This window comes from Pseudomonas sp. GW821-FHT03A09 (genome assembly GCF_059421065.1).
This window is the reverse complement of the sequence record NZ_JBWKUX010000005.1, coordinates 1-56,288: the sequence shown is the minus strand read 5'-3', so window position 1 is coordinate 56,288 and position 56,288 is coordinate 1. Positions and strand designations below refer to the sequence as shown.

Sequence of the window (56,288 nt, the reverse complement as noted above, 5' to 3'; positions counted from 1 at the left end):
GCTGACCTGGTCGATCAGTTGCAACAGGCTGCCGCCGTCGGTGCGCGCGCGCCACATTGGAATGACCTGCTCGGTGAGGTAGCAATCGAAGTCGCATTGCAGTGCGCGCTTGAGGAAGGGTGTAAGGCTGGTGCCTTCGCCGATCGGGTAATTCGGTGGGGTGATCAGGCCACGACGGTTGATCAAGTCTGAGGTAAAGGCAATGTCGGCCGCAGAGAAGCGGAACGAGGTGCCGATCAGCATGGCCATCTGTTCGTTGGTCAGGTGCTGCTTGGACTGTTGGAAGTCGTAGAGCAGGGCGTCGTTAAGGTCGATATAGCCCTTTTGCTGGAAGTAGCGGGTCAGCTTGCCCAGCACCAGCTCATAGAAGGTGGTGGTGTTGTTGATGCCTTTGACCTCGGTCTGTACCAGCTTGTCGAGGTTGGTGATCGACGTGTAGAGATTGACCGGCGGGTTCAGCAGCAGCACTTTCTTGAAGTTGAAGCTGCGGCGGGTCTCGTCAAGTTTGCTGATGAATGCCGCATCCAGGGCACCGAGGCTGTAGCCGGAGAGGTAATAGTCCGTGACAGGCAGCGTCGAATTTTGGGCGCGCACGGCTTGCATCACCCGGTACATGTCTTCGGCGTCTTCCTGGGTGACTCCCGGGGTGGCGAAGCGCGAGGCGGCAGCGATGAAGTCGAAGCTGGTGGGCGAGGAGAGCTGCACCACGTGGTAGCCGGCTTGGTAATAGAGTTTTTTCAGGTATTCGTTGATGCTGCTGTCATACCGCGCGCCGGTGCCGGAAATCAGGAAGATCAACGGTGCGGCGTGGTCTTGCTTGGCGATGCGGTAGGTGAGCTTCTTCACGGCCCAGAAGTTGTCCGGAAGACTGAACTGGCGCTCCGGGCGCATGGTCAGGCTGTAGTCGGACTGGTTGATCTCGTCATTGCTCGGCAGTTTTGGCCGAAGGTCAGGCGGTGTGGTCGCGATGGTCGCTTCGAACGGGTTGGTCAAAGGGTAGCCATAGCTGGCCTGGTCGATGTCGACGGCCAGTGCCGACGCACTTAAAAATAGGCTGCCCAACAGGGCCGCACAGCGCAAGGAACGGAGCATGACTAAATCCCTAAGAGGAAACGTGCTGAATGAAGTTCGCAGGCTATGACCACCGCGTGCGCGCCGAAGTGCCATCACACGGCACGAAATGTCGGAAAATAACGTCGGAGTCGGGGTAATAGTAGCCAGACGATACACTTTGCGACGCTTTGATGAACAGATATCTGCGTACACACCTTGCTAACGGCCACCGTGGGATTAAGCTGAGCGCCGTTTTGCCTATCGGAGTGCCCCATGTCCCGTCGTTTGCCACTGATCCTGCTGCTTATTGCCCTGCCGTTATGGTTGGCCGCCAGTTATGGCGCTCGTTACGGCTTCATGGAGGATGGCCGGTGGGTTGGAATTTGCGTCGATGAGGCCAGCCGCTGGGAATGCCAGTTGCGTTCGAACCTGGGGTTGATGATTCACTTCAAGGTGCTGGGATGGGCGGCATTGGTCACGGCGATCCTGGGCTTTTTCGTGCCGGGTCGTGCGGGGTGGGGGCTGGCGGTGCTGGGGATGGTGTTCGGCTTGCCGGCGTTGGCGTTGTATAACACTACGTTTGCAGTGTTTGCGGTGGTGATTGCGGGATTGCGGTTGGTCAGGGCGCCTCGGGTTGTCTGATCGGGCCTTATCGCAGGCAAGCCAGCTCCCACCTTTGATCGGGTTCACATATTTCTATCGGTGTACACGGTCAGTGTGGGAGCTGGCTTGCCTGCGATAGCGACCTTATGCCTTGCGCACCCGCAGGCAACGCCACAAAGCCCCAACCATCAACACGCTGACCACCGCCCAACCCCAAGCCTGCTGATTCAACAGACCTTCGCGGTATAACTGCGGCGCAACGCCGGCGCCGATGATAAAGGCCAGCAAGGCAATCTCCCTGCGCGGCCCGGTCACCGGGCGTACCAGATACACCAGCGCCGGCAACACCAGTGCCGCGCTCGGGAAGCTGCGATAACGTGGGTCGAACACCAGCGCCAGCATCATCACCGCCCCCGCAAACCCGGCCATTGCCATCAGCCAGCCCGCACGCTGCTCCAGCCAGTTGAACGCCCGCTCGCGCCAACCTTCCCGGGCACTGAGGGCCAGGGCGGCGTGAGCCAGTACCAGCAGGTTCAGTATCACCAGCAAGCCTGCCCATACCCACTCATCATTGAAGCGCGCGGTGACGCGGGTCAGTTCCGCCCAAGTGCCGATGGAGCAGGCCGCGACCGCACCGAGCAATGGCAGCATGAGCGCAGAGCGAGTGCTGTGAACGCGGCCACCCAGCACCAGCGTGCTCAACAGGATGACGCCGCCCACGCCCAACCACAGCGGCCAGTACGGCACATTGGTGACGGGGCCGGCGAGGATGCCTTTGTCCTGGCGATCGGCATCGAACAAGCCCCAGTAACCACCGACCGCGCCTTCACTGGCCCGCTTCCACGGTTGGTCAAAGGCTTCGATCAGGTTGTAGCGCCAGCCATTGGCTTCAGCCATGGCCACAAAGCCACGCATGAACTTCGCCTCGTTGACTCGGCTCGGTACCGCCGTCTCGCGCTGGCGGCCTTCGCTGGGCCAGCCGGTCTCGCCGATCAGTACATCCTTGGGCGCGAACTTGTTGCCGAAGGTCTGGCGTACATCGCCAACATGCTTGAGGGCCTGGTCGATGCCGGAGGGATCATCTTCCCAGTAAGGCAACAGGTGGATGGTCAGGAAGTCCACCGCAGGGGCAATTTCCGGGTGTTGCAGCCAGAACTCCCAGACGTCGGCATAGGTGACTGGCTGTTTGATCTGGCTTTTGACGGTATGGATCAGCGTCACCAACTGCTTGGCGGTGACTTCCTTGCGCAACAGGGCTTCGTTGCCGACGATCACCGAGGTGACGACATCGGGGTTGGCGTTGGCCGCAGCGATCAGTTCGGCCACTTCTTTTTCAGTGGCAACCGGGTCACTGCTGACCCAGGCGCCCGCCATCAACTTCAGGCCGTGCTTGCGCGCCATGTCCGGCAGGGCTTCCAGGCCGGTCATCGAGTAGGTGCGGATGCATTCAAAGCGAGTGGCCAGTAGCGCCAGGTCGGCGTCCATACGCTCGGGGCGCAGTTTGAACGGCTGGTCGAAAGGAGACTGGTCCTTGTCGAAAGGCGTGTAGGACGCACATTGCATCTTGTGGCTGGCACTGGCGACGTCGGGCAATACCACCGGCCGGCCGAGGCCGTACCAATAGCCGACGAGGGCAAGCAGGCCGAGGATCAAGGCGAAAAAGTAGGGCAGGGCAGGAAAGCGGGCAGTCGCGGGCATGGTCGGCTTATCTGGAGGAGCAAAGGCGCGCATCTTACCCGGATTTGGCCCGTCCCAGTGGGGCAGCATAATTTTGACATGCAAAGTTCGGGCGGGATTCTGGCGTCAAATCCTATAAAGCCGGTTGCTGGCGATGTGATGTCGTTTCTTGCTCGCGTGAGGTCGCAGTCAGAGCAGGTTCCGTACCCCGGCAGGTTGATGATCGAAGTGTCAGCACTCCACTGATGCCGCGGTCGCCGGATCGATGCGCGTGAAAGGGGCGCGGCGCACCACATAACAACAGGTTGACGTCGCTCGGCATCCGTCGGGCGCAGCACTTTCGGGGAAGTACGATGAAGATGCGACGACTCTTGGGCGCAGCTGCCACTCTGGTAGTTGCGATGAGCTCCACACTGGCCAGCGCCGACAGCAAAGCCCTGAGCATCGGCTACGTGGACGGTTGGTCCGACAGTGTTGCCACCACCCATGTGGCGGCAGAAGTGATCAAGGAAAAACTCGGTTATGACGTCAAGCTGCAAGCCGTCGCCACCGGGATCATGTGGCAGGGCGTCGCCACCGGCAAACTTGACGCCATGCTTTCTGCCTGGCTGCCCGTGACCCATGGTGAATACTGGGCCAAGAACAAGGATAAGGTGGTCGACTACGGCCCCAACTTCAAGGATGCGAAGATTGGCCTGATTGTGCCGGAGTACGTCAAGGCCAAGTCCATCGAAGACCTCAAGACCGACACCACCTTCAAGAACAAGATCGTTGGCATCGATGCTGGTTCAGGCGTGATGCTCAAGACCGATCAAGCCATCAAGGACTACGGCCTGGACTACAAGCTGCAAGCCAGTTCGGGCGCGGCGATGATCGCCGAACTGACCCGTGCCGAAGACAAGCAGGAATCCATTGCGGTCACCGGTTGGGTGCCGCACTGGATGTTCGCCAAGTGGAAACTGCGCTTCCTGGACGATCCAAAGGGCGTTTATGGCGCTGCTGAAACCGTCAACAGCATCGGCAGCAAGGGCTTGGAGAAGAAAGCGCCGGAAGTCGCGGCCTTCCTGAAGAAATTCCAGTGGGCTTCCAAGGATGAAATCGGTGAGGTCATGCTCGCGATTCAAGAGGGTGCCAAGCCTGAAGCGGCCGCCAAGGATTGGGTCGCCAAGCACCCTGAGCGCGTAGCTGAGTGGACCGGTAAATAAGACTACAGCTACATCCCTTGTGGGAGGGGGCTTGCCCCCGATGGCGGTCTGTCAGCTATAGATGTGCTGGCTGACACACTGCTATCGGGGGCAAGCCCCCTCCCACAATTGTTTTGCATTCCGCAAATCCTCCTGCGGCCTCAGAATCCCTCGCTACACTCGATCTAAGACTAAGGTCGTCTGGAACCTCTACGGCAGCCGAATACAGTGGATACGTTCCAAAATAATAAAAAAGCTGTGCTGCGAGGATAAAAACAATGAACGACAGCATTTACCTCTCGATTCAAAACAGCCCGCGCTTCAAGGAGCTGGTGAGAAAAAGGGAACGGTTCGCCTGGGTTCTCTCGGCGATCATGCTAGGGCTTTACTCCGCTTTCATCCTGTTGATCGCCTACGGGCCACAAGTGCTGGGCGCCAAGCTCAGCCCCGGGTCATCGATAACCTGGGGCATTCCCCTGGGCGTCGGGCTGATTGTGTCCGCCTTCATCCTGACCGGCATCTATGTGCGCCGGGCCAATGGCGAATTTGACGACCTGAACAATGCGATTCTCAAGGAGGCTGCGCAATGATCCGGCGTCTATTGGCTGTATTCGGCGCTGCGCTGTTTGCTCCGGCCGTTTGGGCGGCGGATGCATTGACCGGTGAGGTGCACAAGCAACCGCTGAACGTATCGGCCATCGTGATGTTCATCGCGTTTGTCGGTGCCACCCTGTGCATCACTTACTGGGCTTCCAAGCGCAACAAATCGGCGGCGGACTACTATGCGGCCGGTGGCAAGATCACCGGTTTCCAGAACGGTCTGGCGATTGCCGGTGACTATATGTCGGCCGCCTCCTTCCTGGGTATTTCCGCGCTGGTCTACACCTCCGGTTATGACGGCCTGATCTATTCGATCGGCTTCCTGGTGGGTTGGCCGATCATCCTGTTCCTGATCGCCGAACGCTTGCGTAACCTGGGCAAGTACACCTTTGCCGACGTGGCGTCCTATCGCCTGGGGCAAACCCAGATCCGCAGCCTGTCGGCCTGTGGTTCATTGGTGGTGGTGGCGTTCTACCTGATCGCGCAGATGGTGGGTGCTGGCAAGCTGATCCAACTGCTGTTCGGCCTGGATTACCACGTGGCGGTGATCCTGGTGGGTATCTTGATGTGCCTGTATGTGTTGTTCGGCGGCATGCTGGCGACCACCTGGGTGCAGATCATCAAGGCCGTGCTGTTGCTGTCCGGTGCCTCGTTCATGGCGCTGATGGTGATGAAGCACGTCAACTTCGACTTCAACACGTTGTTCTCCGAGGCGATCAAGGTTCACCCCAAAGGTGAAGCGATCATGAGCCCCGGCGGCCTGGTGAAAGACCCGATTTCTGCCTTCTCCCTTGGCCTCGCCCTGATGTTCGGGACCGCTGGCCTGCCGCACATCCTGATGCGCTTCTTCACCGTGAGCGATGCCAAGGAAGCGCGTAAGAGCGTGTTGTATGCCACTGGCTTCATCGGCTACTTCTATATCCTGACCTTTATCATCGGTTTCGGCGCGATCCTGCTGGTCAGCACCAACCCGGCGTTCAAGGATGCTGCAGGCGCCTTGCTCGGTGGCAACAACATGGCGGCGGTGCACCTGGCCAATGCGGTGGGCGGCAGTATTTTCCTGGGCTTCATCTCGGCCGTGGCGTTTGCCACCATCCTGGCGGTGGTTGCCGGCTTGACCCTGGCCGGTGCATCGGCGGTGTCCCATGACCTGTACGCCAGCGTGATCAAGAAGGGCAAGGCCAACGAGAAAGATGAGATTCGCGTGTCGAAGATCACCACCGTGGCCTTGGGTGTGTTGGCGATTGGCCTGGGTATCCTGTTCGAAAGCCAGAACATCGCGTTCATGGTCGGCCTGGCGTTCTCCATTGCCGCCAGTTGTAACTTCCCGGTGCTGCTGCTTTCCATGTACTGGAAAAACCTCACCACCCGTGGCGCCATGATTGGCGGCTGGCTGGGCTTGGTCAGTGCCGTGGGCCTGATGATCCTCGGTCCGACCATCTGGGTCTCGATCCTGCACCATGAAAAAGCCATCTTCCCGTATGAATACCCGGCGCTGTTCTCGATGATCATTGCCTTTGTCGGCATCTGGTTCTTCTCCATCACCGACAAGTCGGCGGCGGCAGAGAAAGAGCGTGCGCTGTACTTCCCGCAGTTTGTGCGTTCGCAGACTGGCCTGGGGGCGAGTGGGGCGGTTTCTCACTAAGGTAATGGCTGGATAAGAAAATGCCCCGGTCGAAAGGCCGGGGCATTTTTTGTGGGCTTGAGTGATGTGTCGGCTGGGCTATCGTTATCGCGGGCAAGCCCGGCTCCCACAGGGGAATGCATTCCAAGTGTGGGAGCCGGGCTTGCCCGCGATAGCGGCAGATCTGACAAAACTGTTTCTCAAATCCTGCACAAATAAAAACGGCCTCCTTGTAAAAGGAGGCCGTTTTTTAGACCAAATAGTTAGAAGCTTACTTGCGATCTTCCAGTTTGGTGATATCGCGCGACTCGTAGCCGGTGTACAGCTGGCGCGGACGGCCAATCTTGTACGGGCTGGAGAGCATTTCTTTCCAGTGGGAGATCCAGCCCACGGTCCGCGCCAGGGCGAAGATCACGGTGAACATGCTGGTCGGAATGCCGATCGCCTTGAGGATGATGCCTGAGTAGAAGTCGACGTTCGGGTACAACGAGCGTTCGATGAAGTACGGGTCGGTCAGGGCGATCTCTTCCAGGCGCATGGCCAGTTCGAGTTGCGGATCGTTCTTGATGCCCAGTTCCTTCAACACTTCGTCGCAGGTCTGCTTCATGACAGTGGCGCGTGGGTCGCGGTTCTTGTAGACACGGTGACCGAAGCCCATCAGCTTGAATGGATCGTTCTTGTCCTTGGCCTTGGCGATGAATTTGTCGATGTTCGAGACATCGCCAATTTCGTCCAGCATGGTCAGGACGGCCTCGTTCGCGCCGCCGTGGGCAGGGCCCCACAGTGCAGCGATACCGGCAGCGATACAGGCGAACGGGTTGGCACCCGAAGAGCCTGCCAGGCGCACGGTAGAGGTCGAAGCGTTCTGCTCGTGGTCGGCGTGGAGGATGAAGATCCGGTCCATTGCCTTGGCCAGTACCGGGCTGATCGGTTTGATCTCGCACGGGGTGTTGAACATCATGTGCAGGAAGTTTTCCGCGTACGTCAGGTCGTTGCGCGGGTACATCATGGGTTGACCCATGGAGTACTTGTAAACCATTGCGGCGAGGGTTGGCATCTTGGCAACCAGGCGGATCGCGGAAATTTCGCGATGCTGCGGGTTATTGATGTCCAGGGAGTCGTGATAGAAGGCCGACAGGGCGCCGACCACGCCGCACATGACGGCCATCGGGTGGGCGTCGCGACGGAAGCCGTTGAAGAAGGTCTTCAATTGCTCGTGAACCATGGTGTGGTTCTTGACGGTGCTGACGAACTGGGCTTTTTGCTCAGCTGTTGGCAATTCGCCATTTAGCAGCAGGTAGCAGGTTTCCAGGTAGTCCGACTTCTCGGCCAGTTGCTCGATCGGGTAGCCCCGGTGCAGCAGAATGCCATTGTCGCCATCGATATAGGTGATCTTCGACTCGCAAGAGGCGGTCGACATGAAGCCTGGGTCGAATGTGAAACGGCCCGTGGCCGTCAGGCCCCGCACGTCGATTACATCGGGACCAACGGTGCCGGTTAAAATGGGCAGCTCGACGGGGGCTGCGCCCTCGATGATCAACTGCGCTTTTTTGTCAGCCATGTGGCCTCCTATTTATGCTTCAAATCATCAGACAGACCCCCCACGCAGGGCCCGCACCACTATATTGATATAAATCCAGATGTCAATTTGCCTAAAGTCTTGCCCCAGAAGGCTTTAACCATACTTTTTCGTCGAAATTGACTGCCATTTACGCCTTTTATCCGGTTAAAGCAATGCGCTATTCGGGTGAGGAGTGCGCGTTGTCATTAGTAACCTAACTGTCTATACTCGGCCTCCGACCGCCAGGGGCTTTTGGGCCTGATTTGATGGGGGTCGCATCCCTGGGTGGTGGTTACCTGACCAGTGCACTCCCCAACAACTTTGCCCTGATTGTTAGGGGCTCTTCAGTGTGAAAAAAAGCCGTGAATAGCCAACGACCTGTAAACCTAGACCTAAGGACCATCAAACTCCCCATCACCGGCGTTACGTCGTTCCTGCACCGTGTTTCCGGCATCATCCTGTTCCTGGGCTTGGGCATCATGCTTTATGCATTGAGCAAATCCCTGGGTTCCGAGGAAGGATACGCCGAGGTGAAGGCATGCTTGACCAGCCCGCTGGCCAAGTTCGTAGCATGGGGCCTCCTGTCCGCTCTGCTGTATCACCTGGTAGCCGGTGTGCGCCACTTGATCATGGATGCGGGTATCGGTGAGACGCTGGAAGGCGGCCGCCTGGGCTCGAAAATCATCATCGCCATTTCCGTGGTGCTGATCGTTCTGGCAGGAGTTTGGATATGGTAACCAGCGTTACGAACCTTTCGCGTTCGGGCCTCTATGACTGGATGGCGCAGCGTGTGTCTGCGGTCGTTCTCGCGGCTTATTTCATTTTCCTGATCGGATACCTCGTCGCAAATCCGGGCATCGGCTATGAGCAATGGCATGGCCTGTTTTCCCACAATGCGATGCGAATCTTCAGTCTGCTGGCCCTTGTAGCCCTGGGCGCTCACGCCTGGGTCGGCATGTGGACCATCGCGACCGACTACCTGACGCCGATGGCGCTGGGCAAGTCCGCGACTGCAGTACGTTTCCTCTTCCAGGCAGTATGCGGCGTCGCGATGTTCGCTTACTTCGTCTGGGGTGTGCAGATTCTTTGGGGTATCTGATTCATGGCTAACATTCCAACTATTTCCTTCGACGCCATCATCATTGGTGGCGGCGGTGCCGGCATGCGCGCAGCGCTGCAGCTGGCCCAAGGCGGTCACAAGACCGCCGTGATCACCAAGGTGTTCCCGACGCGCTCCCACACCGTATCGGCCCAGGGTGGCATCACGTGCGCCATCGCCTCCGCCGACCCGAACGATGACTGGCGCTGGCACATGTACGATACCGTTAAGGGTTCCGACTACATCGGTGACCAGGACGCTATCGAATACATGTGTCAGGAAGGCCCGGCCGCGGTGTTCGAGCTGGACCACATGGGTCTGCCGTTCTCCCGTACCGAGCAAGGTCGTATCTACCAGCGTCCATTCGGCGGCCAGTCGAAGGATTACGGTAAGGGCGGGCAGGCTGCCCGTACTTGCGCCGCGTCCGACCGTACCGGTCACGCGCTGCTGCACACCCTTTATCAGGGCAACCTGAAAGCCGGCACTACGTTCCTGAACGAGTACTACGCGGTCGACCTGGTGAAGAACGCCGACGGTGCATTCGTTGGCGTGATCGCCATCTGCATCGAAACCGGTGAAACCACCTACATCCGCGCCAACGCTACCGTTCTGGCGACTGGCGGTGCAGGCCGTATCTACGCGTCGACCACCAATGCCCTGATCAACACCGGCGACGGCGTCGGCATGGCACTGCGTGCTGGCGTTCCGGTACAAGACATCGAAATGTGGCAGTTCCACCCGACCGGCATCGCCGGCGCCGGTGTACTGGTTACAGAAGGTTGCCGTGGTGAAGGTGGTTACCTGATCAACAAGCACGGCGAGCGTTTCATGGAGCGTTACGCTCCGAACGCGAAAGACCTGGCGGGTCGTGACGTTGTTGCCCGTTCCATGGTTAAAGAAATCATCGCCGGTAACGGCTGTGGCCCGAATGGCGACCACGTACTGCTGAAGCTCGATCACCTGGGCGAAGAAGTACTGCACAGCCGCCTGCCAGGTATCTGCGAGCTGTCCAAGACCTTCGCTCACGTTGACCCGGTGGTTGCTCCGGTTCCGGTTGTTCCGACTTGCCACTATATGATGGGCGGCGTGCCGACCAACATTCATGGCCAGGCGATCACCCAGAACGCTGATGGCCAGGACGAAATCATCCACGGTCTGTTCGCCGTAGGCGAAGTGGCTTGCGTATCGGTTCACGGTGCCAACCGCCTGGGCGGCAACTCGCTGCTCGACCTGGTGGTATTCGGCCGTGCTGCCGGCTTGCACCTGGAAAAGGCGCTGACCGACGGTATCCATTACGACGACGCCACCGAAGCCAACATCAATGCCGCCATGGCGCGTCTGAACGCCCTGAACGAGCGTACCGATGGCGAAGACGTGGCTACTCTGCGTCGCGAGTTGCAAAGCTGCATGCAGAACTACTTCGGTGTATTCCGTACCGGCGAATACATGCAGAAGGGTATTGCTCAACTGGCCGATCTGCGCAAGCGCATCGCCAACGTCAAGATCAACGATAAGAGCCAGGCGTTCAACACTGCTCGTATCGAAGCCCTTGAGCTGCAAAACCTGCTGGAAGTGGCCGAAGCAACTGCAATCGCTGCCGAGGTTCGTAAAGAATCCCGTGGCGCCCACGCCCGTGAAGACTTTGAAGATCGCGACGACGAAAACTGGTTGTGCCACACCCTGTACTTCCCGGGTGACAAGCGCGTAACCAAGCGTGCCGTGAACTTCTCGCCGAAGACGGTTCCGACGTTTGAACCGAAGATTCGGACTTACTAAGGGTGGCTGCCATGTTGAAAGTCAGTGTTTATCGCTACAACCCTGATCAGGACGCCGCGCCGTTCATGCAGGAATTCCAGGTCGATACCGGTGGTAAAGACCTGATGGTGCTGGATGTATTGGCACTGATCAAAGAGCAGGACGAAGGTTTCTCCTATCGTCGCTCTTGCCGTGAGGGCGTTTGTGGCTCCGACGGTATGAACATCAACGGCAAGAACGGCCTGGCGTGCATCACGCCGCTGTCCGCCGTGGTGAAAGGCAACAAGCTGATCGTTCGTCCTCTGCCAGGTTTGCCGGTTATCCGTGACCTGGTTGTTGATATGAGCATCTTCTACAAGCAATACGAGAAAGTTAAGCCGTTCCTGCAGAACGACACGCCGGCTCCGGCCATCGAGCGTCTGCAGTCCCCGGAAGAGCGTGAAAAGCTCGACGGTCTGTACGAGTGCATCCTGTGCGCTTGCTGCTCGACTTCGTGCCCGTCCTTCTGGTGGAACCCGGACAAGTTCCTGGGTCCAGCCGCTCTGCTGCAAGCGTACCGCTTCCTGGCAGACAGCCGTGACACCAAGACGTCCGAGCGTCTGGCTTCACTGGATGACCCGTTCAGCGTATTCCGCTGCCGCGGGATCATGAACTGCGTCAACGTATGTCCCAAAGGCCTGAACCCGACTAAGGCCATTGGTCACATCCGTAACATGCTGCTGCAGAGCGGCGTGTAACTGACGTTGTAGTAAAGGCAGGACCGTTGTGCCCGTAAATGCTACGGCGCAGGCTTCAACCGGCGCCGTAGTTTTAACTTGAGCAGCGACTTACAAAGCCGCGGCTCTTATTTTGAAGAAATGAGACAAGCAGGGGCATTCGGGTTGGTACCCGAACTATCAGCGTGATCCTAAGTGGCTTGTTTTGGTCGCTGCACTTGGCCTTTTGCAAGCAAACTCGGTGTTTTCGCCGGTGGTGTCCCCAAATCGAGGGTGACCAAGCATGCAAGAAAGCGTGATGCAGCGCATGTGGAACAGCGGCTATCTTTCAGGTGGTAACGCTGCCTATGTGGAAGAGCTTTATGAGCTCTACCTGCACGACCCTAACGCTGTGCCAGAAGAATGGCGCACCAAATTTCAGACGTTGTCTTCAGACGGCAACGCTGCCACCGATGTATCGCACGCAACAATTCGCGATCAGTTCGTGCTGCTGGCAAAGAACCAGCGCCGCGCCCAGCCGGTTTCCGCCGGGAGCGTGAGCAGTGAGCACGAGAAGAAGCAAGTTGAAGTACTGCGACTGATCCAGGCCTACCGGATGCGTGGCCACCAGGCGGCCCAGCTTGACCCGCTGGGGCTCTGGAAGCGTCCTGCACCTGCAGACCTGTCGATCAATCATTACGGCTTGACCAATGCCGATCTTGATACGACCTTCCGTGCCGGCGACCTGTTCATCGGCAAAGAGGAAGCGAGCCTACGCGAAATTCACGAAGCGTTGCAGCAGACATATTGCCGCACCATCGGCGCTGAGTTCACGCACATCACCGATTCCGAGCAACGTCACTGGTTCCAGCATCGCCTGGAAGGTGTGCGTGGTCGTCCGGTGCTGTCCGCCGACGTGCGCAGCCACCTGCTTGAGCGCGTAACCGCTGCCGAAGGCCTGGAGAAATACCTGGGTACCAAATACCCGGGCACCAAGCGTTTCGGCCTGGAAGGCGGCGAAAGCCTGATCCCGATGCTCGACGAGCTGATCCAGCGTTCCGGTTCCTACGGCACCAAGGAAATCGTGATCGGCATGGCCCACCGTGGTCGCCTGAACGTGTTGGTCAACACCTTCGGCAAGAACCCGCGTGAGCTGTTCGACGAGTTCGAAGGCAAGAAGAAGGTCGAGCTGGGTTCCGGTGACGTTAAATACCACCAAGGCTTCTCGTCCAACGTAATGACCACCGGCGGTGAAGTTCACCTGGCCATGGCCTTTAACCCATCCCACCTGGAAATCGTTTCTCCAGTGGTCGAGGGTTCGGTCCGTGCACGCCAGGATCGTCGTAACGACACCACCGGTGAAAAGGTCCTGCCGATTTCCATCCACGGTGACGCGGCATTCGCCGGTCAGGGCGTGGTCCTGGAAACGTTCCAGATGTCGCAGACTCGCGGCTTCAAGACCGGTGGTACCGTTCACATCGTCATCAACAACCAGGTGGGCTTCACCATCAGCAACCCGCTGGACGCGCGCTCTACCGAGTATGCGACCGACGTTGCCAAGATGATCCAGGCGCCGATCCTCCATGTGAATGGCGATGATCCGGAAGCTGTGCTGTTCGTGACCCAGCTCGCCATCGACTACCGCATGCAGTTCAAGCGTGACGTGGTCATCGACCTGGTTTGCTACCGCCGTCGCGGTCACAACGAAGCGGACGAGCCGAGCGGCACCCAGCCGTTGATGTACCAGCAGATCACCAAGCAGCGCACCACCCGTGAACTGTATGCCGACAGCCTGATCAAGGCCGGCGTGGTTGACGATGCGCGTGTTCAGGCGAAAGTCGACGAATACCGCAACGCGCTGGACAACGGTCTGCACGTAGTGAAAAGCCTGGTCAAAGAGCCGAACAAAGAGCTGTTCGTGGACTGGCGTCCGTACCTGGGCCACGCCTGGACTGCACGTCACGATACGTCTTTCGATTTGAAGACCTTGCAGGAATTGTCCGCCAAGTTGCTGGAAATTCCAGAAGGCTTCGTAGTTCAGCGCCAGGTGGCGAAGATCTACGAAGACCGTCAGAAGATGCAAGCCGGCGGCCTGCCGATCAACTGGGGTTACGCCGAAACCATGGCGTACGCGACCCTGGCGTTCGAAGGTCACCCGATCCGCATGACCGGCCAGGACATCGGCCGTGGTACGTTCTCGCACCGTCACGCGGTACTGCACAACCAGAAAGACGCGACCACCTACATACCGCTGCAACACCTGTACGAAGGCCAGCCTCGTTTCGACCTGTACGATTCGTTCCTGTCCGAAGAAGCGGTTCTGGCGTTCGAATACGGTTACTCGACCACCACGCCGAACGCGCTGGTGATCTGGGAAGCCCAGTTCGGCGACTTCGCCAACGGTGCCCAGGTGGTTATCGACCAGTTCATCACCAGCGGCGAGCACAAGTGGGGGCGCCTGTGCGGTCTGACCATGTTGCTGCCACACGGTTATGAAGGTCAGGGTCCTGAGCACTCCTCGGCCCGTCTGGAGCGTTACCTGCAGCTGTGCGCCGAGCACAACATCCAGGTGTGCGTGCCGACTACCCCGGCCCAGATCTACCACTTGCTGCGCCGCCAGGTGATCCGCCCGCTGCGCAAGCCGCTGGTAGTGCTGACCCCGAAATCGCTGTTGCGTCATAAATTGGCCATCTCGACCCTGGAAGATCTGGCCGATGGTTCGTTCCAGACCGTAATTCCAGAAATCGACACCCTGGACGCAGCCAAGGTCACTCGCCTGATCCTGTGCAGCGGCAAGGTTTACTACGACTTGCTGGAAAAACGCCGTGCCGAAGGCCGCGAAGACATCGCCATCGTGCGTATCGAGCAGCTTTACCCGTTCCCGGAAGACGACCTGATGGAGGCCATCGCGCCTTACACCAACCTCACCAATGTGGTGTGGTGCCAGGAAGAGCCGATGAACCAGGGCGCGTGGTACAGCAGCCAGCATCACCTGCGTCGCAGCATCGGTAACCACAACAAGGCCCTGGGCCTGGAATACGCCGGTCGCGATGCTTCTGCTGCACCTGCGTGTGGTTATGCGTCGATGCACGCCGAGCAGCAGGAAAAACTGCTGCAAGATGCTTTCACTGTTTAACGCCTTCGCGCTGACTGAAACCGAATTTTAAGGACCCACAGATAATGGCTATCGAAATCAAAGCCCCGTCATTCCCGGAATCGGTTGCCGATGGCACCGTTGCCACCTGGCACAAGAAACCAGGCGACGCTGTAAAGCGTGACGACCTGATCGTCGACATCGAGACCGACAAAGTCGTTCTGGAAGTGTTGGCTGAAGCTGACGGCGTGCTGGGCGCGATCGTTGCCGAAGAGGGCGCTACCGTCCTGTCGAACCAGGTTCTGGGCTCGATCGAAGAGGGCAGTGCTGCTGCCGCTGCTCCTGCCGCCGCTGCTGCACCGGCTGCCTCCGCTCCAGCTGCCGCTCCGGCCGCTGGCGCTGAAGACCCGATCGCTGCTCCAGCCGCGCGTCAACTGGCTGAAGAAAACGGCATCAACCTGGCTTCCATCAAAGGCACCGGTAAAGACGGCCGCGTGACCAAGGAAGACGTGGTCGCTGCTGTTGAAGCCAAGAAGAACGCTCCGGCTGCCGCACCCGCCAAGGCTGCTGCTCCTGCTGCCGCCGCCCCTGTGTTCGCTGCCGGTGACCGCACCGAGAAGCGCGTACCGATGACCCGCGTACGTGCCACCGTGGCCAAGCGTCTGGTTGAAGCACAGTCGAACATGGCGATGCTGACCACTTTCAACGAAGTCGACATGACCGAAGTCATGGCTCTGCGTTCGAAGTACAAGGATCTGTTCGAGAAGTCCCACAATGGCGTGCGCCTGGGCTTCATGTCGTTCTTCGTGAAAGCAGCCACCGAAGCACTGAAGCGCTTCCCGGCAGTCAACGCTTCCATCGACGGTAACGACATCGTTTACCACGGCTACGCAGACGTTGGCGTTGCTGTGTCCAGCGACCGTGGCCTGGTAGTACCGGTTCTGCGTAACGCCGAGCTGATGAGCCTGGCTGAAATCGAAGGCGGCATCGCCACCTTCGGTAAGAAAGCCCGTGACGGCAAGCTGACCATCGACGAGATGACCGGCGGTACCTTCACCATCACCAACGGTGGTACCTTCGGTTCGATGATGTCGACGCCGATCGTCAACCCGCCGCAGGCTGCGATCCTGGGCATGCACAACATCCTCCAGCGTCCGATGGCCATCAACGGCCAAGTCGTGATCCGCCCGATGATGTACCTGGCGCTGTCTTACGATCACCGCCTGATCGATGGTAAAGAAGCCGTGACTTTCCTGGTGACCATCAAGAACCTGCTGGAAGACCCGGCTCGTCTGCTGCTGGATATCTGATAGAAGCAGCTGCGGGCTTCGGGCGGGCTGCCGGATAAGGCAGCCTGGCTCGGGGCTTGCGGCTTGAAAGCTTGCTGCTAAATAGAGGAACTATTTTCATGTCGCAGAAATTTGACGTTGTAGTGATTGGTGCAGGTCCTGGCGGCTACGTTGCCGCCATCAAGGCCGCACAACTGGGCCTCTCGACTGCTTGCATCGAAAAATACACCGACAAGGAAGGTAAGCTGGCGCTGGGCGGTACTTGCCTGAACGTTGGCTGCATTCCTTCCAAGGCGCTGCTGGACAGCTCCTGGAAATTCCACGAAGCCCAAGATGGTTTCGCGATCCACGGCATCAACCATGCTGGCGTGACCATGGACGTGCCAGCGATGGTCGGCCGTAAAGCCAACATCGTTAAAGGCCTGACTTCCGGCGTTGCCACCTTGTTCAAGGCCAACGGCGTAACTTCGATCCAGGGCCACGGCAAGCTGCTGGCCGGCAAGAAAATTGAAGTCACCAAGCCAGACGGCTCGGTTGAAGTCATCGAAGCCGAAAACGTGATCCTGGCTCCAGGTTCGCGCCCAATCGACATTCCGCCTGCTCCAGTTGATAACAACGTGATCGTTGATTCGACCGGCGCCTTGGAATTCCAAGCGGTACCTAAGCGTCTGGGCGTGATCGGCGCTGGCGTGATCGGCCTGGAACTGGGTTCGGTATGGTCCCGCTTGGGTGCTGAAGTCACCGTGCTGGAAGCCCTGGACACGTTCCTGCTGGCTGCCGACACCGCGGTGTCCAAGGAAGCCCTGAAGACCCTGACCAAACAAGGTCTGGACATCAAGCTGGGCGCTCGCGTGACCGGCTCGAAAGTCAACGGCGAAGAAGTTGTTGTCAACTACACCGACAAGGATGGCGAAAAAACCATCACTTTCGACAAGCTGATCGTAGCCGTTGGTCGCCGCCCAGTGACCACCGACCTGCTGGCTGCCGACAGCGGCGTGACCCTCGACGAGCGCGGCTACGTGCACGTTGACGATCACTGCGCCACTACCGTTCCTGGCGTCTACGCCATCGGTGACGTGGTTCGCGGCATGATGCTGGCGCACAAGGCTTCCGAAGAAGGCATCATGGTTGTCGAGCGCATCAAGGGTCACAAAACCCAGATGAACTACGACCTGATCCCATCGGTTATCTACACCCACCCGGAAATTGCATGGGTCGGCAAGAACGAACAGCAGTTGAAAGCTGAAGGCGTTGAAGTTAACGTCGGCACCTTCCCGTTCGCTGCTTCTGGCCGTGCCATGGCAGCCAACGACACCGGTGGTTTTGTCAAAGTCATCGCTGATGCCAAGACTGACCGCGTATTGGGCGTCCACGTGATTGGCCCAAGCGCTGCAGAACTGGTTCAGCAAGGCGCAATCGGTATGGAATTCGGCACCAGTGCCGAGGACCTGGGCATGATGGTCTTCTCCCATCCGACCCTGTCCGAAGCGTTGCACGAAGCAGCGTTGGCAGTGAATGGCGGTGCCATCCACATCGCCAACCGCAAGAAGCGCTAAGCGAGATAATAAGAAACCACGGCGGAGTTGCCCGTCGTGAGCCTTGTGCGCAAGACTCACCGCGGAATATCCGCCGGACGCAGCCTTGCGCAGCTTTACGGGCCTTGAGCCCAGCAAGTTGTGCAAGCAGCAGTCACAGGTGGCGCGGCACTCATAATGAGCGCAGCGCCGAATGCGCAGTACCTAACGAAGACGGTAAAAAGCATGAATCTTCACGAGTATCAGGGTAAGCAGCTGTTCGCTGAATACGGCCTGCCAGTTTCCAAGGGCTACGCAGTAGACACCCCGGAAGCAGCAGCAGAAGCTTGCGACAAAATCGGCGGCACTGAGTGGGTTGTCAAAGCCCAGGTTCACGCCGGTGGTCGCGGTAAAGCGGGCGGCGTTAAGCTGGTTCGCAGCAAAGAAGACGCCAAGGCCTTCGCACAGCAGTGGCTGGGCAAGCGTCTGGTGACTTACCAGACTGATGCCAATGGCCAACCAGTCACCAAGATCCTGGTTGAATCGTGCACTGATATCGCTAAAGAGCTGTACCTGGGCGCTGTCGTTGACCGTTCGAGCCGTCGCATCGTGTTCATGGCTTCCACCGAAGGTGGCGTGGACATCGAGAAAATCGCTCACGAAACCCCAGAAAAAATTCTGAAAGCCACCATCGATCCACTGGTTGGCGCTCAGCCATTCCAGGGTCGCGAGCTGGCTTTCCAGCTGGGCCTGGAAGGCAAGCAAGTTGCCCAGTTCGCCAAGATCTTCGTAGGTCTGGCCAAACTGTTCCAGGACCACGATCTGGCCCTGCTGGAAGTGAACCCGCTGGTGATCAAGGCTGACGGCGATCTGCACTGCCTGGACGCCAAGATCAACATCGACGCCAACGCCATGTACCGTCAGCCTAAGCTGAAGACTTTCCACGATCCGTCGCAAGACGATCCGCGCGAAGCGCACGCTGCCAAGTTCGAACTGAACTACGTAGCCCTGGAAGGTAACATCGGTTGCATGGTCAACGGTGCTGGCCTGGCCATGGGTACCATGGACATCGTCAACCTGCATGGCGGCAAACCAGCCAACTTCCTCGACGTGGGCGGTGGTGCTACCAAAGAACGCGTTACCGAAGCCTTCAAGATCATCCTGTCCGACTCCAACGTCGCAGCAGTACTGGTCAACATCTTCGGCGGCATCGTTCGTTGCGACATGATTGCCGAAGGCATCATCGGTGCAGTGAAAGAAGTCGGCGTTAAAATCCCGGTTGTTGTTCGCCTTGAAGGTAACAACGCTGAACTGGGCGCTAAAGTACTGGCAGAAAGCGGTTTGAACATCATCGCGGCTACCAGCCTGACCGACGCTGCTCAACAAGTTGTCAAAGCTGCGGAGGGCAAATAATGAGCGTCCTGATCAATAAAGACACCAAAGTTATCTGCCAGGGTATTACCGGTTCGCAAGGTAGTTTCCACACCCAGCAAGCCATCGAATACGGCACCAAGATGGTTGGCGGCGTAACTCCAGGCAAAGGCGGCACCGAGCACCTGGGCCTGCCAGTGTTCAACACCGTGAAAGACGCTGTAGCTGCCACCGGCGCCACCGCCAGCGTGATCTACGTTCCAGCTCCTTTCTGCAAGGACTCCATCCTGGAAGCAGCATTCGGCGGCATCAAGCTGATCGTCTGCATCACCGAAGGCATTCCTACCCTGGACATGCTGGACGCTAAAGTTAAGTGCGACGAGCTGGGCGTAGTCCTGATCGGCCCTAACTGCCCAGGCGTGATCACTCCAGGCGAATGCAAGATCGGCATCATGCCAGGTCACATTCACTTGCCAGGTAAAGTCGGTATCGTTTCCCGTTCCGGCACCCTGACCTACGAAGCTGTGAAGCAGACCACTGACGCCGGTTTCGGTCAGTCGACTTGCGTCGGCATCGGCGGTGACCCGATCCCAGGCTCGAACTTCATCGACATCCTGAAGCTGTTCCAGGAAGACCCAAAGACCGAAGCGATCGTGATGATCGGTGAGATCGGCGGTTCGGCTGAAGAAGAAGCGGCTGCCTACATCAAGGCACACGTGACCAAGCCGGTTGTTTCCTACATCGCTGGTGTGACTGCCCCTGCTGGCAAGCGCATGGGCCATGCTGGCGCAATCATCTCCGGCGGCAAAGGCACTGCAGACGAGAAATTCGCTGCTCTGCAAGACGCAGGTGTTAAAACCGTGCGTTCGCTGGCAGACATCGGCAAGGCCCTGGCCGAGCTGACCGGTTGGGCTGTCAAGTAAGCCTCGTGCTTAACTGAAGCGCTACCAACACAAAGGCCACCTTCGGGTGGCCTTTGTGCTTTCTGGCTATACCATTCTCTGAAATGTACTCAATCCAATGTGGGAGCTGGCTTGCCTGCGATGGCATCAACTGGGCCCACCTGATGAACAGAGGTTCCCGCATCGCAGGCAGCCAGCTCCCACACTGGACTGTATTGTCAAAATTAAGTATGAAAATGCGACATGAAGATGTCGCTTATCGGACAGTTCGCCCTGCAACAGTGCGCTTGTCAGCCTAATTCTGTACTCTAGCCGCCTCTTTATGCGCCCGCATCCCAAAAGGAAGCAGCGCGCTAGACCGGTCGGCTCCCATAAGGGCCGGCAGCATTTCCCTCATCCATAGGGAAGCCCTCTCTAAATTCCGATTCAGTAGTGTGGTATTTCCTCAAATGAAAGTGTTGAAAAGCCAGGACATCCTGGCGCTGGGCTTTATGACGTTTGCCCTGTTCGTGGGCGCCGGTAACATCATCTTCCCGCCTATTGTCGGTTTGCAGTCCGGGTCTAGCGTCTGGATGGCGGCATTGGGCTTCCTAGTCACGGCAGTCGGTCTGCCGGTGGTCACTGTGATCGCCCTGGCCAAGGTCGGCGGCGGTATGGACGCATTGAGCAGCCCGATCGGCAAGATCGCCGGTGGCCTGCTGGCGGCGGCGGCGTATCTGGCGGTAGGGCCGCTGTTCGCCACCCCGCGTACTGCGACCGTTTCGTTCGAAGTGGGCTTGGCGCCATTGACTGGCGAAAGCCCGCTGGCGTTGTTCCTCTACAGCTCGGTGTATTTCCTGGTGGTGTTCTTCGTTTCCCTGTACCCAGGTCGACTGCTGGATACCGTGGGTCGCTTCCTGGCGCCGCTGAAGATCATTGCCCTGGCCATCCTCGGTATTGCCGCGTTCGCCTTGCCGGCCGGTGATGTGGGCGTCGCTACTCCAGAGTATGTGGCCGCTCCATTCTCCCAGGGCTTCATCAATGGTTACCTGACCATGGATACCCTGGGTGCGCTGGTGTTCGGCATTGTCATCGTCAACGCTATCCGCTCCCGTGGCGTGGAGTCGCCGCAACTGATCACCCGCTACGCGATTATTGCCGGGCTGATTGCCGGCGTGGGCCTGGCGTTGGTGTACATCAGCCTGTTCCGCTTGGGTTCGGGCAGCCATGCCGTGGCGGCGGGTGCGACTAACGGTGCGGCAGTGCTGCATGCTTATGTGCAATACACCTTCGGCTCCCTGGGCAGTGGTTTCCTGGCCGTGCTGATCTCCCTGGCGTGCCTCGTTACCGCAGTAGGCCTGACCTGCGCTTGCGCCGAGTACTTCAGCAAGATCCTGCCGCTGTCCTACAAGACACTGGTCGTGATCCTGGCGCTGTTCTCGCTGTTCGTGTCTAACTTGGGTCTGACCAAGTTGATTGCGTTCTCGATCCCTGTGCTCACCGCGATCTACCCGCCGTGCATCGTGCTGGTGGCGCTGAGCTTCTGCAAAGGTTTCTGGCAGGAGCAGGGGCGAATCGTCGGCCCGGTGATGCTGGTGTCGTTCATCTTTGGCTGCATCGATGCACTCAAGGGCGCGGGCCTGGCGGATTGGATGCCTGCACAATTGGCGCACCTGCCGCTGAGCGAGCAAGGTCTGGCGTGGCTGGTGCCGTCGGTGATGATCTTGGTCGTGGCAGTGGTGGTTGACCGTATGCTCGGCAAGCGCAGCGAAGCCATCGCGTAATAGTGTTTCTGCGCTGTGCCGAAATGCCTCGTATCAATCGATACGGGGCATTTTTTATGCGTGTGAGACTGCAACCCTCTAAAGTTGAAACGCTTTCAAAATGTGGGAGGGGGCTTGCCCCCGATTGCGGTGTGTCGGTGATGAATGTATCGACTGACACCCGGCCTTCGCGGGCAAGCCCCCTCCCACATTTTGACCGCGTTCTCCCGCCATACTCTTTCGCAATAGGACCCGCATGTCGTTCATCGAAACCAATCAGATCCACCTGCTTGCCGCTCTCTGGTTCATCCTGTGCTGGGGTGGCTACACCCGATACGCCACCTGGAAAGCCCGTGACACTGCGTGCCTGGCCAGCGTGTTGCATCTGTACCGTGAAGACTGGATGCGCCGCATGCTGCTGCGAGACAACCGGATTGCCGACGCCAGCGTGATCGGCAACCTGGAGCGCAATGCTTCGTTCTTTGCCTCGAGTACCCTGATCATTCTCGCCGGTATTCTCACCGTGCTGGGTGCTTCCGAACGTGCGGTGTCACTGTTGGCGGACATTCCCCTGGTGCAACAGGCGTCCCAGGGCATGTCAGAAATCAAGCTGCTGTGCCTGGCGCTGGTGTTCGTCTACGCATTCTTCACCTTCAGTTGGTGCATGCGTCAATACAACTTCGCGGCGGTATTGGTCGGCTCGGCGCCGATGATCGGTGAACGGCATGTGTCGGAACAAGAGCGCAAGGCGTTTGCCCTACGGGCTGCAAGGGTAATTTCCATGGCCGCCAACCAGTTCAACTTTGGCCTGCGTTCTTATTACTTTGGCATGACCATGCTTGCCTGGTTTGTCAGCCCTTGGTTGTTCATGTTGATGAGCAGTGGGGTAGTGCTGGTGTTGTATCGCCGGGAGTTTCATTCCGACGTCTTGCAGGTGATGGTCTATACCCCGACCGATACGGCAACGCCTGAAGTGTCTTCTAAAGAGGTCGTGTCTTAGTCCATAGCGGCGGATCTAACTTCCTATCGCTAGAAAAACAGCAGACAAAGTAAAGCCCGCTATAAAGCGGGCTTTCTTTTGCAGCGCTGCTTATTCAAACCAGGCGATTATTGCTTGGCAGGTTCTGCAGGTGCGGCAGGTGCAGCTTCTTTTGCGGCGGCTGCGTTCGATTCAGCCTGAGCTTTGGCAGCATCAGCGTTTTCTTTCGCTGCGTCGTTCACTTTATCCTGTGCTGCCGCCATGTCTTTCTGAGCTTGCTCGGAATGTGCTGCAGCGTCTTGGGCTTTGTCTTCGGATTTCTTATCGCAGGCAGCGAGGCCGAGGGCAGCGGCCAGCATCATGGAAATAGCTAAAGTCTTGCGCATGGGGTGTTTCTCCTTATTGAAGATATCTACTGGCCTTTCGAACCCAAGGGGCCAGCATTAGTTCCTTTTATCCCACAGATATATAAAGCTTTTCGCCAAGGAACTTTCACCGCAAATCCCTATCCGGCGTATTAACACTCATAAGAGTCTAAAACTAATGACCGAAAACCCGTTGTTAGCGCGCGCAACCCGCTTTGTTTCGGCGCTGCGCCATTGCCAAGTGCTCGGCGTGAACGTACATGCGGCCAGTGAGGATGGCATGACGCTGGTGCTGCCCTACGGCTCACATATTGTTGGCGATCCCCGTACCGGCGTAATCCACGGTGGTGCGCTTACATCCTTGATGGACACCGCCTGTGGCATGGCCACGCTGTGTGTATTACCCGAGTTCGAGGTGTGCCCGACCCTGGACCTGCGCGTCGACTACATGCATCCCGCCGAACCGCATAAACCGGTGTATGGCTTCGCCCAATGCTACCGGGTGACCACTGACGTGATTTTCACCCGTGGCTTCGCGTATCAGGATGACCCGCAACAGCCGATCGCCCATGTGGTCGGCACCTTCATGCGCATGGGCAAGCGCCTCAAGGGCACCCAAGGGTTGGGCAGTACGATCAAGGGAGAGCAGGCATGACGCACCGATTCAAGACGCGTCTCGAACAGGCCCACGCCCGCGGCGATTACGAGGCATTGCTCGATCTGATTCCCTACGCCAAGTTGATCGGCATTGAGTGCACGCGGCAGGGGGACGAGTTGCTGTTTCGTCTGCCGGCCAACAAGGACAACATTGGTAACCCTATATTGCCAGCGCTTCACGGTGGGGTGATTGCCGGGTTCATGGAGCTGTCGGCAGCGTTGCATTTGCTGGTATTCACTGGTGCGCCGGGGGTGCCGAAAATCATCGACTTTTCCCTGGATTACCTGCGTGCAGGCCAGTATCGCGACACTTACGCCAAATGCCAGGTGTGGCGCCAGGGCCGGCGCGTAGCGAATGTAGCGATCACGGCCTGGCAAAGCACGGCGGCCGAACCGATTGCCACGGCCCGGGCACATTTCAAGATTGAGGACGTAGAGCGCTCTTGAAATCCTGGTCTTAGCCCCCAACTTTGATGACAACCCGCCGCCAACCCTCAAGGGCGCGGCCACTGCCATCCAATTGGAGTTTGATGACCATGAGTGTGGAAACTCAAAAGGAAACCCTGGGCTTCCAGACCGAGGTGAAGCAGCTGCTGCACCTCATGATCCATTCGCTGTATTCCAACAAGGAAATTTTCCTTCGCGAATTGATCTCGAACGCCTCTGACGCTGTCGACAAATTACGTTTCGAAGCCCTGTCCAAGCCTGAATTGCTGGAAGGTGGCGCCGAACTGAAAATCCGTGTGAGCTTCGACAAGGATGCCAAGACCGTCACCCTCGAAGACAACGGCATCGGCATGAGCCGTGAAGACGCGATCACCCACCTGGGTACCATCGCCAAATCCGGTACTGCCGACTTCATGAAGAACCTGTCGGGCGACCAGAAGAAGGATTCGCACCTGATCGGCCAATTCGGCGTGGGCTTCTACTCCGCCTTCATCGTCGCCGACAAGGTTGAAGTGTTCAGCCGTCGCGCCGGTCTCGATGCCAGCGAAGGTGTGCACTGGTCCTCCAAAGGTGAGGGCGAGTTTGAAATCGCCACTATCGACAAGGCTGATCGTGGCACCCGTATCGTATTGCACCTGAAGTCGGGTGAAGACGAGTTTGCCGACGGCTATCGCCTGCGCAACATCATCAAGAAGTACTCTGACCACATTGCGCTGCCGATCGAACTGCCAAAAGAACAGGCTGCTGTCGAAGGCGAAGAGAAGCCTGCCCAGGAATGGGAAGTGGTCAACCGTGCCAGCGCCCTGTGGACCCGTCCTCGCACTGAAGTGAAGGACGAGGAATACCAGGAGTTCTACAAGCACATCGCCCACGATTACGAGAACCCGCTGAGCTGGAGCCACAACAAGGTTGAAGGCAAGCTGGAATACAGCTCGCTGCTCTACGTGCCGGCCCGTGCTCCGTTCGATCTGTACCAGCGTGAAGCGCCGAAAGGCCTGAAGCTGTACGTGCAGCGCGTGTTCGTGATGGACCAGGCGGAATCCTTCCTGCCGCTGTACCTGCGCTTTATCAAAGGCGTGGTCGACTCCAACGATCTGTCGCTGAACGTGTCGCGGGAAATCCTGCAGAAAGACCCGATTATCGACTCGATGAAGTCGGCGCTGACCAAGCGTGTGCTCGACATGCTGGAAAAACTGGCGAAGAACGAGCCTGAGCAATACAAAGGCTTCTGGAAAAACTTCGGCCAGGTCATGAAAGAAGGCCCGGCAGAAGATTTCGCCAACAAGGAAAAGATCGCTGGCCTGCTGCGTTTTGCCTCTACCCAGAGCGAAGGCGGCGAGCAAGTGGTGTCCCTGGCCGAGTACCTGGCACGCGCCAAGGAAGGTCAGGACAAGATCTACTACCTGACTGGCGAGAAGTACGAAGCGGTCAAAGACAGCCCGCACCTGGAAGTCTTCCGCAAGAAAGGCATCGAAGTGCTGTTGCTGACCGACCGTATCGATGAGTGGCTGATGAGCTACCTCAACGAGTTCGACGGCAAGTCCTTCGTCGACGTGGCCCGTGGTGACCTGGATCTGGGTAACCTGGACTCCGAAGAAGAGAAGAAAGAAGCCGAAGAAGTCGCCAAGTCCAAAGAAGGTCTGGTTGAGCGGATCAAGGCGTCCTTGGGCGAAGCCGTCAGCGAAGTGCGTGTTTCGCACCGTCTGACCGACTCCCCGGCGATCCTGGCCATCGGCGAGCAGGACCTGGGCATGCAGATGCGCCAGATCCTGGAAGCCAGCGGTCAGAAGGTTCCGGATTCCAAGCCGATCTTCGAATTCAACCCGGCTCACCCGCTGATCGAGAAACTCGACGGCGAGCAGAGCGAGGAGCGGTTTGGCGACCTGTCGCACATCCTCTTCGATCAGGCGGCCCTCGCCGCGGGTGACAGCTTGAAAGATCCGGCCGCCTACGTGCGCCGACTGAACAAGCTGTTGGTTGAACTGTCGGTTTAACACCGTTGTAGAAAAACCCGCTTCGGCGGGTTTTTTCGTTCTAACGCACCTCAACTGGAGTAAATGATGAGCCAAGTCACTGTACGTTCCGTGGTCTATCAGATTGATGGCCAGTCTTATGAAAGCCGTCTGGCGTTCGATGCCAGCCATAAGGGCCCGCTGCCGGGTTTGTTGATGGCGCCGAACTGGATGGGGGTGAGTGTGGGGGCGGAAGAGATCGCCAAGAGTGTGGCCAGTAAAGGCTACGTGGTGTTGATCGCCGACCTGTACGGGCAAACCGTACGCCCGTCGAATGGCGATGAAGCCGGTGCGGCGATGATGCCGCTGAAGAATGACAACGCGGCGCTGCTCAAGCGTATGCAGGCAGCCTTTGAGCAACTGCAGCGCCAGACTGAAGCGGCGGTCGATACCTCGAAGCTGGCGACCTTCGGTTTCTGCTTTGGCGGTTTCTGCTCGTTGGAGTTTGCACGTACCGGCTCGCCGTTGAAAGCTGCCGTATCGTTCCATGGCACGATCGACACACAGAACCCGGCAGGCGCGAAGAACGTCAAGGGTTCGGTGCTGGTGCTGCACGGTGCGTCCGATCCATTGGTGCCGAAAGAACAACTGCCGGCGTTCGAAGCTGAAATGAATGCAGCGGGTGTGGATTGGCAGTTGCTGAGCTACGGTGGTGCGGTGCATTCCTTCACCGACCCGCATGCCAATGTTCCGGGCAAGATGATGTACGACGCGAAGACTGCCAAGCGGGCTTTCCAGTCGATGCACAACTTGCTGGATGAAGTGTTCAAGGGCTGATGGCCTCATCGCTGGCAAGCCAGCTCCCACATTTGACGGTGTTCACAAATCAAAATGTGGGAGGGGGCTTGCCCCCGATGGCTATTTCACAGGCAACTCAATTCTTTCTGACTCCCCCGGCACCGTCGGCCAATCCCCGGCCGCCCACCGCTGTCGCGTTTGCTCAATTATCGCCGGATCGCTGGCGACAAAATTCCAATTGATCCGTCGTGGTCCATCCAGCGGCGCGCCGCCGAACACCACCAGGTGGCAATCGCTTTCAGCAAACAGCGTCATTTCCTGCCCGGCAGGCAACACCACCAGGCTGTGGGTCTCCAATGCCTCACCGTCCAACTGTGCTTCACCTTCCAGCACATACACCGCCCGTTCCTCATGCTCGTCCGGGATCAGCAGGGTCGTGGCTGTCTGCATCCGCACCTCGGCATATAGGGTGGGTGACAGCACCGGCACCGGTGACTTGAGGCAGAAACCGTTGCCGGCGATCAGGCGCAGCTGCACGCCCAGGTTATCGCTTATCGGCAGGCTTGCCGCCGGGTGATGGCTGTAATGCCCAGGCCCGGTCTCGTGGTCCTTGGGCGAGGCCAGCCACACTTGCAGGCCATGCAGGTTGAAACCACTGGCCTTGACGGCTTCGGGTGTACGTTCGACGTGGGCAATCGCACTCCCGGCGGTCATCCAACTGACGTCGCCGGCGTATACGACCTGATCCGAACCCAGACTGTCCTTGTGCTGCAAGACACCTTCAAACAGGTAGGTGAGGGTGGACAGCCCGATGTGCGGGTGCTGCCGGATATTCATGCCGGTGCCCGGCGCATAGCGGGTGAGCAGCATGTGGTCGAAAAACACAAAGGGGCCGACGCTGCGGCATTCACGCGAGGGCAGCGGACGCAAGATCGGCTGGCCTTCCACATCTTCAGTGCGTGGGCGGATCACGGTGAGGGTGGTCATGGTGCATCCCTGTCTGAGCGGGTTGGATGCGCTGAGCATAACCCGCTCGAAGGGTCGTTGCCGCTATTGGCTGAAAGCACCTTCGGACAGTTTGGTCTCGATGGTGACCTCGGCGGTGGTCATCAGCTTGTGTACCGGGCAGCGATCGGCCACGCGATGCAGCTCGTCGCGCTGCTCGTCGGTGAGCACGCCCTTGAGGGTCAGCTTGACGCTGAGCTTGTACTTGCCCTTTTGCTCTTCGGTGCTGTCGTGGGTGACTTCCACGGTTACGCCAGTGAGAGGGATGTCTTTCTTCTGAGCGTAAAGCTTGACGGTCAGGGCCTTGCACGACGCCAGGGCGGCATCGAAATAATCATGGGGAGAGGGTGCCGAGTCGTCGCCACCCAGGCTCTTGGGCAGGTCGGTGAAAAGCTCGTGGTTGTTGATATTCACACTGTGGCGAAAGTTGTCGTGGTTCAGGGTGTTGACGGTAACAGGCATGGCAAACCTCACGAGGGCAGGAAGAAGGTCATGCAGTTATAGAGCATCCGCGAACTGAGGTGTTCCGCATTTTTCGGGATGAACTCTGCGGCGCGATGGTAAGGCATTTTGATATCGCGTTTTCGTCTTACGCAAATTGGCCCGGGGGCCGATACCTTTCAGGAGACTTGCTGCAGGTGGATGCAGCGCATTCGGAAGGAATCCAGGCAATGAGTATCCGTAGTCTGAATATCGCCCCCCGCGCCGGTCTGGGCTTTGGCGTGCTGGCGTTGATGGTGTTCGCCTTGGGCGGCTTTGCCCTGTTGCAGATGGCCAATATGCGCCAGCAGTCGGATCAGGTAGAGAATAACTGGCTGCCCAGCGTCATGGCGGTGGGAGAGATGAACCAGGACCTCTTGCGGGTGCGCGCGCTGACCTTGCGCCTGCTGGTCAATCGTGATCCGCAGGCACTCGCGCAGAATGAGCAGAAACTCGTGGATCTCAAAGGCGGCCTGCACCATGCGCAGACGCTTTATGAAGGGCTGATCGTCTTGCCCGAAGAGCGTACGCTGTTTGATCGCTTCAAGACTGAGGAGCAGCAATACCTGCAACGTCAGGAGCAGGTGATGGCATTCTCCAAGGCCAACCAGCAGGAGGATGCGATCAAGATCGTCAACGGTGAGATGAACCAACTGGCCGATGAGATGGCTGGCACCTTGCACGACTTGGTCGCCCTGAACAAAGCCAGTGCCAATCAGGCCGCCAATCTGGCGCAAAGTGTTTTCACTCAATCGCGCACCTGGGTGATTGGCATGATTGTGCTCACGGCATTGATCACCATCGGCCTGGCAGTGTGGCTGACCCGCAGCATCGTGCTGCCGCTGGCGCAGTCGCTGAAAGTCGCTCAGGGCGTGGCGAGTGGCGATCTGACCGGTGAGATCAGCGTAACTGGCAATGACGAACCGGCGCGTCTACAGCAGGCGCTCAAGGGCATGCAGGAAAATCTGCGGGACACCATCCGGCGTATCGCCGAGTCTTCGAACCAGTTGGCATCGGCTTCCGAAGAACTCAACTGCGTCACCGAAGATGCGACCCGTGGCCTGCATCAGCAAAGCCAGGAAATCGAGCAGGCAGCGACGGCGGTGAACCAGATGACGGCGGCGGTGGAGGAGGTGGCGAGCAATGCCGTGGCCACGTCCCAGGCCTCCCGCGAGTCCGACCGCATTGCCCAGCGCGGTCGTGAGCAAGTGCATCAAACGGTGGAGTCAATCGAAGCCCTGGCAACCGATGTGACGGCCAATGCGACCCAAGTCGAAGACCTGGCGCAAAAAGTCTATGGCATCAGCAAAGTACTGGACGTGATTCGCTCAATTGCGGAGCAGACCAATCTGTTGGCGCTGAATGCGGCGATTGAGGCGGCGCGGGCCGGGGATGCCGGGCGCGGTTTTGCCGTGGTTGCGGACGAGGTCAGGGCGCTGGCCCATCGTACCCAGCAGTCGACCCAGGAAATTGAGTTGATGATCAGTGGGATTCAGCAGGGCACCGATCAAGCGGTCAGTTCGATGCAGCAGAGCAACGGTCGGGCGCGGTCGACGTTGGATATCGCCAAATCGGCGGGGACGGCGCTGGAGGAGATTGCGTCGGCATTCACTCTGATCAACGAGCGTAACCTGGTGATTGCCAGTGCATCGGAACAGCAGGCGGCGGTGGCTCGAGAGGTGGATCGTAACTTGATGAATATCCGCGATCTGGCGCACCAGACCTCCACTGGTGCTAATCAGACCAGTGCGGCCAGCCAGGAGTTGTCACGATTGGCGGTGGACCTGAATACTATGGTGGCGCGGTTTTCCGTGTAGGGCGCAAGGTCTTGTTAGCCCCATCGCAGGCAAGCCAGCTCCCACACCGACCGCATTTCTTCAGGAGGTACTCGGTCACTGTGGGAGCTGGCTTGCCTGCGATGAGGTCGACTCGGTTTTAAACTTCGCCGGTCACAAAAAAGCCCCGAACCAGTCGGGGCTTTTTCATGTGATCAACCTGCGGGGCTTACTTGCCCTGCCAGCGTTTCAGCACCAGGGTGGCGTTAGTGCCACCAAAGCCGAAGCTGTTGCTCATCACGGTGTCGATTTTTGCATCTTCACGGGTCTTGGTCAGGATCGGCATATCAGCAACGGCTGGGTCCAGCTCGTCGATGTTGGCCGAGCCCGCCATGAAGTTGCCTTCCATCATCAGCAGGCAGTAGATCGCTTCGTGAACGCCGGCGGCGCCCAGGGAGTGGCCGGACAGGCTCTTGGTGGAGCTGATGGCCGGAGCCTTGTCACCGAATACCGCACGCACGCCTTCCATTTCCTTGGCGTCGCCGACCGGGGTCGAAGTGCCGTGGGTGTTCAGGTAGTCGATTGGGGTATCCACGGTGGACATGGCCATCTGCATGCAACGGATGGCGCCTTCACCGCTTGGGGCAACCATGTCGTAGCCGTCGGAAGTGGCGCCGTAACCGACGATTTCCGCGTAGATCTTCGCGCCACGGGCGAGGGCGTGTTCCAGCTCCTCGACCACTACCATGCCGCCACCGCCGGCAATGACGAAACCGTCACGCTTGGCGTCGTAGGCGCGGGAGGCCTTCTCTGGGGTTTCGTTGTACTGGGTGGACAGGGCGCCCATGGCGTCGAACAGGAACGATTGGCTCCAATGTTCTTCTTCACCGCCGCCGGCGAATACGATGTCCTGCTTGCCCAGCTGGATCTGCTCAACGGCAGTACCGATGCAGTGAGCACTGGTTGCACACGCGGAGGAGATCGAGTAGTTCACGCCCTTGATCTGGAACGGCGTGGCCAGACAGGCCGAAACGGTGCTGCCCATGGTCCGCGTGACACGGTACGGGCCAACGCGCTTCACGCCTTTTTCGCGCAGGATGTCCAGCGCTTCCATCTGGTTCAGGGTCGATGCGCCGCCCGAGCCGGCGATCAGGCCGGTGCGTACGTTGGAAACCTGGTCTTCGCTCAGGCCGGAGTCGGCGATTGCGTCTTTCATGGCCAGGTAGGCATAGGCGGCAGCGTGGCCGACGAAGCGATAGATCTTGCGATCGATCAGTTCTTCGAGGGGCAGGTCGATGGAGCCGGAAACCTGGCTACGCAGACCCATTTCGGCATATTCCGGGTTGAAGCGGATGCCAGGGCGACTTGCACGCAGGTTAGCGGTGACGGTCTCTTTGTCATTGCCCAGGCAAGAAACAATGCCCAGACCAGTGATAACGACGCGGCGCATGCGGATAACCCTTAAAAGTTGTCAGTGGAAGTGAATACGCCGACCCGAAGGCCTTCGGCAGTATAGATCTCGCGACCGTCGACAGTCACCGAACCGTCGGCGATGGCCAGGTTCAGCTTGCCCTTGAGGACGCGCTTGATTTGAATGTTGTAGGTGACTTTCTTGGCAGTCGGCAGGACCTGGCCAAAGAACTTCACTTCGCCCGAACCCAGGGCGCGACCGCGACCTGGCAGGCCTTGCCAGCCCAGGTAGAAGCCAACCAGTTGCCACATGGCATCGAGGCCCAGGCAGCCTGGCATGACAGGGTCACCTTCAAAGTGGCAAGCGAAGAACCAGAGGTCCGGGGTGATATCCAGCTCGGCGACCAATTCACCTTTGCCGTACTTGCCACCCTCTTCGCTGATATGGGTGATGCGATCCACCATCAGCATGTTCGGGGCGGGCAGTTGCGCGTTACCTGGGCCGAACAGCTCACCGCGACTGCAGCGCAGCAGGTCTTCCCGGGTAAAGGCGTTTTGTTTGGTCATGCGAGCTCCTCAATAATCCCATGCGGCAGGGCAGGGTAAATCTTCCCGAACCGAATGAAGCGTTCATGCCTCATAGCGGCAGCCTACACATAGACTATTGCGTTGTAGTGAAAGTCACAGCGTCAAGGCACTCAATGTACACTTGTTCACTGAAATTTTAAACCGAGCCTGTTTATCGGCCCGTTTGGGTGCCTAAGACTGCCGCACTTTCGTGTTTCACGCCAGTCGCAGTTGGCTGGTGGCGCAGCACTAATGTACCCATCGCTGTAGGATTTGCTGCAAATCCGTGCGTTTGAATGGCTTGGCCAGGTAATCGTTCATTCCGGCTGCCAGGCAGGCTTCCCGGTCGCCCTGCAAGGCATTGGCCGTCAGGGCGATGATCGGCAGGTCGGCGCAGCCGGGCAATTGGCGGATTTGCCGAGTCGCTTCGTAGCCGTCGATCAGTGGCAGGCGGCAGTCCATCAGGATCACGGTGAAAATCAGGCTCTCGGCACTGCGGATCGCCTCGGCGCCGTCAGTGGCCAGGCTGACTTCAAAACCCAGGCTACGCAGCATGGCTTCAACCACGGTGCGGTTGACCGGGTTGTCCTCCACTAGCAACACGTGCTGTCCATCGCCGGCACTCGCTTTTCCGCTGATCGCCGGGGTGATCGCCGGCAGACTTTTCTGATCGATGGCCAGCGGAATTTCCAGAGTAAACACCGAGCCGCGACCTTCTTCGCTCTTGGCGCGCAAGGTGCCGCCCATGCGTTCGGCCAGGGTGCGGGCGATGGGCAGACCAAGGCCGGTGCCGCCGTAACGTCTTGAAATGGAACTGTCGGCTTGCTGGAACGCGTCGAACATCAACTCCAGGCGCTCGGCGGAAATTCCGATGCCGCTGTCGCGCACCGTACAGGTGAACCACACCAGTTCATGGTCAAGGGTTTGCCAATGAGGCTCGACGGTAACGGTGCCGTGCTCGGTGAACTTCAACGCGTTGCCGATCAGGTTCACCAGAATCTGTCGGATGCGCGTCGGGTCGCCCTGTACCTGCAGCGAGTCCATGCCCAGGGGGATTGGCAGCTCCAAGGCGAGTCCGCGCTGCTGGGCGCTGTGCTGAAAGGCTTGAGCGCAGTTGCTGATCAGGTCCGCGAGGTTGAAGGAGATATGCTCCAGCTCAAGAGCGGCGCGTTCAATGCGCGAGAAGTCGAGGATGTCGTTGATCACTTTGAGCAGATGCTCGGTGGACTCGGAGGCCAGCGCCGCGTACTCGGTCTGCTCCTCGGTCATTTCGGTGGTTTCCAGCAGTTGCAGCATGCCCAGCACACCGTTCATCGGGGTGCGCAATTCGTGGCTCATCATCGCCAGGAAGTCCGACTTGGCGTTGTTCGCTCGCTCGGCCTCTTCGCGGGTCTGGATCAATTGCGCCATGGCCTGCTGTTGTTCGCGGCTGGCCTGGTTGAGGCCCTCGGCCAGGTTGTTGATATGGCGTGACAAGTCGCCCAGCTCTGAGTCATCGACAATCGGTAGCGGCGTCTTGTAGTCACCTTGCTGGATGGCTTTTACCGCGGTACCCATGGCGCTGATCGGCTGCGACAGGCTGGCGGCCAAGCGCCGTGCGAGCAGGAAGGTAAACAGCAGGGCGAAAAGAGCAAGGATGCCGGCCTTGAACAGGATCTCCTGCTGACGTTGGCTGAAGGCATCGTTGGACATACCGACGATCACCCGGCCCAGGTAGTCCGCCCGTGGTGCCTTGGGTTCATTGAGGTTGTCCTGGAAAAAGTCCGTGCCCAGCTGGATATGCTGCAGGCGGATCGGCGCCTGGAAGACTTTTACCGACAGCGAGCGGTCGTGCTTCTCTGTTGGCTGCTCAACGTACACCAGGATGTTCTCGGAGCTGTCCTGAATCTCCAGGAATCGCACGTGAGGCGTCGCCAAGGTGGCGCGCAGCAGGCTGTCGAGCACGTCGTTGTTGCCGGAGATCACTCCGTACTCGGTCGCCGGGGCGAGCTGGTTGGCGATCAATTGGCCGGTATGGTCCAGTTCCTGGCGCAAGTCCTGGATGCGCACGAAGGTAAAGAAGCTGATCAACAGCAACGTCAGCAACAGTGCCGGGCCCAGGGTGATGAGCTGGGTACGGGTGTTGATGTCCCAGCGACGGCGCAAGGTCATGGGCGTTTTTCTCCTTCGGCCAATCGGGCGGCGACGGCGGCTTCGTCAACCTGTTCGATGCCCAGTGAGCGCGCGACTTGCGGGTTGCCCACGACTTTGAAGTGTTCCGGATACAACGAGCGCGGCCAGTTGGCCGGTGGGTGATCCAGCAGACGGTCGAGCACATCGAGCCAGTCGGTCTGGTCACTGTACGTACTGGCCAGGCTGCCGGCCTTGACGAAGCCGGCGTTGGGGCCCACCAGCGGCAGTTGCTGGGCGTAGCTGCTGAGCAACAGATTCTTCACGGTCTTCGGGTTGTACAGCTGCGGATCGTCGAGGCCCAGGAGCACGTCACTGTTCTTGAACAGGTTTTGCAGCGGCCGACTGTCGTTAATGTTGTCCCAGAGTTGCGGCACGATTTCCAGGCCCATAGGTTCTGCGTACTGGGCTAATTCGCGAAGCAGGAATTCACTGTCGATGCCGTAGAGCACACCGATGCGTCGCGCCTGGGGCAAGATATTGGCGATCAGGTTCAACTGGCGCTCCAGCGGCGGATCGCTCCAGAGCAGGCTGATTTTGGCTGGATGAGAGGTTCCCAGGCGCTGTCGGGCTTGCAGGCGGCTGATACGCAGCACCAGGGTCGAAGGGCCTTGGGGGTCCTTGAGGCGCCAGTCGAGGCTGGGCAGGTCGAGCAGAATCAAGCGGGTGCTGGCGGGTAACTGGCTCGGTGCCGGTATCTCTTTGAGCGGGGTGAAGGTCACGTGGTCTTCGGGGCGTTGCCGGGCCAGGGCTTGGGCGAAGGCTTGCACGCCGGCACTGTCTTCGGCGGCGGTCAGCAGGACTTCGGCGCCCCAGGCTGGCGTCGTCAGCAGCAGGCATGCCAGCAGCAGGCCGCGTCGCCATAGCCTGGAAAAGAAGAGGGTCATCCGTGACTGATCGCCCATGTCAGAATTCCAGCTCCGCGCTGAAGTAGAGGACATGACGACTGTCGTAATTGTTATCGGCCCAGGTGGTGGGCTGGTTGTCGAGGCGTTGTTGCAACATGCCGGCCAGCTCCACGTTGGCTTTGCCCAGGGCAATGCGCTTGGCCACCCGCAGGTCGACCCGCTCGAAACGATATTGGTTGAGTGCGTCGTCGCCGTAGTAGAACAACGCGCTGGACCAGCCGTGTCCCCATTCACGCAGCCAGCCGGCCGAGCCGCTGTTACGGGCGGTCTGTGCCTTGTCCAGTGGGTTGCTGGCGCTGGCGTCGACGTAAGCATAGGTGAGCCGCAGGCGGTCGGCGTTGCTCATGCGCCAATCGAACTGTGATTCGGCACCGGTGAACCGCGAACTGTTGGCATTGCTGGCTATGTATTGATTGTTGCGCAGCGGTGAGCTGATCATCTCAGTGATTTCGTCGTAGAACAGTTTCACGTCGACATTCAGCCCGAGGTCGGCAAAGAAGCCGTTGTAGCCCAGCTCTCGCGAGCGCATCAACTCTTTATCGAGGTTGCCGGGGCCGCGCGTCACCACAAAATATTGCCCGGAATTCTGCCCGTAGGCCGGGGAGCTGAGGTTGGTGACGCGGTAGCTCCAGTTGACGTTGTTCTCGAACATGTCTGGTGAGCGGATGGCTTCGGAGTACACCGCCCGCAGGCCGTGGCGGGGGTTGATCAAGTAGTTGACCGCCACCCGTGGCGTCAGCGAGTTGCCGCTCAAGTGGGTGTCTTCGTACATGGCGCCACCTTGCAGCAGCCAATGTTCGCTGGCACGCCACTCCAGATGACCGAACAGGCGCCAGGTGGTGTCGTCGAGGGTGCCGTTGAAATAGGTGTCGGAGTCGGCGCGGTCGTAGCGATAGTTCATGCCGCTGACCAGGCGCAGGCTGTCGGACAGGCTCAATGTGTCTTGAATCTCCAGGTCGTAGCGACTTTCCCGAGTGCTCTGGTCGATATCGCCGCATACGCTCTGGTTGGCGCCGTTGCGCCACTGGTCCAGCACCTGGTTGCCTAGCGCTTGTTCGGCGGCGCTGCCGGGCGGCGCACTGCCCTGGCTGAAGGTGTCCATGTGTCGCGCCAGACGTTCGGCATAGTCGGGGTTGAGCTGCCACAGTTGAGTCAACTCGGGGCTGAACGACACTTTGGCATCGCAGGCTTTCCAGATCTGCCGTCGGTCCCATTGCTGGGCGGAGCCTTGGATGTACAGGCTGTGCTCGGGATTGAAATCGAAGTTCCAGCGCAACGAGGCGGCATAGTCCTTGGCGGTGGCGTCGGAATTGGTGCCGCCTTCGGTAATCCCGGCGAATACCGGGGTGTAGGTATAGGGACGCTGGTTGGTCCCTTCCTTGGCATTCAATTGCCAGTCGATGCTCTGTTGCGCGTTCAGGGTCTGGCTCACCGCCAGGCTGAACCGGTTGAGGCGGCGGCCGTCACGGCGATCGGCCCCGACGGCATCGCTGTCAAACCCATCATCCTGTTGCCCGGACAACGACAGGCGCAGGTCGCCGGTTTCCCAGCCCACGCCCTGGCTGGCGTAGAAATCGTTGATCCCGCGCTCGCCACGGATGACTTTCACCCGTGAGCCGTGGCTGTTGGCCGGCGAACGCGTAAGGATATTGACCACCGCCATCAGCGCGTTGGCGCCGTAGCTAACGGTGTTGGGGCCGCGGAAGACTTCGATACGCTCGATGTCCTCCATGGCCACCGGGATGTCGCTCCAGTCCACGGTGGCCAGGCCGGCGCGGTACACCGAGCGTCCGTCGATCAAAACCTGCATGCGCCGTGCATCGCTGGCGCTGGTACCGTGGTAGTTCACGGCCGCCTGGTTGCCGGTGGTGTAGCCGACCATCATCCCGGGCACCAGGCGCAGCAACTCGGCGATGTCCCGAGCGCCGCTGGCCTTGATCAGTTCGCTATCGATCACTGTCATGCTGCCAGGTACGGCGGCGGCTGATTGCTTGAGGCGCGTGGCAGTCAATACCTGCGGCAGCGGCTGGCTGTCCAAGAACAGATCGTCAGCCAGCACCGGGGCGCTGCACAACAGCATCAACAGCAGGGATGAGCGAGGAGGAGGGCCCAGATACACGGCACGGCCTTGATAATGACGGATAGCCGCCCATGTTAACTGAGGTGGGGCTATTTGCCAGTCGCCGGACTTGCAATTACTTCACCTGCACATGGCATTTTCCGACAAGCAGGTGAATTGACGCGGGGGCTGGCCGCAAGCGGGTCGCCCCGTATAATGCCGCTATCGCCACTGGTATGGATTAACGGATTGCATATGACTGAACAGCGCCCTATTGCGGTCCTGGGAGGCGGAAGTTTTGGTACCGCCGTGGCTAACCTGCTGGCTGAAAACGGCCACGCGGTGCGCCAGTGGATGCGCGATCCCGAGCAGGCCGAGGCCATTCGCGTGCACCGGGAAAACCCCCGTTACCTTAAAGGCATCAAGATTCATCCGGCGGTGGAGCCGGTCACGGACCTGCTGGAGACCCTCATCGCCTGTGACCTGTGCTTTGTTGCGCTGCCGTCCAGCGCCTTGCGCTCGGTGCTGGCGCCCCATGCCGAACGCCTGGCGGGCAAGCTGTTGGTCAGCCTGACCAAGGGTATTGAAGCGCACACGTTCAAGCTGATGAGCGAAATCCTCGAAGAGATCGCCCCCCAGGCGCGTATCGGCGTGTTGTCCGGGCCGAACCTGGCGCGGGAAGTCGCCGAGCACGCGCTGACCGCCACCGTGGTTGCCAGTGAAGACGAGGCACTGTGCGAGCGCGTCCAGGCGGTACTGCATGGTCGTACCTTTCGTGTCTATGCCAGTGGCGACCGTTTTGGCGTCGAGCTGGGCGGGGCGCTTAAAAACGTCTACGCGATCATTGCCGGTATGGCGGTGGCCTTAGGCATGGGCGAAAACACCAAGAGCATGCTGATTACCCGCGCCTTGGCCGAGATGACCCGCTTTGCGGTGAACCAGGGCGCCAATCCGATGACGTTCCTGGGCCTGGCCGGGGTGGGCGACTTGATCGTCACCTGCTCGTCGCCCAAAAGCCGCAACTATCAAGTGGGGTTTGCCCTGGGCCAGGGTTTGAGCCTGGAAGACGCCGTCACGCGCCTGGGCGAAGTGGCCGAGGGTGTCAATACGCTCAAGGTGTTGAAGGCCAAGGCCCAGGAAGTCGGGGTGTACATGCCGCTGGTCGCCGGGCTGCACGCGATCCTGTTTGAAGGGCGCACTTTGAACCAGGTGATCGAGCTGCTGATGCGGGCAGAGCCGAAAACCGATGTCGACTTTATTTCCACCAGTGGTTTCAACTGAGGAACGCGTCATGAACGATCCGAAAGCAGCTCCCAAGTACGAGTCCATCGTCCTGCGCATTGTGTGGATGCTGGTGTTCGCCCTGGTGTGGCAAGTCGCGCAGTTCCTGCTCGGCGCATTGGTGCTGGTGCAGTTGATTTACCGCCTGGTCTACAGCGCACCGAACCTGGGCCTGATGAACTTCGGCGACAGTCTCAGCCAGTTCCTGGCTCAGATCGGCCGTTTTGGCAGCTTCCATACCGAGCAAAAGCCTTGGCCGTTCGCCGATTGGCCGACACCGCGTGCACCGGAGGGTGAAGCTGCCCACAGCGTGCCGCCGGCGCCGCATCCGGTGCGTGATGAAGAGCCCAAACTGTGAAGCTCTGGATACTACGCCACGGTGAAGCCGAAGGGCATGCGCGCACCGATGCCGAACGCAACCTCACCGAGCATGGCCGCGCCGAAGTGTTGCGCAGCGCGGCGCACCTGATAGGCCAGCCCCTCAGCGCGATCATCGCCAGCCCTTACGTGCGTGCGCAACAGACCGCACAGCTGGTTCGCGAAGCACTGGGGTTTGAACCCGATATCCGTACGGTGCCGTGGCTGACGCCAGACGGTAACCCGTTGCTGGTGCTGGAAAAGCTCAATACCGATGACAACGTGCTGCTGGTCAGCCACCAGCCTTTGGTGGGCAGCCTGATCAGCTTTTTGCAGCATGGCCATCAACGCCAGCCGCAACCGATGCACACCGCCAGTCTGGCGGAACTGGAGGGCGATTTTCCGTTGGCGGGGTTGATGAGCCTGGTTGGCGTGAAAAGTCCGTAGGAAAAGTGATCGCTGTTTTGTGTGCTATATAGTCAACCGAGCAAGTGCTTGGTTGGCTATCGTCGGACCACAAAGGAGCGCGTCCCATGCCTGTCGCTTTTCGTTTGCCGTTACAGGTCTTCTTCGAACGTGAAGCGCGGCACCCGCGCAAACCCTTTCTCGTGCAGCCCATCGGCGGTGGCGAGGTGCAGACCCTCACTTGGGGTGACGTCGGCCATCAGGCCCGCTGCGCCGCGCGCTGGCTGCGTGCTCGGGAGTTGCCCCAGGGTTCACACATTGCCCTGATTTCGAAAAACTGCGCGCACTGGATCATCGCCGACCTGGCGATCTGGATGGCCGGGCATGTGTCAGTGCCGTTATACCCCAACCTGACCGCTGACTCCGTCGCCCATGTGCTGACTCACTCCGAGGCGGCGTTGGCATTGATCGGCAAGCTGGACGACTGGCCGGCCATGGCGCCCGGTATCCCGGCTGGTTTGACAACTATCCAACTGCCGCTGGGTCCGGTCGGTGACTTCGATTTCACTTGGGCTGATCTGCAGGCCTGTTCACCGATTCAGGACAACCCCGAGCCTGACGCCGCGAGCCTGGCTACCATCGTCTACACCTCTGGCACCACCGGCTTGCCCAAGGGCGTGATGCAAACCTTTGGTGCCCTGGGTTTTGCCGCCACCCGTGGCACCGAGTTATTTGGCCTGGGGGAGGGCGACCGGCTGCTGTCTTACCTGCCGTTGTGCCATGTGGCGGAGCGGATGTTCGTGGAGCTGGCCTCGCTCTACACCGGGCAAACGGTATTTTTCGCCGAAAGCCTCGACACCTTTCTCACCGACTTGCGTCGGGCACGACCCACAGCGTTGTTCGGCGTGCCGCGGATCTGGACCAAATTCCAGATGGGCGTGTATGGCAAGGTCTCGGAAAAGCGTCTGGACCGGCTGTTGCGCCTGCCTTTCATCGGCCGGCACGTGGGCCGTAAAGTCCTCGCGGGGCTGGGCCTGGATGCACTGCGTATTGCGCTATCCGGTGCCGCGCCAGTGCCTGAGGCCCTGTTGCGTTGGTATCAGCGCCTGGGTTTGGATGTGTTGGAGGTGTACGGCATGACGGAAAGCTGCGGCTATTCCCACGTGTGCCGTCCTGGGCAGCAGAAGCTTGGCTGGATCGGCCTGCCATGTCCCGGGGTGGACGTGCGCATCGACCCGTCGGGCGAAGTGCAGGTGCGCAGCGGCGCGACCATGCTCGGCTATTTCAAGGACCCGCAGAAAACCGCTGAGACCCTCACCGCTGACGGTTTCCTGCGCACTGGCGATAAGGGGGAGCAGGGCGCCGACGGCCGCCTGCGCCTCACCGGACGGCTCAAGGAAATCTTCAAGACCAGCAAGGGCAAATACGTGGCTCCGGCGCCGATTGAGAACCGTTTGGCCGAGCATGCGCGCATCGAACAGGTGTGTGTGGTCGGTGAAGGCCTGACGGCGCCGATAGGCTTGTGCGTGCTGGCGGCAACCGGCGAGGACCGGCAAACCCTGAACGGCAGCCTTGAGCGCTGGCTGGAACAGGTCAACCAGGGGTTGGACAAGCACGAGCGTTTGCGTCAGTTGGTGGTGGTCAATGACAACTGGGCGGTGGAAAACGGCTTCCTGACCCCGACCCTGAAGATAAAGCGCAATGTGATCGAATCGACCTACGGTGCTCAGTTCCACGTTTGGAGCGAGCGCAACGAATCCATTCTGTGGCAGGATTAGGGCCGTAATAAAACCAATAAGGACAATTGCATGAGCCTGTGGCGCACCCAACCCAATATCGAGCAACTCAACGCCATCCAGAAAAACACCATCGGTGAACTGCTGGATATCCGTTTTGAACGCTTCGATGACGAATCACTCACCGCCAGCATGGTGGTCGACCATCGCACTCATCAGCCCTATGGCCTGCTGCACGGTGGTGCCTCGGTGGTGCTGGCGGAAAGCGTCGGCTCCATGGCGGCCTACCTGTGCATTGATCCGAGCAAGTTCTATTGCGTGGGCCTGGAGATCAACGCCAACCACTTGCGTGGTGTGCGCAGCGGGCGCGTGACGGCGGTGGCGCGGGCGATCCATATCGGGCGAACCACCCAGGTGTGGGATATCCGCTTGACCAGCGAAGACGGCAAGGCCAACTGCGTTTCGCGCCTGACCATGGCCGTGGTGCCGCTGGGAGAAAACCCACCGGCGCGATAGGCATGGCGTGAGTGTCATCATTCCTGGCAGTTACAGTCATTGCTGTACGGCTTGGGGCTGGTGACAATCCATTTCTGTTTCTGTAGATGAGTCCGGTATGTCGCAGCACGTGTTTTTTGCCCACGCCAATGGTTTCCCTTCGGCCACTTACGGCAAGTTGTTTGCCGCCCTGGCCCCGGAATACACGGTGGCTCATTTGCCACAGCACGGTCACGACCCCCGGTTTCCGGTGGACGACAACTGGCGCAACCTGGTGGACGAGTTGATCCATCACCTGGAGCAGCAACCGGAGCCGGTATGGGGCGTCGGGCATTCCCTGGGTGGCGTGCTGCACCTGCACGCGGCCATGCGTTGCCCGCAGTTGTATCGTGGGGTGGTGATGCTGGATTCGCCGGTGCTGACCCGCGCCGACCGCTGGGTGATCCGCGCCGCCAAGCGCTTGGGGTTTATTGATCGCCTGACCCCGGCCGGTCGCACCCTGGGCCGGCGTGAAGAGTTCACCGACCTGGACGCCGCGCGCAGCTACTTTGCCGGTAAAACCCTGTTTCGCGGGTTCGACCCGGAATGTTTTGACGCGTATCTGCAACATGGTCTGCAACAGGTGGGCGATCGCCTGCGCCTGCGCTTTGACCCGGCAACCGAAATCAGCATTTATCGCGGCGTGCCCCACACCAGCCCGGGCCAGGTGCGCCAGTTGAAGGTGCCGCTGGCAGTGGTGCGCGGACGCCAGAGCCGGGTGGTGATGCGTCACCACGCCAGCGGTGTCGACCGCCTGCCCATGGGCGAAATGCTCACCATGCCCGGTGGCCATATGTTTCCCCTCGAACGTCCCCAGGACACCGCGACCTTGATCAAGAACCTGTTCTCCCGCTGGGAAGCCCGCGAGCGCAACTGCGCATGAACACGTCGGTCGAAGAAGTCCGCCTGAGCTTGCCCCACATCGAGTTGGCCGCTCACCTGTTTGGTCCCGAGGACGGTCTGCCGGTGATTGCCCTGCATGGCTGGCTGGACAACGCCAACAGTTTTGCGCGACTGGCGCCGAAACTGCAGGGCTTGCGCATCGTTGCGCTGGACATGGCGGGCCATGGGCATTCGGCCCATCGTCCAGCCGGGGCGGGTTATGCCTTGTGGGATTATGTATTTGATGTGCTGCAAGTCGCCGAACAGCTGGGTTGGAAACGTTTTGCATTACTTGGCCACTCCCTCGGCGCCATCGTCTCGTTGGTGCTGGCGGGAGCCTTGCCGGAGCGAGTGACACACCTGGGATTGATCGACGGTGTGATCCCGCCCACCGCCGTCGGCGAGAACGCGGCCGAGCGATTGGGCATGGCCTTGCAGGCGCAATTGAACCTGCAGGACAAGCGCAAGCCGGTCTACAGCACCCTCGATCGGGCAGTTGAAGCGCGCATGAAAGGCGTGGTCGCGGTCAGTCGCGAGGCCGCCGAACTGCTGGCCCAGCGCGGGTTGATGCCGGTGCCGGGCGGTTATACCTGGCGCACCGACAGTCGATTGACCCTGGCTTCGCCGATACGTCTGACCGATGAGCAGGCGATGGCTTTCGTGCGGCGGGTGGCCTGCCCTGCACAGTTAGTGGTGGCGGCTGAGGGTATGTTGGCGAAACATCCCGAATTGCTTTCTCAGCTACCCTTCACAGTGACCACGCTGCCGGGCGGCCATCATTTACACCTGAATGACGAGCCTGGCGCCGCTCTTGTTGCAGACTGTTTCAATCGGTTCTTCTCCACGCCTTGACTTGGCGGGGTCAACTGCCGAGGCTGGGCGGATTGAAAGGGAGTCAACCATGAACCATCTTGAAACTGCTGCGACCTCCAATGGCCAGGGCTCAATCATCCGATGAGCCTGCGTAAAGGATGTATACGTGCCCTCGGGCTGTGCTGTTTCAGCCCTTTGGTGTTCGCCGCCGACGTGCCGGGTAGCCAGGATTTGCCGGCAGTGTCGCGCCAAGTCGACGCACAGATCGTCGATTACCGCCCCGCCGAAGAAAAGGAACGCATCTACCCCATGGGGGCAATCCGCAAGATCAGCGGCCAGTTGCGCTACGAGGGCCAAGCCACCGCACGTGGTCAAGCCACGGCGATTACCTATGAGTTGCCCGCCGAGCACACGTCCAGCGCCGCGTTTACCGCGACCCGCGAAGCGCTGCAAGCCAAGGGCGCGCAGCTGTTGTTCTGGTGCCAGGCCCGTGATTGTGGCGAAAGCAGCCTGTGGGCCAATGAAGTGTTCGGCAACGCCAAACTGGTGGGCGCCGATGGCCAGCAGGAGTACCTGCTGTTGCGCCTGGCCGCACCGCAGGACAACTCCCTGGTGGCGCTGTACGGCATCACCCGAGGCAACCGTCGCGCCTATCTGCATGTAGAACAGCTGGATGCCAGTGCGCCATTGGCTGATCTCCTGCCTACGTCGGCAACCCTGTTGCGTGAGTTGAAAAGCACCGGCGAGCTGGATTTCCCGAAGCTCGGGGCTGAACCTGACGCCACTTGGCTGACCTTGATCTCCCGTGGATTGAACCTTGACGCCACCTTGCGTGTCAGTTTGACCGGGCCGACGGCCGAAGCCTGGCGTCAGGCCCTGATCGACAGCGGTGTGCGTGCCGCGCGTATGGAAACCGGCGCCGGTGACGCTAAGGGGTTGCACCTGCATCTGATACGCTGACCGTTAACAGGCGAACGGACCCGCGCCGTTCGCCTAAGCTCACTTCCTACAGACTTCTTCTCGAGATACCCGATGCTCAATAACGATCGCCTACTGGTGCAAATCCTGCTGCTGGTGTTGTTTGGTGCCAGCTTCTGGGTGATGGCGCCGTTCTGGTCGGCGCTGTTCTGGGGCGCGGTGCTGGCGTTTGCCAGTTGGCCGCTGATGCGCCTGCTCACCCGCTGGTTGGGTGGTCGGGAATCCTTGGCCGCTGGCATCCTGACCTTGTGCTGGATGCTGTTGGTGGCGGTGCCGCTGGTATGGCTGGGTTTCAACCTGGCCGATCATGTGCGTGACGCCGTGGGCCTGATCAAGGATATCCAGGTCGACGGCCTACCGGCTGCGCCCACTTGGTTGGGCTCGATCCCCTTTGTCGGCGAGCGCCTGGTGGCGACATGGGACAGCATCGACCAACAGGGCGCAGCACTGATGGTCAGCATCAAGCCGTACCTGGGGCAGGTCGGCAACTGGCTGCTGGCGCGCAGTGCGCAGATTGGCGGCGGCATCCTTGAGCTGACCCTGAGCCTGGTGTTCGTGTTCTTCTTTTACCGCGACGGGCCACGGCTCGCGGTGTTCGTGCATCGCCTGCTGGAGCGTTTGATCGGGGAGCGTGCCGGTTACTACATCGAACTGGTGGCCGGCACCGTACAACGGGTGGTCAACGGTGTGATCGGCACCGCTGCCGCACAGGCCTTACTGGCGCTGATCGGCTTCCTGATTGCGGGCGTACCGGGTGCATTGGTGCTGGGTATCGCCACCTTCCTGCTCAGCCTGATTCCCATGGGGCCGCCGTTGGTGTGGATTCCGGCCACGGCGTGGCTGGCCTGGAAAGGCGATTACACCTACGCGGTGTTCCTGGGTGTGTGGGGCACATTCATCATCAGCGGCGTGGACAACGTGCTCAAGCCGTACCTGATCAGCCGAGGTGGCAACCTGCCGCTGGTGATCGTGCTGTTAGGGGTGTTCGGCGGCTTGATCGCGTTTGGTTTCATCGGCCTGTTTATCGGTCCGACCTTGTTGGCGGTGGCCTACAGTCTGTTGACTGACTGGAGTACGACCCAGGCGCAAGGGCGCCGGGAAGACAAACCCCTTTAAGCCCTCGGCAACCACATCACGGCGGTCAACCCACCGCCTGGTGTGTCTTCCAGGCTGAGGTGGCCGCCGAGGCGCTCCACCGCTTCCCTCGCAATCGTCATGCCCAGGCCGACGCCCCCCGAGTTACGGTTGCGTGAGCCCTCCAGGCGAAAGAACGGCTCGAATACCGCCTCGCGCTTGTCGGCTGCAATCCCGGGGCCGTGGTCGATCACTCGGATCACCAGGGCTCCACGACTATCTGCCAGTTCCACACGAGCCGTGCCGGCATAGCGCAGGGCATTGTCGATCAGGTTGTTGAGACATGAACGCAGGGCCATGGGCTGCACTTGCAACGGCGCGCAGCTGCCGGAGAACTGCACATCGGAGCCTTGGTCCTGGGCGTTCTCACTGAGGGATTCCACCAGTGCCTGCACGTCGAGCCAGTGCCGGGTTTCACTGGTACGTTGCTCGTGCAGGTAGCTCAGGGTGGCGTCGAGCATGTCAATCATGTCGTTCAGGTCTTGGCGCATCTGACCTTGCAGCTTGGTGTCTTCGATCTGTTCCAGGCGCAGTTTGAGGCGTGACAGTGGTGTGCGTAGGTCGTGGGAGACTGCACCGAGCATGCGCGCACGCTGACTGACTTGTTCGCGGATGCGTTTTTGCATCAGGTTGAAGGTGGAGGCGGCTTGCCTGGCCTCTCGTGGCCCCGACTCATCGAGCGGGGGGCTGTCGAGGTCGACACTCAACCGTTCGGCGGCTGCGCTCAGGCGCTGGATCGGTCGACTCAAAAGCTTGGCGCCGTACCATGCAGCGATGATCAGCGAGATGAACTGAAAGGTCAGTGGCACCACCGGGCCACCAAACCACGGGCGAGGGTGCTTCTTCTGGATGGGGGTGAAGGAACCGTCTGCCTGTTGTACAAAGATTTCACCGGTCGGCGGTGGTGGCGGGCCGTAATGGTGAAACCAAAAGAACGCCAGCACATGGGCCAGCACAATGGCCACCAGCAATACACCGAACAGCCTGCCGAACAACGTATTGAAGGTGGCGCGCATCAACCGATATCCCGGGCGTCGAACAGGTAGCCTTCACCGCGTACGGTTTTGATCAGTTGTGGGGCTTTCGGATCATCCCCGAGTTTTTGTCGCAGGCGCGAGACCAGCAGGTCGATGCTGCGATCAAAGGCTTCGATGGAACGACCGCGGGCAGCGTCCAGCAATTGTTCGCGGCTGAGCACGCGCCGCGGGCGTTCGATAAACACCCAGAGCAGACGGAATTCCGCGTTGGACAGCGGCACCACCAAGCCATCGTCGGCCACCAGTTGGCGCAATACGCTGTTGAGGCGCCAGTTGTCGAAGCGGATGTTGGCGCGTTGCTCGGTACGGTCATCGCGCACGCGGCGCAAGATGGTCTGGATGCGTGCCACCAGTTCTCGAGGTTCGAAGGGTTTGGACATGTAATCGTCGGCGCCCAGCTCCAGGCCGATGATGCGGTCGGTGGGCTCGCAGCGTGCGGTGAGCATCAGGATCGGGATATCCGATTCGGCACGCAGCCAGCGACACAGCGACAGGCCGTCTTCGCCCGGCAGCATCAAGTCGAGCACCACGACATCGAAGGTTTCGGCTTGCATGGCCTGGCGCATGGCGGCGCCGTCGGTCACGCCGATGGCGAAAATATTGAAGCGCGCCAGGTAATCGATCAACAACTCACGAATCGGCACGTCGTCATCGACGATCAGCGCACGGGTGTTCCAGCGCTTGTCTTCGGCGAGCACCGCGCCTTTTTGCTCTTCGTTTACAGCGGCGGTAGGGGTATGCATAGTGCGATCATCTGCCTGATTGTTGCTGTCAGCATAGGCGTCCAGTTCCATCGCTGGAAGTGCTGGACGGGCGGTCATGTGGGCGAGGCTAGTCGTAGGGCGTGTAGGGGGCATGTCTGGAATGTATCAAGGCTGACACAATCACAAAAAATGCCGTGGAATGGGCGGTTGAACAGTATTTACCGATCATCGGATCCCGCAACGGCGCTGCTTGCGCTACAATCCGCGCCGATTTCGACTTGCCTGAGAGCCCATTCCAATGTCCGTCTGCCAGACTCCTATCATCGTCGCCCTGGATTACCCCACTCGTGACGCCGCACTGAAGCTGGCTGACCAGTTGGACCCGAAGCTTTGCCGGGTCAAGGTCGGCAAGGAACTGTTCACCAGTTGCGCCGCAGAAATTGTCGGCACCCTGCGTGACAAAGGCTTCGAAGTGTTCCTCGACCTGAAATTCCACGATATTCCCAACACCACCGCCATGGCGGTGAAGGCCGCGGCGGAAATGGGCGTATGGATGGTCAATGTGCACTGCTCCGGCGGTCTGCGCATGATGAGTGCCTGCCGTGAAGTGCTGGAACAGCGCAGTGGCCCCAAACCGCTGTTGATCGGTGTGACTGTGCTGACCAGTATGGAGCGCGAAGACCTGGCCGGCATCGGCCTGGATATCGAGCCTCAGGAGCAGGTGCTGCGCCTGGCGGCCTTGGCGCAGAAGGCCGGCCTGGATGGTCTGGTCTGCTCGGCGCTGGAAGCCCAGGCCCTGAAGACCGCGCACCCATCGCTGCAACTGGTGACCCCGGGTATTCGCCCGGCGGGCAGTGCCCAGGATGACCAGCGCCGTATCCTGACCCCCCGCCAGGCCCTGGATGCGGGTTCGGACTACCTGGTGATCGGTCGCCCGATCAGCCAGGCGGCTGATCCAGCGAAGGCGCTGGCAGCTGTGGTCGCCGAGATCGCCTGATACCAGAGCTCAACACAGCTTTGAATGTGGGAGGGGGCTTGCCCCCGATAGTGGTGCATCAGCCAATGAACGTGTTGACTGACACACTGCAATCGGGGGCACGCCCCCTCCCATATATAGATCTTCAGCAGATAGGCACAGTGTGCGTCAGCTGACTTTCAGCACCAATTTCCCAAAATTCTCACCGTTGAACAGCTTCATCAGCGTCTCCGGGAACGTCTCCAGGCCCTCCACAATATCTTCTTTGCTCTTGAGCTTGCCCTGGGCCATCCAGCCAGCCATTTCCTGTCCGGCCTTGGCAAAGTTGGCCGCGTGGTCCATCACCACAAAGCCTTCCATGCGTGCACGATTGACCAGCAGCGACAAATAGTTGGCTGGGCCTTTCACGGCCTCTTTGTTGTTGTACTGGCTGATCGCACCGCAGATCACCACACGTGCCTTCAATGCCAAGCGGCTGAGCACCGCGTCGAGAATATCGCCGCCGACGTTATCGAAGTACACGTCCACGCCTTTGGGGCACTCGCGCTTGAGGGCGGCGGGTACGTCTTCGTTCTTGTAGTCGATGGCTGCGTCGAAACCCAATTCATCCACCAGGAATTTGCACTTGTCGGCCCCGCCGGCAATGCCCACCACGTGGCAACCTTTGAGTTTGGCAATCTGCCCGGCAATGCTGCCCACTGCTCCGGCGGCGCCGGAGATCACCACGGTTTCGCCAGCCTTGGGCGCACCGGTGTCCAGTAGCGCGAAGTAGGCGGTCATCCCGGTCATGCCGAGGGCTGACAGGTAGCGGGGCAGGGGAGCCAGCTTAGGATCGACTTTGTAGAAACCACGCGGTTCGCCGAGGAAGTAATCCTGTACTCCCAAGGCGCCATTCACGTAGTCCCCCACCGCGAAATTCGGATTGTTAGACGCAATCACCTTGCCTACGCCCAGCGCGCGCATCACCTCGCCGATACCGACGGGCGGAATGTAGGACTTGCCTTCATTCATCCAGCCACGCATCGCCGGGTCCAGGGATAGATATTCATTGCGCACCAGCACTTGGCCATCCCCAGGCGTACCTACCGGCACTTCCTGATAGGTAAAGGTCTCCCGCGTGGCCGCCCCGACTGGACGTTTGGCTAGCAGGAATTGGCGGTTGGTCTGGGCAGTCATGGCAAGGACTCTTTAGAAGTGAACCTTGAGTGATAGACCCTTGAGGGCCAGTGAGCAAGGTTGTCCGAACGACGCGAATGCCCGGCGATAGGCCTGGCTGATAGTGAGTCTGGGCGCTTTATCACTGTGATTCATGCAGCGCCAACCGGCCTTCTGATAGTGCTGACGTGCTGCCCATGGCGTTGGCTAGACTCGACCCACGGCTATTTCTTCCAAAGGACATCCCCCATGAGCATGACGTTTTCCGGCCAGGTCGCCCTGGTGACCGGCGCCGCTGCCGGTATTGGTCGCGCCACCGCGCTGGCGTTCGCCGCCGAAGGCCTGAAAGTAGTGGTCGCGGACCTCGACGTGGACGGCGGTGAGGGTACCGTTGCGTTGATCCGCCAGGCCGGTGGCGAGGCGCTGTTCGTGCGTTGCAACGTCACGCTGGAAGCCGATGTACAGGCGTTGATGGCGCAGACCGTCGCTGCCTATGGTCGCCTGGATTATGCCTTCAATAACGCCGGGATCGAGATCGAGAAGGGCAAGCTGGCGGACGGCAGCCTGGATGAGTTCGACGCCATCATGGGTGTCAACGTCAAGGGTGTGTGGCTGTGCATGAAGCACCAATTACCGTTGCTGCTGGCCCAGGGCGGTGGAGCGATCGTCAACACCGCCTCGGTCGCGGGGTTGGGAGCGGCGCCGAAGATGAGCATTTATGCCGCGTCCAAGCATGCGGTCATCGGTCTGACCAAGTCGGCTGCAATCGAATACGCGAAAAAGAAAATCCGCGTCAACGCGGTGTGCCCGGCCGTGATCGATACCGACATGTTCCGTCGCGCCTACGAAGCGGACCCCCGCAAGGCAGAATTTGCCGCCGCCATGCATCCGGTCGGACGTATTGGCAAGGTCGAGGAAATCGCCAGCGCGGTGTTGTACCTGTGCAGTGACGGCGCTGCGTTTACCACGGGCCAGGCGTTGGCCGTGGACGGTGGCGCAACTGCAATCTAGGAATCCACGCCGGTCTCCATTCGAAAAGTTTTGCTGGGGTGTGAGGTTTTTCCGGAGCTGGCAAAAGGCCTGGGCTGAATGTGTGTCACTAGGTAAATAAGTCAATAAAATCAATACTTTAATAATAATTCACGACGAGGTTTAGAGGGCTTCTGTGCTTAACTGTTCTGGTTGAATAACAGACAGTTGGAGTGAGTGGCGCATGGATTTAGGGATCGATCGACAAGCCCTTGTACCGGTGGTGCAGCAAATCGTCAGTGCGGTGACGGAATGGATTCGCAAGGGCGGGATGACGCCCGGAACTCGTCTGCCCTCTATCCGCCAGTTGGCCCTCGATAATCTGCTGAGCCAGTCCAACGTGCTTGAAGCATTCGATCGGTTGGTGGCCCAGGGGCTGTTGGTCTCGAAACAGGGCTCGGGATTTGTAGTGGCCCAGCCTCCAACATCCCATGAAAACCATTGGTATGAAGGTGCTGAGCAGGGCTGGGCCGCCTTCACTGACGGCCCGTTGGGTGAGTTGAAACTGGGGTGTGGCTGGTTGCCGGACACCTGGCGCGAAAGCGATGACATCAGCTATGCGGTACGCGAGGTCAGTCGTACCGACACCCAGGGCCTGTTCAGCTACAGCCCGCCCCTGGGGCTGCTGGCGCTGCGTGAGCAACTGTTCAAGCGGCTGACTCGCATCAAGATTGCCACTAGCCTCGACCGTATCCTGACCACCAACGGTGCTAGCCATGCCCAGGACTTGCTCATTCGTACCTTGTTGAAGGCCGGTGATACGGTGGTGGTCGAGACGCCGGGCTATGGCAACCTCTATCGTCAGCTGGCATTCCATGGCGTCATGCTGCTACAGGTGCCGCGCACCCATGGCGGCCCGGATATCCCGGCACTCGAAGCGCTGCTGCGTAACCATCGGCCCAAATGCCTGTTCATCAACAGCCTGTATCACAACCCCACCGGCACCAGCCTGTGTCAGGGCGTTGCCGAGCGTTTGCTGGAGTTGGCGCACAGTGAGGATTTTCTGATCATCGAGGAAGATATCTTCGGTGACCTGCAGCACGCCAACTGCACGCGGCTAGCAGCGCTGCCCCATGATGACCGGGTGATCTATGTTTCAAGCTTCTCCAAGACCCTGAGCAGCGCCCTGCGAGTGGGCTACCTCAGTGCCAGCACTGCGGTCATCGCACAATTGGCCAGCCTCAAGACCCTGACTGGCCTCGGCACTTCGCGTTTTGCCGAAGCGGTGGTTGCCACGCTGTTGGCCAACGGTACGTATCGCAAGTGGGTGCAACGTCTGCGCAAGCGCCTGAATACACAGATGGCCGACACCTTGCAGGTATTGGAGGACGAAGAGTGGCAGGTGTTTGCCGCGCCGTCCGGCGGTATGTTCCTGTGGGCGCGGCCGGGCGCGACGGATCATTCCCGTCTGCAGGCGTGCGCACGTCGACTCAGCGTACTGCTGTCGCCGGGAGCGTTGTTCAACCCAGGCGGTGAACACAGTGATTGGCTGCGGATCAATGTGGCCTATGCTGCTGATCAACGCGCACTGGCATTGTTCCGTGCCATGGGCCCTGCCAGATCGACCTCGACCATCCTGAAAACGACGGGCATGTAGCTTTTTGCCATTATTCCGGCGCCAGCATCTTGTATCAGTGGCGCACGGTTGCGAATCTCGCTGCATGGAAACCACGCTTGATGGCATCTGCCATTGCAAGAGGACTCAAGTGCAATGATTTCGGCCGTGCAACGACGTTTCGCCAACCTCGGTATGGCGAAAAAACTGGGCTTGGGTTTCACCTTGGTGCTATTGCTGACCGCGATCGTGGCGGCAATTGGCGTGTGGTCCCTGCAAACCGTTGGCCAGCGTTTCGAGGGCCTCAAGGCAATGTCTTCGCTCAACAGCGGCTTGCTCAAGGTGCGTCTGATCGAGCAGGACTACGCGTTGCATGCCGACCCCAAGGCGGTCGACGCCCTGCATGCAAGCGTCGACGCCTTGGCGGCCTTGGCCGCGGGCCTCAAGGCAGGGGCTGCCGCGAATGTGTCGGTAATGACCGAGGTCGAGCAGGCGCTGGCCGCGTATCGCAAGGCGTTTGACGAGTTTGTCGAGTTGAATCAGACCAAGGACCTGGCCCTGGAAATGGCCAGTTGGTCGGTCTCCAGTGTGGCCAACAACCTCGACGTGTTGCAGGCCGGTCTGGCAGACGACGGTGCCTATGGCCTCAAGGAAAGCCAGGGCAAGGAGGGCGCCGAGTTTATCGAGCAGGCAGGGCAGGTCAGCCAGGTGTCCAAGTTGATGTTGCAAGCCATGAACGAAGCGCGGGTGCGCCTGGACCAGAGCCGCAAGGCCGATGCCGACACTGCCGAGCAAGGCAAGATCGAACAGGCGGACCAGGCCCTGGCTCAGGTCGAACAGCTGAAAACGTCGGTCAAGGACGCGGGTTATCAGACCGTGCTCAACGAAGTCTCCGGGCATATCGCCTCGTTCAGCGAAAAGCTCGGCGAATACACGGGTCTGCTGGCCCAGGAAAAGCGGGTCTATCAGCAGTTGCATGACAGGGCTGATCAAGTGGTCAGCCGGGTCAACCAGGCCTATGCCGTCGAAGACCAGTCGATGCAGGAGCAATTGAAGAAAAGCACGCTGCTGATTATCGGTTCTTCTGCCTTGGCGTTGTTGGTGGGGTTGATTGCGGCCTGGGTCATTACGCGCCTGATTGTAACCCCGCTGCGCAGCGCGATTGCCGTGGCCCAGCAGATTGCCTCGGGCGACCTGAGTGGGCGCATGGAGGTCAGTCGCCGGGATGAAATCGGTCAACTGATGTTGGCCATGCAGCAGATGGGCAATGGCTTGAGTCAGATGGTCAGCGGGCTGCAGGCGGGTATTGAGCAATTGGCCTCTTCGGCGCAATCGCTGTCCAGCGTGACGGAGCAGACCAATGTCGAGGTCAGCAACCAGAAAGAAGAGACAGAACAAGTTGCTACGGCAATGAATGAAATGACCGCCACTGTGCACGATGTGGCGCGCAATGCCGAGGAAGCTGCTCAAGCCGCGCAGACAGCAGATGATAAGGTCGACAGCGGCCAGCAAGTGGTACGCCAGAGTTTGCAGCGTATCGAATTACTCGCCACCTCCAGCACCAGTGCCAGCGCCAGCATCGAAAGCCTGAGTGCGGAAATCCAGAATATTGGCACTGTGTTGAGTGTGATCAAAAGTGTCGCCGAGCAAACCAATTTACTCGCCCTCAACGCCGCCATCGAGGCGGCGCGCGCGGGTGAGCAAGGCCGTGGTTTTGCGGTGGTGGCCGATGAAGTCCGGGCACTGGCCAAGCGTACTCAACAATCGACCGAGGAAATCGAGCGGCTGGTCAGCACCCTGCGCCACGCGGCGCAGTCGTCGGTGCAGCAGATCCAGCAGAGCGGCGAGCTGGTGAAATTGGCCGTAAGCGATGCCCTGGAAACCGAAAGCGCCCTGGGCAGCATCGCCGCCGCGGTGTCCTTGATTCAGCAGATGAACCAGCAAATTGCCGCCGCCGCCGAGGAACAAAGCTCGGTGGCTGAAGAGATCAACCGTAGCGTCACCAGCATCCGCGCCAGTGCCGATCAGTCGGCGCAGAGCATGCAAGGTAACGCGGCGTCGAGCATTCAGCTGGCGCAATTGGGGGCGGAACTCAAGGGTATGGTGGGGCACTTCCGCCTTTGATCGCAGCGCAAAGGCCGCGATCAAAGGGCAGGGTGGTCAGGCGTTGTTGGCGAGGAAGGTCAGCAGGGCTTCGTTGACGAAGTCCGGGTTTTCCCGGGAGGAAATATGCCCGGCCTCCGGAATCAGGATCAGGTCGCAGCCGATCAGCTCAGCCATTTCCCGGGACTCGGCAGGAGGGCGGGGCTTATCCTGCTCGCCGCACAGGATCAAGGTGGTATCCGCGTCCAACCGTGGCAGTTGTTCCAGCAGGTCGGCGCGACTGAAGATCAACCGGCCCAGGGGCACGATGCTTTGCAACAGGCGCTCTTTGGAAAACCCTTGCAGCGCCTTGCGAAAACCCTGATACAGCGCTGATTCACGGTCTATTCCCGGCCGGAAGAAGATCGGTGCGATCACATCCAGCAACGGCTCAGGAATAGCGCCGGCGTCTTCGATCATCTTGAACAACGAGAAATAATACTGGCGCGTGGCCTCGGGCTCTGCGCCCAGATAGGTGTCCATCAACACCAGGCTGTTGATCCGCTCAGGTGCGCTCAAGGCTAGTCGGGCACCCCACATGCCGCCGACCGACAGGCCCACCAGGTTGACCTGGGCAATGTCCAGTTGGTCCAGCAGGGTGAGGGTCTGGTGTGCCAAGTCATCCAGGGAATGGGTTTGAGCAGGCAATGGGCCTGATTCACCGTGGCCCCACAGCTCGGGGACGATGACACGGTACTGTTGCGACAGGGCTTCGACCTGTGGAGTCCACATGTGGCGGTCCCATAGGTAGCTGGAGCCCAGCAGGACGACCGGGCCGGTGCCTTGGTCGAGATAGTGCAGCGGTTGTCCATCAATCACGGCGACGGGCATAACGAGCCTCTAGCTTCACGGAGTGAGGGGGACTTTTTTACGCTAGTCGGGAGTGCGGGGATAGGTACAAATTGATGGCACCTTGTAGTGAGCGGGGCAAGCCCGCTCACTACACGTGATCAGTCGTAGATGGCTTTCTTTTTCCACTCGGTGTCGGCGTCGACGACTTTCAGACCTTCGGTCAATTCATTGACCTCGTCTTCGGCGGGTTTGCTGTTGGTCAGCACTGTGGAGTTGGCGCGGGCCAGTTGCGACTCCAGCAGTTGCAGCTGTGCACTGTAGAGCACCGGCTCAGGCTGCTTGCGCAAGTACTGTACGCCGCGTTCGAACGCCAGGCGCGCTTGGCCAGGCTGGCCTTGCTGCAGGGCGTGCTGGCCCAGGTTGTTGAAGAACTCGATATGCAGCAGCACCAGGATATGGCGAATTTCCTTGATCCAGTGCTTGGCCTCGTTGGCCGGCAGGAAGCCGTCCTGAGCGGCACGGGTGACTTGGCCGTGCAGGGCTTCAAGCAGGAATCGTACGTCCTTGGCCTTGGCTTCGGTCTGGATCGGGGCAGGAGGGTTGGCCACGGGGATCGATTCACCCTGGGCGATCAGCGCATTCAACTCAGTGATGCGTGCCTTGTGCGACGCGCTGGACTTGTTGAGGTTCAACAGGCGCTGGTTGACGTTGAGTTCCAGGCGGGTCAGCAACAGTTTGAGCGCCGGAGTCATCAACTGGCCGGGGAAGGTCTCGGTGATTTCACCGCAGCGACGCAAACGATCATTAAGCTCGATTTCGGTACGCTTCTTTTCCAGCTTGTTGTTTTCCACCACGTGGTTCATGTAGCCAATGGCGATCAGTATTACGATCCCGGCTATTACCAGCAGGGTGATCATGAGTGGTGTCACCGGTGTGACCTCTTTATAGGGTTTGCTGTGGAGTGTAGTGACTGGGCTATCCGGCGGATAGGACAGATCGACCAGTTGCCCAGGTAGTTTCTTCTATATAGGTAAGCGTTTCCTGCGTAGATGCACATTGCCATCATTTGCCTGGGTGAACTATAGCGCCTTGTCGGGTGCCAGAATATAGGCGTCAAAGCCCGGGCAGGCGTAAAGCTCGCAAAGGCCTGAAAAGCAGGGCGAAGTCATTGATTTAAATAAATTTATTCTTTGGGGTTGACGACCTTTCAATCCATCCATAGAATGCGCGCCACTTAAAGCGTAAAGCACACAGCGAAACGCGGCGAGTAGTGAATGTTGTACGCGTGTCCCCTTCGTCTAGTGGCCTAGGACACCGCCCTTTCACGGCGGTAACAGGGGTTCGAGTCCCCTAGGGGACGCCAATATGCGGGAATAGCTCAGTTGGTAGAGCACGACCTTGCCAAGGTCGGGGTCGCGAGTTCGAGTCTCGTTTCCCGCTCCAA

General features: G+C 59.5%; 49 protein-coding genes, 2 tRNA genes and 2 pseudogenes (1 of these 53 running past the window's edge). 37 read left to right on the top strand and 16 right to left on the bottom strand.

All coding sequences use genetic code 11. The annotated features are described in order from the left end of the window. Positions 1 to 1,092: the 5' portion of a serine/threonine protein kinase gene (locus AC07V4_RS10580; RefSeq protein WP_492636370.1), read on the bottom strand. Its footprint begins 207 nt before the window's first position; the window shows 1,092 of its 1,299 coding nt (coding positions 1-1,092); the start codon lies at positions 1,090 to 1,092; the stop codon falls past the left edge of the window. A gap of 234 nt (positions 1,093 to 1,326) precedes the next feature. Here AC07V4_RS10580 and AC07V4_RS10575 point away from each other — a divergent pair, with 234 nt between their 5' ends. Beyond that, positions 1,327 to 1,695, top strand: a complete 369-nt coding sequence (locus tag AC07V4_RS10575) for a hypothetical protein (protein ID WP_492636371.1) — start codon at positions 1,327 to 1,329, stop codon at positions 1,693 to 1,695. A 105-nt stretch (positions 1,696 to 1,800) separates the two neighbouring features. Here AC07V4_RS10575 and AC07V4_RS10570 read toward each other — a convergent pair whose 3' ends face one another. Beyond that, the gene (locus AC07V4_RS10570; RefSeq protein WP_492636372.1) at positions 1,801 to 3,354 is read right to left on the bottom strand and encodes a glycoside hydrolase family 17 protein; all 1,554 of its coding nucleotides are present in this window, start codon (positions 3,352 to 3,354) and stop codon (positions 1,801 to 1,803) included. A gap of 332 nt (positions 3,355 to 3,686) precedes the next feature. Here AC07V4_RS10570 and AC07V4_RS10565 point away from each other — a divergent pair, with 332 nt between their 5' ends. The 3 genes from AC07V4_RS10565 (at position 3,687) to AC07V4_RS10555 (ending at position 6,762) form a co-directional block, all read left to right on the top strand. Next, positions 3,687 to 4,538, top strand: a complete 852-nt coding sequence (locus tag AC07V4_RS10565; RefSeq protein WP_492636373.1) for a glycine betaine ABC transporter substrate-binding protein — start codon at positions 3,687 to 3,689, stop codon at positions 4,536 to 4,538. Positions 4,539 to 4,795: 257 nt separating this feature from the next. Then, positions 4,796 to 5,107 (top strand): DUF485 domain-containing protein, encoded by a 312-nt coding sequence (locus AC07V4_RS10560; RefSeq protein WP_431752005.1) that lies wholly within the window; start codon positions 4,796 to 4,798, stop codon positions 5,105 to 5,107. Further along, entirely contained in the window at positions 5,104 to 6,762 is a 1,659-nt protein-coding gene (locus tag AC07V4_RS10555) for a cation acetate symporter (RefSeq protein ID WP_492636374.1), read from the top strand. Before AC07V4_RS10560 ends, AC07V4_RS10555 begins: the two co-directional genes overlap by 4 nt. Positions 6,763 to 7,012: 250 nt before the next feature. On the opposite strand, the gene gltA is transcribed toward AC07V4_RS10555, so the two are convergent. Further along, on the bottom strand, positions 7,013 to 8,302 hold the full coding sequence (gene gltA / locus AC07V4_RS10550) for a citrate synthase (RefSeq protein ID WP_003172803.1): 1,290 nt from the start codon (positions 8,300 to 8,302) through the stop codon (positions 7,013 to 7,015). Between the two features lie 362 nt (positions 8,303 to 8,664). Between gltA and sdhC the strand changes: the two genes are divergently transcribed. The 11 genes from sdhC (at position 8,665) to AC07V4_RS10495 (ending at position 22,763) form a co-directional block, all read left to right on the top strand. Continuing rightward, positions 8,665 to 9,039 carry a succinate dehydrogenase, cytochrome b556 subunit gene (gene sdhC, locus AC07V4_RS10545; RefSeq protein ID WP_016979564.1) on the top strand — a complete coding sequence of 125 codons (375 nt, stop codon included), beginning with the start codon at positions 8,665 to 8,667 and terminating at the stop codon, positions 9,037 to 9,039. After that, entirely contained in the window at positions 9,033 to 9,401 is a 369-nt protein-coding gene (gene sdhD, locus AC07V4_RS10540) for a succinate dehydrogenase, hydrophobic membrane anchor protein (protein ID WP_003172805.1), read from the top strand. The genes sdhC and sdhD overlap by 7 nt, the downstream gene beginning before the upstream one ends. Positions 9,402 to 9,404: 3 nt before the next feature. Further along, positions 9,405 to 11,177 carry a succinate dehydrogenase flavoprotein subunit gene (sdhA, locus tag AC07V4_RS10535; protein WP_492636375.1) on the top strand — a complete coding sequence of 591 codons (1,773 nt, stop codon included), beginning with the start codon at positions 9,405 to 9,407 and terminating at the stop codon, positions 11,175 to 11,177. 11 nt (positions 11,178 to 11,188) lie between these two features. After that, complete coding sequence (locus AC07V4_RS10530) at positions 11,189 to 11,893, top strand: succinate dehydrogenase iron-sulfur subunit (RefSeq protein WP_003172807.1); 705 nt, start codon at positions 11,189 to 11,191, stop codon at positions 11,891 to 11,893. Between the two features lie 262 nt (positions 11,894 to 12,155). Further along, positions 12,156 to 14,987: a 2-oxoglutarate dehydrogenase E1 component gene (locus tag AC07V4_RS10525; protein ID WP_492636376.1), complete on the top strand. Its 2,832-nt coding sequence runs from the start codon at positions 12,156 to 12,158 to the stop codon at positions 14,985 to 14,987. Between the two features lie 44 nt (positions 14,988 to 15,031). Then, positions 15,032 to 16,255: a 2-oxoglutarate dehydrogenase complex dihydrolipoyllysine-residue succinyltransferase gene (gene odhB / locus AC07V4_RS10520; RefSeq protein ID WP_492636377.1), complete on the top strand. Its 1,224-nt coding sequence runs from the start codon at positions 15,032 to 15,034 to the stop codon at positions 16,253 to 16,255. Positions 16,256 to 16,353: 98 nt separating this feature from the next. Then, positions 16,354 to 17,790 carry a dihydrolipoyl dehydrogenase gene (gene lpdA, locus AC07V4_RS10515; protein ID WP_431749065.1) on the top strand — a complete coding sequence of 479 codons (1,437 nt, stop codon included), beginning with the start codon at positions 16,354 to 16,356 and terminating at the stop codon, positions 17,788 to 17,790. Positions 17,791 to 17,994: 204 nt separating this feature from the next. Beyond that, positions 17,995 to 19,161, top strand: coding sequence for an ADP-forming succinate--CoA ligase subunit beta (gene sucC, locus AC07V4_RS10510; protein WP_003233235.1), 1,167 nt, complete (start codon positions 17,995 to 17,997; stop codon positions 19,159 to 19,161). Continuing rightward, entirely contained in the window at positions 19,161 to 20,042 is an 882-nt protein-coding gene (sucD, locus tag AC07V4_RS10505) for a succinate--CoA ligase subunit alpha (protein WP_003172813.1), read from the top strand. Before sucC ends, sucD begins: the two co-directional genes overlap by 1 nt. 428 nt (positions 20,043 to 20,470) lie before the next feature. Then, positions 20,471 to 21,784, top strand: a complete 1,314-nt coding sequence (gene brnQ, locus AC07V4_RS10500) for a branched-chain amino acid transport system II carrier protein (RefSeq protein WP_431753132.1) — start codon at positions 20,471 to 20,473, stop codon at positions 21,782 to 21,784. Positions 21,785 to 22,019: 235 nt separating this feature from the next. Continuing rightward, the gene (locus tag AC07V4_RS10495; protein WP_492636378.1) at positions 22,020 to 22,763 is read left to right on the top strand and encodes a DUF599 domain-containing protein; all 744 of its coding nucleotides are present in this window, start codon (positions 22,020 to 22,022) and stop codon (positions 22,761 to 22,763) included. Between the two features lie 107 nt (positions 22,764 to 22,870). Here AC07V4_RS10495 and AC07V4_RS10490 read toward each other — a convergent pair whose 3' ends face one another. Then, the gene (locus tag AC07V4_RS10490) at positions 22,871 to 23,128 is read right to left on the bottom strand and encodes a hypothetical protein (RefSeq protein WP_431753131.1); all 258 of its coding nucleotides are present in this window, start codon (positions 23,126 to 23,128) and stop codon (positions 22,871 to 22,873) included. 157 nt (positions 23,129 to 23,285) lie between these two features. Here AC07V4_RS10490 and AC07V4_RS10485 point away from each other — a divergent pair, with 157 nt between their 5' ends. The 4 genes from AC07V4_RS10485 to AC07V4_RS10470 all read left to right on the top strand — a co-directional run bounded on the left by AC07V4_RS10485 (position 23,286) and on the right by AC07V4_RS10470 (position 27,000). Next, a complete protein-coding gene (locus AC07V4_RS10485) occupies positions 23,286 to 23,762 on the top strand; it encodes a PaaI family thioesterase (protein ID WP_492636379.1) in 477 nt (158 codons plus the stop codon). After that, the gene (locus AC07V4_RS10480) at positions 23,759 to 24,211 is read left to right on the top strand and encodes a PaaI family thioesterase (RefSeq protein WP_492636380.1); all 453 of its coding nucleotides are present in this window, start codon (positions 23,759 to 23,761) and stop codon (positions 24,209 to 24,211) included. The genes AC07V4_RS10485 and AC07V4_RS10480 overlap by 4 nt, the downstream gene beginning before the upstream one ends. An 89-nt stretch (positions 24,212 to 24,300) precedes the next feature. Further along, positions 24,301 to 26,205, top strand: a complete 1,905-nt coding sequence (gene htpG / locus AC07V4_RS10475; protein WP_492636381.1) for a molecular chaperone HtpG — start codon at positions 24,301 to 24,303, stop codon at positions 26,203 to 26,205. Positions 26,206 to 26,271: 66 nt separating this feature from the next. Next, a complete protein-coding gene (locus AC07V4_RS10470) occupies positions 26,272 to 27,000 on the top strand; it encodes a dienelactone hydrolase family protein (RefSeq protein WP_492636382.1) in 729 nt (242 codons plus the stop codon). An 81-nt stretch (positions 27,001 to 27,081) separates the two neighbouring features. On the opposite strand, the gene AC07V4_RS10465 is transcribed toward AC07V4_RS10470, so the two are convergent. Together AC07V4_RS10465 and AC07V4_RS10460 are read right to left on the bottom strand one after the other, a co-directional pair. Continuing rightward, positions 27,082 to 27,948 carry a pirin family protein gene (locus AC07V4_RS10465; RefSeq protein ID WP_492636383.1) on the bottom strand — a complete coding sequence of 289 codons (867 nt, stop codon included), beginning with the start codon at positions 27,946 to 27,948 and terminating at the stop codon, positions 27,082 to 27,084. Between the two features lie 63 nt (positions 27,949 to 28,011). Beyond that, the gene (locus AC07V4_RS10460; protein WP_431749501.1) at positions 28,012 to 28,428 is read right to left on the bottom strand and encodes an OsmC family protein; all 417 of its coding nucleotides are present in this window, start codon (positions 28,426 to 28,428) and stop codon (positions 28,012 to 28,014) included. A gap of 95 nt (positions 28,429 to 28,523) precedes the next feature. Between AC07V4_RS10460 and AC07V4_RS10455 the strand changes: the two are divergent. After that, positions 28,524 to 29,408, top strand: a pseudogene (locus AC07V4_RS10455) (MCP four helix bundle domain-containing protein); the annotation flags it as partial. Then, positions 29,400 to 30,263, top strand: a complete 864-nt coding sequence (locus AC07V4_RS10450) for a methyl-accepting chemotaxis protein (RefSeq protein WP_492636407.1) — start codon at positions 29,400 to 29,402, stop codon at positions 30,261 to 30,263. The pseudogene AC07V4_RS10455 and the gene AC07V4_RS10450, both read left to right, overlap by 9 nt. A gap of 187 nt (positions 30,264 to 30,450) precedes the next feature. Here AC07V4_RS10450 and fabB read toward each other — a convergent pair whose 3' ends face one another. From fabB to AC07V4_RS10425, 5 genes are all read right to left on the bottom strand, one after another. Continuing rightward, complete coding sequence (gene fabB / locus AC07V4_RS10445) at positions 30,451 to 31,671, bottom strand: beta-ketoacyl-ACP synthase I (RefSeq protein WP_032877086.1); 1,221 nt, start codon at positions 31,669 to 31,671, stop codon at positions 30,451 to 30,453. Positions 31,672 to 31,682: 11 nt separating this feature from the next. Continuing rightward, the gene (gene fabA, locus AC07V4_RS10440; RefSeq protein ID WP_003210552.1) at positions 31,683 to 32,198 is read right to left on the bottom strand and encodes a 3-hydroxyacyl-[acyl-carrier-protein] dehydratase FabA; all 516 of its coding nucleotides are present in this window, start codon (positions 32,196 to 32,198) and stop codon (positions 31,683 to 31,685) included. Between the two features lie 249 nt (positions 32,199 to 32,447). After that, the gene (locus tag AC07V4_RS10435) at positions 32,448 to 34,349 is read right to left on the bottom strand and encodes an ATP-binding protein (RefSeq protein ID WP_492636384.1); all 1,902 of its coding nucleotides are present in this window, start codon (positions 34,347 to 34,349) and stop codon (positions 32,448 to 32,450) included. Beyond that, on the bottom strand, positions 34,346 to 35,272 hold the full coding sequence (locus AC07V4_RS10430; protein WP_492636385.1) for an ABC transporter substrate-binding protein: 927 nt from the start codon (positions 35,270 to 35,272) through the stop codon (positions 34,346 to 34,348). The genes AC07V4_RS10435 and AC07V4_RS10430 overlap by 4 nt, the downstream gene beginning before the upstream one ends. Position 35,273: 1 nt before the next feature. Beyond that, positions 35,274 to 37,394, bottom strand: a complete 2,121-nt coding sequence (locus AC07V4_RS10425) for a TonB-dependent receptor plug domain-containing protein (protein WP_492636386.1) — start codon at positions 37,392 to 37,394, stop codon at positions 35,274 to 35,276. A 195-nt stretch (positions 37,395 to 37,589) separates the two neighbouring features. Between AC07V4_RS10425 and AC07V4_RS10420 the strand changes: the two genes are divergently transcribed. The 9 genes from AC07V4_RS10420 to AC07V4_RS10380 all read left to right on the top strand — a co-directional run bounded on the left by AC07V4_RS10420 (position 37,590) and on the right by AC07V4_RS10380 (position 45,436). Continuing rightward, positions 37,590 to 38,615, top strand: a complete 1,026-nt coding sequence (locus AC07V4_RS10420; protein ID WP_492636387.1) for an NAD(P)H-dependent glycerol-3-phosphate dehydrogenase — start codon at positions 37,590 to 37,592, stop codon at positions 38,613 to 38,615. 10 nt (positions 38,616 to 38,625) lie between these two features. Next, entirely contained in the window at positions 38,626 to 38,973 is a 348-nt protein-coding gene (locus tag AC07V4_RS10415; RefSeq protein ID WP_492636388.1) for a DUF4389 domain-containing protein, read from the top strand. Continuing rightward, positions 38,970 to 39,419: a phosphohistidine phosphatase SixA gene (sixA, locus tag AC07V4_RS10410; protein WP_492636389.1), complete on the top strand. Its 450-nt coding sequence runs from the start codon at positions 38,970 to 38,972 to the stop codon at positions 39,417 to 39,419. Before AC07V4_RS10415 ends, sixA begins: the two co-directional genes overlap by 4 nt. Before the next feature lie 86 nt (positions 39,420 to 39,505). Next, positions 39,506 to 41,155, top strand: coding sequence for an AMP-binding protein (locus AC07V4_RS10405; RefSeq protein ID WP_492636390.1), 1,650 nt, complete (start codon positions 39,506 to 39,508; stop codon positions 41,153 to 41,155). 30 nt (positions 41,156 to 41,185) lie between these two features. After that, the gene (locus AC07V4_RS10400) at positions 41,186 to 41,629 is read left to right on the top strand and encodes a hotdog fold thioesterase (RefSeq protein WP_431752506.1); all 444 of its coding nucleotides are present in this window, start codon (positions 41,186 to 41,188) and stop codon (positions 41,627 to 41,629) included. A gap of 97 nt (positions 41,630 to 41,726) precedes the next feature. After that, on the top strand, positions 41,727 to 42,530 hold the full coding sequence (locus AC07V4_RS10395) for an alpha/beta fold hydrolase (RefSeq protein ID WP_431752507.1): 804 nt from the start codon (positions 41,727 to 41,729) through the stop codon (positions 42,528 to 42,530). Then, positions 42,527 to 43,381 (top strand): alpha/beta hydrolase, encoded by an 855-nt coding sequence (locus AC07V4_RS10390; RefSeq protein ID WP_492636391.1) that lies wholly within the window; start codon positions 42,527 to 42,529, stop codon positions 43,379 to 43,381. The genes AC07V4_RS10395 and AC07V4_RS10390 overlap by 4 nt, the downstream gene beginning before the upstream one ends. A gap of 102 nt (positions 43,382 to 43,483) precedes the next feature. Beyond that, entirely contained in the window at positions 43,484 to 44,302 is an 819-nt protein-coding gene (locus AC07V4_RS10385; protein WP_492636392.1) for a DUF4892 domain-containing protein, read from the top strand. 72 nt (positions 44,303 to 44,374) lie between these two features. Next, entirely contained in the window at positions 44,375 to 45,436 is a 1,062-nt protein-coding gene (locus tag AC07V4_RS10380) for an AI-2E family transporter (protein WP_492636393.1), read from the top strand. Here AC07V4_RS10380 and AC07V4_RS10375 read toward each other — a convergent pair. Beyond that, positions 45,433 to 46,470 carry a sensor histidine kinase gene (locus AC07V4_RS10375; protein ID WP_492636394.1) on the bottom strand — a complete coding sequence of 346 codons (1,038 nt, stop codon included), beginning with the start codon at positions 46,468 to 46,470 and terminating at the stop codon, positions 45,433 to 45,435. The genes AC07V4_RS10380 and AC07V4_RS10375 overlap by 4 nt on opposite strands. Continuing rightward, positions 46,470 to 47,234: a response regulator gene (locus AC07V4_RS10370; protein ID WP_492636395.1), complete on the bottom strand. Its 765-nt coding sequence runs from the start codon at positions 47,232 to 47,234 to the stop codon at positions 46,470 to 46,472. The genes AC07V4_RS10375 and AC07V4_RS10370 overlap by 1 nt, the downstream gene beginning before the upstream one ends. Positions 47,235 to 47,493: 259 nt before the next feature. On the opposite strand from AC07V4_RS10370, the gene pyrF reads away from it, so the two are divergent. Continuing rightward, positions 47,494 to 48,192: an orotidine-5'-phosphate decarboxylase gene (pyrF, locus tag AC07V4_RS10365; protein WP_010211681.1), complete on the top strand. Its 699-nt coding sequence runs from the start codon at positions 47,494 to 47,496 to the stop codon at positions 48,190 to 48,192. Between the two features lie 147 nt (positions 48,193 to 48,339). On the opposite strand, the gene AC07V4_RS10360 is transcribed toward pyrF, so the two are convergent. Beyond that, complete coding sequence (locus tag AC07V4_RS10360; protein WP_492636396.1) at positions 48,340 to 49,347, bottom strand: NADP-dependent oxidoreductase; 1,008 nt, start codon at positions 49,345 to 49,347, stop codon at positions 48,340 to 48,342. Between the two features lie 228 nt (positions 49,348 to 49,575). Between AC07V4_RS10360 and AC07V4_RS10355 the strand changes: the two genes are divergently transcribed. From AC07V4_RS10355 to AC07V4_RS10340, 4 genes and pseudogenes are all read left to right on the top strand, one after another. Then, positions 49,576 to 50,337, top strand: a complete 762-nt coding sequence (locus AC07V4_RS10355) for an SDR family oxidoreductase (RefSeq protein WP_492636397.1) — start codon at positions 49,576 to 49,578, stop codon at positions 50,335 to 50,337. Between the two features lie 202 nt (positions 50,338 to 50,539). Next, positions 50,540 to 51,952 (top strand): aminotransferase-like domain-containing protein, encoded by a 1,413-nt coding sequence (locus tag AC07V4_RS10350; protein ID WP_492636398.1) that lies wholly within the window; start codon positions 50,540 to 50,542, stop codon positions 51,950 to 51,952. A gap of 114 nt (positions 51,953 to 52,066) precedes the next feature. Beyond that, positions 52,067 to 53,176, top strand: a pseudogene (locus tag AC07V4_RS10345) (HAMP domain-containing protein); the annotation flags it as partial. Further along, positions 53,153 to 54,034, top strand: a complete 882-nt coding sequence (locus AC07V4_RS10340; protein WP_495029365.1) for a methyl-accepting chemotaxis protein — start codon at positions 53,153 to 53,155, stop codon at positions 54,032 to 54,034. The pseudogene AC07V4_RS10345 and the gene AC07V4_RS10340, both read left to right, overlap by 24 nt. Before the next feature lie 36 nt (positions 54,035 to 54,070). On the opposite strand, the gene AC07V4_RS10335 is transcribed toward AC07V4_RS10340, so the two are convergent. Together AC07V4_RS10335 and AC07V4_RS10330 are read right to left on the bottom strand one after the other, a co-directional pair. Beyond that, positions 54,071 to 54,883, bottom strand: coding sequence for an alpha/beta fold hydrolase (locus AC07V4_RS10335; protein ID WP_492636399.1), 813 nt, complete (start codon positions 54,881 to 54,883; stop codon positions 54,071 to 54,073). A gap of 119 nt (positions 54,884 to 55,002) precedes the next feature. Further along, positions 55,003 to 55,761: a hypothetical protein gene (locus AC07V4_RS10330; RefSeq protein WP_492636400.1), complete on the bottom strand. Its 759-nt coding sequence runs from the start codon at positions 55,759 to 55,761 to the stop codon at positions 55,003 to 55,005. Between the two features lie 370 nt (positions 55,762 to 56,131). Between AC07V4_RS10330 and AC07V4_RS10325 the strand changes: the two genes are divergently transcribed. Both AC07V4_RS10325 and AC07V4_RS10320 read left to right on the top strand, forming a co-directional pair. Continuing rightward, positions 56,132 to 56,207, top strand: a tRNA-Glu gene (locus AC07V4_RS10325). Between the two features lie 4 nt (positions 56,208 to 56,211). Then, positions 56,212 to 56,287 (top strand) — tRNA-Gly (locus AC07V4_RS10320). The last annotated feature ends 1 nt before the right edge of the window (position 56,288 follow it).

What these genes read in the sequence shown, in the direction of transcription:
- AC07V4_RS10575 (WP_492636371.1), top strand. Translation starts at nt 1,327, where the DNA reads ATGTCCCGTCGTTTGCCACTGATCCTGCTGCTTATTGCCCTGCCGTTA.
- AC07V4_RS10570 (WP_492636372.1), bottom strand. Translation starts at nt 3,354, where the DNA reads ATGCCCGCGACTGCCCGCTTTCCTGCCCTGCCCTACTTTTTCGCCTTG.
- AC07V4_RS10565 (WP_492636373.1), top strand. Translation starts at nt 3,687, where the DNA reads ATGAAGATGCGACGACTCTTGGGCGCAGCTGCCACTCTGGTAGTTGCG.
- AC07V4_RS10560 (WP_431752005.1), top strand. Translation starts at nt 4,796, where the DNA reads ATGAACGACAGCATTTACCTCTCGATTCAAAACAGCCCGCGCTTCAAG.
- AC07V4_RS10555 (WP_492636374.1), top strand. Translation starts at nt 5,104, where the DNA reads ATGATCCGGCGTCTATTGGCTGTATTCGGCGCTGCGCTGTTTGCTCCG.
- gltA (WP_003172803.1), bottom strand. Translation starts at nt 8,302, where the DNA reads ATGGCTGACAAAAAAGCGCAGTTGATCATCGAGGGCGCAGCCCCCGTC.
- sdhD (WP_003172805.1), top strand. Translation starts at nt 9,033, where the DNA reads ATGGTAACCAGCGTTACGAACCTTTCGCGTTCGGGCCTCTATGACTGG.
- sdhA (WP_492636375.1), top strand. Translation starts at nt 9,405, where the DNA reads ATGGCTAACATTCCAACTATTTCCTTCGACGCCATCATCATTGGTGGC.
- AC07V4_RS10530 (WP_003172807.1), top strand. Translation starts at nt 11,189, where the DNA reads ATGTTGAAAGTCAGTGTTTATCGCTACAACCCTGATCAGGACGCCGCG.
- AC07V4_RS10525 (WP_492636376.1), top strand. Translation starts at nt 12,156, where the DNA reads ATGCAAGAAAGCGTGATGCAGCGCATGTGGAACAGCGGCTATCTTTCA.
- odhB (WP_492636377.1), top strand. Translation starts at nt 15,032, where the DNA reads ATGGCTATCGAAATCAAAGCCCCGTCATTCCCGGAATCGGTTGCCGAT.
- lpdA (WP_431749065.1), top strand. Translation starts at nt 16,354, where the DNA reads ATGTCGCAGAAATTTGACGTTGTAGTGATTGGTGCAGGTCCTGGCGGC.
- sucC (WP_003233235.1), top strand. Translation starts at nt 17,995, where the DNA reads ATGAATCTTCACGAGTATCAGGGTAAGCAGCTGTTCGCTGAATACGGC.
- sucD (WP_003172813.1), top strand. Translation starts at nt 19,161, where the DNA reads ATGAGCGTCCTGATCAATAAAGACACCAAAGTTATCTGCCAGGGTATT.
- brnQ (WP_431753132.1), top strand. Translation starts at nt 20,471, where the DNA reads ATGAAAGTGTTGAAAAGCCAGGACATCCTGGCGCTGGGCTTTATGACG.
- AC07V4_RS10495 (WP_492636378.1), top strand. Translation starts at nt 22,020, where the DNA reads ATGTCGTTCATCGAAACCAATCAGATCCACCTGCTTGCCGCTCTCTGG.
- AC07V4_RS10490 (WP_431753131.1), bottom strand. Translation starts at nt 23,128, where the DNA reads ATGCGCAAGACTTTAGCTATTTCCATGATGCTGGCCGCTGCCCTCGGC.
- AC07V4_RS10485 (WP_492636379.1), top strand. Translation starts at nt 23,286, where the DNA reads ATGACCGAAAACCCGTTGTTAGCGCGCGCAACCCGCTTTGTTTCGGCG.
- AC07V4_RS10480 (WP_492636380.1), top strand. Translation starts at nt 23,759, where the DNA reads ATGACGCACCGATTCAAGACGCGTCTCGAACAGGCCCACGCCCGCGGC.
- htpG (WP_492636381.1), top strand. Translation starts at nt 24,301, where the DNA reads ATGAGTGTGGAAACTCAAAAGGAAACCCTGGGCTTCCAGACCGAGGTG.
- AC07V4_RS10470 (WP_492636382.1), top strand. Translation starts at nt 26,272, where the DNA reads ATGAGCCAAGTCACTGTACGTTCCGTGGTCTATCAGATTGATGGCCAG.
- AC07V4_RS10465 (WP_492636383.1), bottom strand. Translation starts at nt 27,948, where the DNA reads ATGACCACCCTCACCGTGATCCGCCCACGCACTGAAGATGTGGAAGGC.
- AC07V4_RS10460 (WP_431749501.1), bottom strand. Translation starts at nt 28,428, where the DNA reads ATGCCTGTTACCGTCAACACCCTGAACCACGACAACTTTCGCCACAGT.
- AC07V4_RS10450 (WP_492636407.1), top strand. Translation starts at nt 29,400, where the DNA reads ATGCAGGAAAATCTGCGGGACACCATCCGGCGTATCGCCGAGTCTTCG.
- fabB (WP_032877086.1), bottom strand. Translation starts at nt 31,671, where the DNA reads ATGCGCCGCGTCGTTATCACTGGTCTGGGCATTGTTTCTTGCCTGGGC.
- fabA (WP_003210552.1), bottom strand. Translation starts at nt 32,198, where the DNA reads ATGACCAAACAAAACGCCTTTACCCGGGAAGACCTGCTGCGCTGCAGT.
- AC07V4_RS10435 (WP_492636384.1), bottom strand. Translation starts at nt 34,349, where the DNA reads ATGACCTTGCGCCGTCGCTGGGACATCAACACCCGTACCCAGCTCATC.
- AC07V4_RS10430 (WP_492636385.1), bottom strand. Translation starts at nt 35,272, where the DNA reads ATGGGCGATCAGTCACGGATGACCCTCTTCTTTTCCAGGCTATGGCGA.
- AC07V4_RS10420 (WP_492636387.1), top strand. Translation starts at nt 37,590, where the DNA reads ATGACTGAACAGCGCCCTATTGCGGTCCTGGGAGGCGGAAGTTTTGGT.
- AC07V4_RS10415 (WP_492636388.1), top strand. Translation starts at nt 38,626, where the DNA reads ATGAACGATCCGAAAGCAGCTCCCAAGTACGAGTCCATCGTCCTGCGC.
- AC07V4_RS10405 (WP_492636390.1), top strand. Translation starts at nt 39,506, where the DNA reads ATGCCTGTCGCTTTTCGTTTGCCGTTACAGGTCTTCTTCGAACGTGAA.
- AC07V4_RS10400 (WP_431752506.1), top strand. Translation starts at nt 41,186, where the DNA reads ATGAGCCTGTGGCGCACCCAACCCAATATCGAGCAACTCAACGCCATC.
- AC07V4_RS10395 (WP_431752507.1), top strand. Translation starts at nt 41,727, where the DNA reads ATGTCGCAGCACGTGTTTTTTGCCCACGCCAATGGTTTCCCTTCGGCC.
- AC07V4_RS10390 (WP_492636391.1), top strand. Translation starts at nt 42,527, where the DNA reads ATGAACACGTCGGTCGAAGAAGTCCGCCTGAGCTTGCCCCACATCGAG.
- AC07V4_RS10385 (WP_492636392.1), top strand. Translation starts at nt 43,484, where the DNA reads ATGAGCCTGCGTAAAGGATGTATACGTGCCCTCGGGCTGTGCTGTTTC.
- AC07V4_RS10380 (WP_492636393.1), top strand. Translation starts at nt 44,375, where the DNA reads ATGCTCAATAACGATCGCCTACTGGTGCAAATCCTGCTGCTGGTGTTG.
- AC07V4_RS10375 (WP_492636394.1), bottom strand. Translation starts at nt 46,470, where the DNA reads ATGCGCGCCACCTTCAATACGTTGTTCGGCAGGCTGTTCGGTGTATTG.
- AC07V4_RS10370 (WP_492636395.1), bottom strand. Translation starts at nt 47,234, where the DNA reads ATGCATACCCCTACCGCCGCTGTAAACGAAGAGCAAAAAGGCGCGGTG.
- pyrF (WP_010211681.1), top strand. Translation starts at nt 47,494, where the DNA reads ATGTCCGTCTGCCAGACTCCTATCATCGTCGCCCTGGATTACCCCACT.
- AC07V4_RS10360 (WP_492636396.1), bottom strand. Translation starts at nt 49,347, where the DNA reads ATGACTGCCCAGACCAACCGCCAATTCCTGCTAGCCAAACGTCCAGTC.
- AC07V4_RS10355 (WP_492636397.1), top strand. Translation starts at nt 49,576, where the DNA reads ATGAGCATGACGTTTTCCGGCCAGGTCGCCCTGGTGACCGGCGCCGCT.
- AC07V4_RS10350 (WP_492636398.1), top strand. Translation starts at nt 50,540, where the DNA reads ATGGATTTAGGGATCGATCGACAAGCCCTTGTACCGGTGGTGCAGCAA.
- AC07V4_RS10340 (WP_495029365.1), top strand. Translation starts at nt 53,153, where the DNA reads ATGTTGGCCATGCAGCAGATGGGCAATGGCTTGAGTCAGATGGTCAGC.
- AC07V4_RS10335 (WP_492636399.1), bottom strand. Translation starts at nt 54,883, where the DNA reads ATGCCCGTCGCCGTGATTGATGGACAACCGCTGCACTATCTCGACCAA.
- AC07V4_RS10330 (WP_492636400.1), bottom strand. Translation starts at nt 55,761, where the DNA reads ATGATCACCCTGCTGGTAATAGCCGGGATCGTAATACTGATCGCCATT.